Origin of the sequence: Nocardioides sp. (genome assembly GCF_964229035.1) — a bacterium.
Taxonomy (GTDB): Bacteria; Actinomycetota; Actinomycetes; order Propionibacteriales; family Nocardioidaceae; genus Nocardioides.
In genome coordinates this window covers 1-55925 of the sequence record NZ_CAXRAZ010000002.1, presented here as the reverse complement: position 1 = coordinate 55925, position 55925 = coordinate 1, and the positions used below count along the sequence as shown (strand labels likewise).

The 55925-nt window shown below is 73.3% G+C and carries 54 protein-coding genes, 1 tRNA gene and 2 pseudogenes (1 of these 57 running past the window's edge); 38 read left to right on the top strand and 19 right to left on the bottom strand.

The features are described from left to right. The 5 genes from ACERUN_RS01170 to ACERUN_RS01150 form a co-directional block, all read left to right on the top strand. On the top strand, positions 1-15 hold the 3' end of the coding sequence (locus ACERUN_RS01170; RefSeq protein WP_370287712.1) for a hypothetical protein. Its footprint begins 366 nt before the window's first position; only the last 15 of its 381 coding nucleotides appear in the window; its start codon lies beyond the left edge, outside the window; it ends in the stop codon at positions 13-15. Between the two features lie 108 nt (positions 16-123). Continuing rightward, positions 124-1161 carry a PDZ domain-containing protein gene (locus tag ACERUN_RS01165; RefSeq protein ID WP_370287711.1) on the top strand — a complete coding sequence of 346 codons (1038 nt, stop codon included), beginning with the start codon at positions 124-126 and terminating at the stop codon, positions 1159-1161. Positions 1162-1258: 97 nt separating this feature from the next. Next, entirely contained in the window at positions 1259-1849 is a 591-nt protein-coding gene (locus tag ACERUN_RS01160) for a PPA1309 family protein (protein WP_370287709.1), read from the top strand. Between the two features lie 65 nt (positions 1850-1914). Further along, positions 1915-4881 (top strand): UPF0182 family protein, encoded by a 2967-nt coding sequence (locus ACERUN_RS01155; RefSeq protein ID WP_370287708.1) that lies wholly within the window; start codon positions 1915-1917, stop codon positions 4879-4881. 71 nt (positions 4882-4952) lie between these two features. Next, complete coding sequence (locus tag ACERUN_RS01150) at positions 4953-5576, top strand: trimeric intracellular cation channel family protein (RefSeq protein WP_370287707.1); 624 nt, start codon at positions 4953-4955, stop codon at positions 5574-5576. Positions 5577-5580: 4 nt separating this feature from the next. Here the strand turns inward: ACERUN_RS01150 and ACERUN_RS01145 are convergent, their stop codons facing one another. Continuing rightward, positions 5581-7995: a putative Ig domain-containing protein gene (locus ACERUN_RS01145; RefSeq protein WP_370287706.1), complete on the bottom strand. Its 2415-nt coding sequence runs from the start codon at positions 7993-7995 to the stop codon at positions 5581-5583. A 144-nt stretch (positions 7996-8139) separates the two neighbouring features. Here ACERUN_RS01145 and ACERUN_RS01140 point away from each other — a divergent pair. The 6 genes from ACERUN_RS01140 to ACERUN_RS01115 all read left to right on the top strand — a co-directional run bounded on the left by ACERUN_RS01140 (position 8140) and on the right by ACERUN_RS01115 (position 11061). Further along, positions 8140-8213: transfer RNA gene (locus ACERUN_RS01140), tRNA-Met, on the top strand. A 175-nt stretch (positions 8214-8388) separates the two neighbouring features. Further along, positions 8389-8592, top strand: coding sequence for a helix-turn-helix transcriptional regulator (locus ACERUN_RS01135; protein WP_370287705.1), 204 nt, complete (start codon positions 8389-8391; stop codon positions 8590-8592). Positions 8593-8972: 380 nt separating this feature from the next. Then, positions 8973-9776, top strand: coding sequence for a tyrosine-type recombinase/integrase (locus tag ACERUN_RS01130; RefSeq protein ID WP_370287704.1), 804 nt, complete (start codon positions 8973-8975; stop codon positions 9774-9776). Between the two features lie 57 nt (positions 9777-9833). Next, complete coding sequence (locus ACERUN_RS01125) at positions 9834-9965, top strand: hypothetical protein (RefSeq protein WP_370287703.1); 132 nt, start codon at positions 9834-9836, stop codon at positions 9963-9965. 71 nt (positions 9966-10036) lie between these two features. Beyond that, on the top strand, positions 10037-10606 hold the full coding sequence (locus ACERUN_RS01120) for an ArsR family transcriptional regulator (RefSeq protein WP_370287702.1): 570 nt from the start codon (positions 10037-10039) through the stop codon (positions 10604-10606). Continuing rightward, positions 10606-11061, top strand: a complete 456-nt coding sequence (locus tag ACERUN_RS01115) for a HEPN domain-containing protein (RefSeq protein ID WP_370287701.1) — start codon at positions 10606-10608, stop codon at positions 11059-11061. Before ACERUN_RS01120 ends, ACERUN_RS01115 begins: the two co-directional genes overlap by 1 nt. On the opposite strand, the gene ACERUN_RS01110 is transcribed toward ACERUN_RS01115, so the two are convergent. Continuing rightward, positions 11062-11178, bottom strand: coding sequence for a hypothetical protein (locus tag ACERUN_RS01110; RefSeq protein WP_370287721.1), 117 nt, complete (start codon positions 11176-11178; stop codon positions 11062-11064). 394 nt (positions 11179-11572) lie between these two features. On the opposite strand from ACERUN_RS01110, the pseudogene ACERUN_RS01105 reads away from it, so the two are divergent. Continuing rightward, positions 11573-11983 (top strand): annotated as a pseudogene (locus ACERUN_RS01105) (relaxase domain-containing protein); the annotation flags it as partial. Further along, positions 11934-12317, top strand: coding sequence for a relaxase domain-containing protein (locus ACERUN_RS01100; RefSeq protein ID WP_370287700.1), 384 nt, complete (start codon positions 11934-11936; stop codon positions 12315-12317). The pseudogene ACERUN_RS01105 and the gene ACERUN_RS01100, both read left to right, overlap by 50 nt. A 40-nt stretch (positions 12318-12357) precedes the next feature. Here the strand turns inward: ACERUN_RS01100 and ACERUN_RS01095 are convergent, their stop codons facing one another. The 3 genes from ACERUN_RS01095 to ACERUN_RS01085 form a co-directional block, all read right to left on the bottom strand. After that, on the bottom strand, positions 12358-12747 hold the full coding sequence (locus ACERUN_RS01095) for a DUF2237 family protein (protein ID WP_370287699.1): 390 nt from the start codon (positions 12745-12747) through the stop codon (positions 12358-12360). A gap of 37 nt (positions 12748-12784) precedes the next feature. Next, complete coding sequence (locus tag ACERUN_RS01090) at positions 12785-13540, bottom strand: hypothetical protein (protein ID WP_370287698.1); 756 nt, start codon at positions 13538-13540, stop codon at positions 12785-12787. A 168-nt stretch (positions 13541-13708) separates the two neighbouring features. After that, positions 13709-14914 carry an ROK family protein gene (locus ACERUN_RS01085; protein WP_370287697.1) on the bottom strand — a complete coding sequence of 402 codons (1206 nt, stop codon included), beginning with the start codon at positions 14912-14914 and terminating at the stop codon, positions 13709-13711. Between the two features lie 114 nt (positions 14915-15028). Between ACERUN_RS01085 and ACERUN_RS01080 the strand changes: the two genes are divergently transcribed. The 11 genes from ACERUN_RS01080 (at position 15029) to murD (ending at position 24544) form a co-directional block, all read left to right on the top strand. Beyond that, positions 15029-16063 (top strand): substrate-binding domain-containing protein, encoded by a 1035-nt coding sequence (locus ACERUN_RS01080; protein ID WP_370287696.1) that lies wholly within the window; start codon positions 15029-15031, stop codon positions 16061-16063. 65 nt (positions 16064-16128) lie between these two features. Continuing rightward, entirely contained in the window at positions 16129-17172 is a 1044-nt protein-coding gene (locus tag ACERUN_RS01075; protein ID WP_370287695.1) for an ABC transporter permease, read from the top strand. Further along, a complete protein-coding gene (locus ACERUN_RS01070) occupies positions 17169-17942 on the top strand; it encodes an ATP-binding cassette domain-containing protein (RefSeq protein ID WP_370287694.1) in 774 nt (257 codons plus the stop codon). The genes ACERUN_RS01075 and ACERUN_RS01070 overlap by 4 nt, the downstream gene beginning before the upstream one ends. Positions 17943-17994: 52 nt before the next feature. Further along, positions 17995-18861, top strand: coding sequence for a sugar phosphate isomerase/epimerase family protein (locus tag ACERUN_RS01065; protein ID WP_370287693.1), 867 nt, complete (start codon positions 17995-17997; stop codon positions 18859-18861). After that, complete coding sequence (locus tag ACERUN_RS01060; RefSeq protein ID WP_370287692.1) at positions 18858-19517, top strand: nucleoside/nucleotide kinase family protein; 660 nt, start codon at positions 18858-18860, stop codon at positions 19515-19517. The genes ACERUN_RS01065 and ACERUN_RS01060 overlap by 4 nt, the downstream gene beginning before the upstream one ends. Positions 19518-19709: 192 nt before the next feature. Beyond that, a complete protein-coding gene (locus tag ACERUN_RS01055; RefSeq protein ID WP_370287691.1) occupies positions 19710-19883 on the top strand; it encodes a CsbD family protein in 174 nt (57 codons plus the stop codon). Between the two features lie 308 nt (positions 19884-20191). Beyond that, positions 20192-20326 carry a hypothetical protein gene (locus tag ACERUN_RS01050; RefSeq protein WP_370287690.1) on the top strand — a complete coding sequence of 45 codons (135 nt, stop codon included), beginning with the start codon at positions 20192-20194 and terminating at the stop codon, positions 20324-20326. Between the two features lie 38 nt (positions 20327-20364). Then, entirely contained in the window at positions 20365-21108 is a 744-nt protein-coding gene (gene aqpZ, locus ACERUN_RS01045; RefSeq protein WP_370287689.1) for an aquaporin Z, read from the top strand. Between the two features lie 140 nt (positions 21109-21248). Next, positions 21249-21824 (top strand): hypothetical protein, encoded by a 576-nt coding sequence (locus ACERUN_RS01040; RefSeq protein WP_370287688.1) that lies wholly within the window; start codon positions 21249-21251, stop codon positions 21822-21824. Between the two features lie 10 nt (positions 21825-21834). Further along, on the top strand, positions 21835-23214 hold the full coding sequence (locus ACERUN_RS01035; RefSeq protein ID WP_370287687.1) for a hypothetical protein: 1380 nt from the start codon (positions 21835-21837) through the stop codon (positions 23212-23214). Beyond that, a complete protein-coding gene (murD, locus tag ACERUN_RS01030; RefSeq protein ID WP_370287686.1) occupies positions 23204-24544 on the top strand; it encodes a UDP-N-acetylmuramoyl-L-alanine--D-glutamate ligase in 1341 nt (446 codons plus the stop codon). The genes ACERUN_RS01035 and murD overlap by 11 nt, the downstream gene beginning before the upstream one ends. Here murD and ACERUN_RS01025 read toward each other — a convergent pair. Further along, the gene (locus ACERUN_RS01025; RefSeq protein WP_370287685.1) at positions 24496-25035 is read right to left on the bottom strand and encodes a DUF4188 domain-containing protein; all 540 of its coding nucleotides are present in this window, start codon (positions 25033-25035) and stop codon (positions 24496-24498) included. The genes murD and ACERUN_RS01025 overlap by 49 nt on opposite strands. An 89-nt stretch (positions 25036-25124) precedes the next feature. Here ACERUN_RS01025 and ACERUN_RS01020 point away from each other — a divergent pair, with 89 nt between their 5' ends. The 3 genes from ACERUN_RS01020 (at position 25125) to ACERUN_RS01010 (ending at position 30794) form a co-directional block, all read left to right on the top strand. After that, positions 25125-25730 (top strand): MerR family transcriptional regulator, encoded by a 606-nt coding sequence (locus ACERUN_RS01020; protein ID WP_370287684.1) that lies wholly within the window; start codon positions 25125-25127, stop codon positions 25728-25730. Positions 25731-25914: 184 nt separating this feature from the next. Continuing rightward, positions 25915-26982, top strand: a complete 1068-nt coding sequence (locus ACERUN_RS01015) for a hypothetical protein (protein ID WP_370287683.1) — start codon at positions 25915-25917, stop codon at positions 26980-26982. Then, positions 26979-30794 carry an adenylate/guanylate cyclase domain-containing protein gene (locus ACERUN_RS01010; RefSeq protein ID WP_370287682.1) on the top strand — a complete coding sequence of 1272 codons (3816 nt, stop codon included), beginning with the start codon at positions 26979-26981 and terminating at the stop codon, positions 30792-30794. Before ACERUN_RS01015 ends, ACERUN_RS01010 begins: the two co-directional genes overlap by 4 nt. A 51-nt stretch (positions 30795-30845) precedes the next feature. On the opposite strand, the gene glsA is transcribed toward ACERUN_RS01010, so the two are convergent. Together glsA and ACERUN_RS01000 are read right to left on the bottom strand one after the other, a co-directional pair. Beyond that, positions 30846-32762 carry a glutaminase A gene (gene glsA / locus ACERUN_RS01005; RefSeq protein WP_372740689.1) on the bottom strand — a complete coding sequence of 639 codons (1917 nt, stop codon included), beginning with the start codon at positions 32760-32762 and terminating at the stop codon, positions 30846-30848. A gap of 113 nt (positions 32763-32875) precedes the next feature. Next, complete coding sequence (locus tag ACERUN_RS01000; protein ID WP_370287680.1) at positions 32876-33157, bottom strand: DUF427 domain-containing protein; 282 nt, start codon at positions 33155-33157, stop codon at positions 32876-32878. Between the two features lie 111 nt (positions 33158-33268). Here ACERUN_RS01000 and ACERUN_RS00995 point away from each other — a divergent pair, with 111 nt between their 5' ends. The 3 genes from ACERUN_RS00995 to ACERUN_RS00985 all read left to right on the top strand — a co-directional run bounded on the left by ACERUN_RS00995 (position 33269) and on the right by ACERUN_RS00985 (position 35790). After that, positions 33269-33754, top strand: a complete 486-nt coding sequence (locus tag ACERUN_RS00995) for a hypothetical protein (protein WP_370287679.1) — start codon at positions 33269-33271, stop codon at positions 33752-33754. A 72-nt stretch (positions 33755-33826) separates the two neighbouring features. Beyond that, positions 33827-34366 (top strand): CinA family protein, encoded by a 540-nt coding sequence (locus ACERUN_RS00990; protein ID WP_370287678.1) that lies wholly within the window; start codon positions 33827-33829, stop codon positions 34364-34366. Next, the gene (locus ACERUN_RS00985; protein ID WP_370287677.1) at positions 34363-35790 is read left to right on the top strand and encodes an FAD-dependent oxidoreductase; all 1428 of its coding nucleotides are present in this window, start codon (positions 34363-34365) and stop codon (positions 35788-35790) included. The genes ACERUN_RS00990 and ACERUN_RS00985 overlap by 4 nt, the downstream gene beginning before the upstream one ends. A gap of 33 nt (positions 35791-35823) precedes the next feature. On the opposite strand, the gene ACERUN_RS00980 is transcribed toward ACERUN_RS00985, so the two are convergent. After that, on the bottom strand, positions 35824-36723 hold the full coding sequence (locus tag ACERUN_RS00980) for a LysR substrate-binding domain-containing protein (RefSeq protein WP_370287676.1): 900 nt from the start codon (positions 36721-36723) through the stop codon (positions 35824-35826). Positions 36724-36816: 93 nt separating this feature from the next. Here ACERUN_RS00980 and ACERUN_RS00975 point away from each other — a divergent pair. Further along, positions 36817-37857: pseudogene (locus tag ACERUN_RS00975) on the top strand (hypothetical protein); the annotation flags it as partial. A gap of 44 nt (positions 37858-37901) precedes the next feature. Here ACERUN_RS00975 and ACERUN_RS00970 read toward each other — a convergent pair. Beyond that, positions 37902-38291: a tautomerase family protein gene (locus ACERUN_RS00970; RefSeq protein WP_370287675.1), complete on the bottom strand. Its 390-nt coding sequence runs from the start codon at positions 38289-38291 to the stop codon at positions 37902-37904. A gap of 147 nt (positions 38292-38438) precedes the next feature. Between ACERUN_RS00970 and idi the strand changes: the two genes are divergently transcribed. Then, on the top strand, positions 38439-38975 hold the full coding sequence (gene idi / locus ACERUN_RS00965; RefSeq protein ID WP_370287674.1) for an isopentenyl-diphosphate Delta-isomerase: 537 nt from the start codon (positions 38439-38441) through the stop codon (positions 38973-38975). Positions 38976-38981: 6 nt separating this feature from the next. Here idi and ACERUN_RS00960 read toward each other — a convergent pair whose 3' ends face one another. Both ACERUN_RS00960 and ACERUN_RS00955 read right to left on the bottom strand, forming a co-directional pair. Then, a complete protein-coding gene (locus tag ACERUN_RS00960) occupies positions 38982-39941 on the bottom strand; it encodes an alpha/beta fold hydrolase (protein WP_370287673.1) in 960 nt (319 codons plus the stop codon). A 75-nt stretch (positions 39942-40016) separates the two neighbouring features. Next, positions 40017-40604, bottom strand: a complete 588-nt coding sequence (locus ACERUN_RS00955; protein ID WP_370287672.1) for a TetR/AcrR family transcriptional regulator — start codon at positions 40602-40604, stop codon at positions 40017-40019. A gap of 229 nt (positions 40605-40833) precedes the next feature. Between ACERUN_RS00955 and ACERUN_RS00950 the strand changes: the two genes are divergently transcribed. Then, a complete protein-coding gene (locus ACERUN_RS00950; RefSeq protein ID WP_370287671.1) occupies positions 40834-43836 on the top strand; it encodes a crotonase/enoyl-CoA hydratase family protein in 3003 nt (1000 codons plus the stop codon). Next, on the top strand, positions 43833-45518 hold the full coding sequence (locus ACERUN_RS00945) for an AMP-binding protein (RefSeq protein WP_370287670.1): 1686 nt from the start codon (positions 43833-43835) through the stop codon (positions 45516-45518). Before ACERUN_RS00950 ends, ACERUN_RS00945 begins: the two co-directional genes overlap by 4 nt. Positions 45519-45861: 343 nt before the next feature. Here ACERUN_RS00945 and ACERUN_RS00940 read toward each other — a convergent pair whose 3' ends face one another. From ACERUN_RS00940 to egtB, 4 genes are all read right to left on the bottom strand, one after another. Further along, positions 45862-46296: a hypothetical protein gene (locus ACERUN_RS00940; RefSeq protein WP_370287669.1), complete on the bottom strand. Its 435-nt coding sequence runs from the start codon at positions 46294-46296 to the stop codon at positions 45862-45864. Further along, positions 46293-47051 carry a YqjF family protein gene (locus tag ACERUN_RS00935; RefSeq protein WP_370287668.1) on the bottom strand — a complete coding sequence of 253 codons (759 nt, stop codon included), beginning with the start codon at positions 47049-47051 and terminating at the stop codon, positions 46293-46295. Before ACERUN_RS00935 ends, ACERUN_RS00940 begins: the two co-directional genes overlap by 4 nt. A 91-nt stretch (positions 47052-47142) precedes the next feature. Beyond that, positions 47143-48135 carry an L-histidine N(alpha)-methyltransferase gene (gene egtD, locus ACERUN_RS00930; RefSeq protein ID WP_370287667.1) on the bottom strand — a complete coding sequence of 331 codons (993 nt, stop codon included), beginning with the start codon at positions 48133-48135 and terminating at the stop codon, positions 47143-47145. 13 nt (positions 48136-48148) lie between these two features. Beyond that, positions 48149-49528: an ergothioneine biosynthesis protein EgtB gene (gene egtB / locus ACERUN_RS00925; RefSeq protein ID WP_370287666.1), complete on the bottom strand. Its 1380-nt coding sequence runs from the start codon at positions 49526-49528 to the stop codon at positions 48149-48151. Positions 49529-49720: 192 nt separating this feature from the next. Here egtB and ACERUN_RS00920 point away from each other — a divergent pair, with 192 nt between their 5' ends. Together ACERUN_RS00920 and ACERUN_RS00915 are read left to right on the top strand one after the other, a co-directional pair. Then, the gene (locus ACERUN_RS00920; protein ID WP_370287665.1) at positions 49721-50929 is read left to right on the top strand and encodes an aminotransferase class V-fold PLP-dependent enzyme; all 1209 of its coding nucleotides are present in this window, start codon (positions 49721-49723) and stop codon (positions 50927-50929) included. Between the two features lie 70 nt (positions 50930-50999). Further along, positions 51000-51212 carry a DUF6458 family protein gene (locus tag ACERUN_RS00915; protein WP_370287664.1) on the top strand — a complete coding sequence of 71 codons (213 nt, stop codon included), beginning with the start codon at positions 51000-51002 and terminating at the stop codon, positions 51210-51212. A 48-nt stretch (positions 51213-51260) separates the two neighbouring features. Here the strand turns inward: ACERUN_RS00915 and ACERUN_RS00910 are convergent, their stop codons facing one another. The 3 genes from ACERUN_RS00910 to ACERUN_RS00900 all read right to left on the bottom strand — a co-directional run bounded on the left by ACERUN_RS00910 (position 51261) and on the right by ACERUN_RS00900 (position 53789). After that, a complete protein-coding gene (locus ACERUN_RS00910; protein WP_370287663.1) occupies positions 51261-51983 on the bottom strand; it encodes a lysoplasmalogenase in 723 nt (240 codons plus the stop codon). A gap of 32 nt (positions 51984-52015) precedes the next feature. Beyond that, complete coding sequence (locus ACERUN_RS00905; RefSeq protein ID WP_370287662.1) at positions 52016-52456, bottom strand: HNH endonuclease; 441 nt, start codon at positions 52454-52456, stop codon at positions 52016-52018. Positions 52457-52649: 193 nt separating this feature from the next. Next, positions 52650-53789, bottom strand: coding sequence for a PucR family transcriptional regulator (locus tag ACERUN_RS00900; RefSeq protein ID WP_370287661.1), 1140 nt, complete (start codon positions 53787-53789; stop codon positions 52650-52652). Between the two features lie 82 nt (positions 53790-53871). Between ACERUN_RS00900 and ACERUN_RS00895 the strand changes: the two genes are divergently transcribed. Beyond that, complete coding sequence (locus ACERUN_RS00895) at positions 53872-54795, top strand: proline dehydrogenase family protein (protein ID WP_370287660.1); 924 nt, start codon at positions 53872-53874, stop codon at positions 54793-54795. 41 nt (positions 54796-54836) lie between these two features. Continuing rightward, on the top strand, positions 54837-55925 hold a 1089-nt coding region (locus ACERUN_RS00890), incomplete at its 3' end, for an aldehyde dehydrogenase family protein (protein ID WP_370287659.1).

Below are 55925 nucleotides of genomic sequence, written 5' to 3'. Positions count from 1 at the left end.
CGGCGCGCTTCCTGAGGCATCGCTGAAGGCTTGCTGAAGACTTCGCTCAGCGGTTGGTCGGCGACCGCCGATCCACGCTGGGCCACGCTGCGCCGCGTTGGCCGGGTCTGAGAAGGTAAGGCCATGAGTCAGCGCATCGTCGCCGTGTGCATCGCCGCACCACTGGTGCTGATCCTCGGCGGACTTGCCCTGGCGGTGCCGCTCCCGTACGCCTCCTACAGCCCCGGGCCCACCTTCAACGTGCTGGGCAAGGACGCCGACCAGGCCGAGGTGATCCAGGTCGACGGCGCCAAGGCGTACTACGACGACGGCCAGATCCGCTTCACTACGGTGCTCGCCTCCGGCTACAACCAGAAGCTCTCGCTCGGCGCGGCGCTGAGCCGGTGGCTCGATCCCGACAAGGCGGTCGTCCCCTACGACGTCGTGCACCCCGCCGACTCCACCGCCACCCAGGAGAAGGCGGAGGGCGCGGTGGAGATGACCACCTCGCAGGACGTCGCGAAGGCCGTGGCGATGCAGGAGCTCGGCATCACGGTGCCCTCGGCCATCCAGATCGCCTACGTCGACCCGACCGGTCCCTCGTCGCGCAAGCTGCTGGTGCGCGACGTCGTGAAGAAGGTCGACGGCAAGCCGGTGGCCACCAGCAAGGACATCCAGAGTGCGGTCGAGACCCACGACGACGGGAGTCTCGTCGAGCTGCGCATCGAGCGCGACCGTCGCGAGCTCACCGTGCGGATCAAGCCGGCGATCGTCGACGGCAAGCCGCGCATCGGTGTGCAGCTGGGTCAGGGCTACGAGTTCCCGTTCACCGTCAACCTGCGCGTCGACCCCAACGTCGGCGGCCCCAGCGCGGGACTCATGTTCTCCCTCGCCATCTACGACACCCTCACGCCCGGCTCGCTCACGGGCGGTCGCACCATCGCCGGCACCGGCGAGCTGCTGCCCGACGGCACCGTGGGGCCGATCGGCGGCATCGCCCAGAAGATCGCCGGCGCCCAAGAGGCCGGGGCCACGCTGTTCTTCGTGCCGAAGGACAACTGCGCCGACGTCAAGGGGCTCGATCCCGACCTGCGGCTGGTCAAGGCCACGACCATGCACGAGGCCCGCGAGGCCCTGCAGACGTGGGTCAAGGACCCCGGGGCGACCCTCCCCACCTGCTGATGGCGCCGACGGCCCCTGTGGACGACGTCCGCGCGGCGTCCGCGTCGCTCCTGCCTCACCTGCGCACCACCTTCCACCGAGAGCCGAGGACCTCCGCATGAGCCTGGACCTGGACGTCGACCCGGCGCTGGCGGCCGCCGTCCTCGAGATCGAGAAGCACCACGCCCAGGGCGGCTGGGACCAGCCGGCCCGCCTCTACGCGCTGGTCGACACCGCCGATCTCGTGCAGCACGAGCCCGACCTCGCCGAGCAGCTGGGCCTCGACGCCGCCTCCGAGCAGGGCTCGCTGACCCCGGTCGAGCAGGAGGAGCTGCCGGCCGGTCAGCAGCTGGAGCAGGTGCTGCCGGGCATCCTGTGGCCGCCGGTGGTGGTCGGCTGCGCGGCCGTCGTCGAGCGTCTGGTGCTGCCGCCGGCCGCCGACGGCCAGGTCCCGGACGATCCCGAGGAGGCTCTCGCGTTCGCGCGCGAGCACCCCGAGGCCCAGGAGGTGCGCATCGTCGCCGGGGTGACCCGCCACGGCGCCGCGTACTGCGCGCTGCGCCTGCGCGCGGAGGACCACGACCAGGCGGTGATGGGCGGCTCGGACCTGGTGCCGGCGCTCGTCGAACTGCTGCAGGCCACACTGGCTGAGGAACCTGACGCGCCCGACGAACGTTCGACCCAGGAGGGCACCGATGGATCCCGCTAGCCCCGCGCCCTCGCGCACCCCAGCCCGACCCGACACCGACCCGAGAAGCCGATGGGTGGCAACGCATGAGTGACCTGTTCGACGAGGACCCCGAGCGCCCCGCTCCTGAGCGACCCGGACGGCGAGCCCGCGCCCTGGTGATCACCGGCGTGGTGCTGATCGTCGGCTTCTTCCTGCTCACCGCATTCGCCTCGATCTACACCGACCGGCTGTGGTTCAAGGAGGTCGGCTTCACCTCGGTCTTCAGCACCCTGCTGTGGACGAAGGTCGGCCTGTTCCTGGTGTTCGGCTCGATCATGGCCGGCGTCGTCGCGGTCAACATGTACCTCGCCTTCCGCTACCGCCCGCTGTTCCGCATGAGCGGTGGCGACGCGAGCGTGGAGCGCTACCGCGACGCGGTCACCCCGATCCGCACCTGGCTGCTCGTGGCGGTCTCCGCCGTCGTCGGACTCTTCGCCGGCACCTCGGCGCTGGGCCAGTGGCGCACCTACCTGCTGTGGAGCAACGCCGAGTCCTTCGACTCCACCGACCCCTACTTCAAGAAGGACATCGGGTTCTTCGTCTTCCGCCTGCCGTGGTGGAACTTCGTCGTCGACTACATGATGGCCGTGGCCATCGTGGCGCTGCTCGCCACCGCCGTCGTGCACTACCTCTTCGGCGGCATCCGCCTGCAGCAGAGCCACGACCGGCTCTCCGGGGCGGCGCAGGTGCAGTTCTCGGTGCTGCTCGGCATCTTCGTGCTGGCCAAGGCGGTCGACTACTACCTCGACCGCTTCGACCTGGTGACCGACAACCACCCGCGCTTCACGGGCATGAACTTCACCGGTGAGAACGCCCTGCTCCCGGCCCGCAACATCCTCGTCGGCGTGGCGATCATCTGCGCGCTGCTGTTCTTCCTCAACGTGTGGCGCCGTACGTGGCAGCTGCCCTCGGTGGGTCTCGCGCTACTTGCGCTCTCGGCGGTGCTGCTCGGCATGATCTGGCCCGCGATCGTGCAGAACTTCCAGGTCAAGCCCTCCGAGGCCGACAAGGAGCGCAGCTACATCGCGGCCAACATCGAGGCCACCCGCGACGCCTACGGCCTCAGCGACATCGAGACCGAGCCCTACCAGGGCGTGCCCACCGGCACGACCACGCAGGCCGACGGCGTCACGGTGCTCGGCCAGCTGACGAAGACCCCGGTGGTCGACCCGCAGCAGGTGCGCGAGACCTTCCAGCAGCGCCAGGCGCTGCGCGCCTACTACTCCCTGCCCACGGTCCTGGACGTCGACCGCTACACGATCGGCGGCCAGGAGGTGCCGCTGGTGCTGGGTGTGCGCGAGCTCGACCAGAGCGGCATCAACGCCTCCGACCAGAACTGGTCGAACCTGCACACCGTCTACACCCACGGCGAGGGCCTGATCGCCGGTTACGCGAACCGGATCTCGGCCAACGAGGTTAACGGTCGCATCGTGTGGGCCGAGGGCGTGCGCACCGACGACGGCGACGGCGGCGGCAACGCGCTCACGGCGGCGGAGAAGTTCGAGACCCGCGTCTACTACGGCGAGAAGAGCCCGAGCTACTCGGTCGTCGGCAAGGCGAACGCCGACGCCCCGAACAACGAGCTCGGCCTCAACCTCGACACCGCCGACAGTGCCGAGGCCGACCAGCGCACCACCTACGACGGCAAGGGCGGCGTCGACATCGGCAGCACGTTCAACCAGCTGATGTACGCCATCAAGTTCGGCGAGCCCAACTTCCTGCTGTCGGGGCGCGTCAACGGCAACTCCAAGGTGCTCTACGACCGTCGTCCGGTCGAGCGGGTGCAGAAGGTCGCGCCGTGGCTCACCCTCGACGGCGACCCCTACCCGGCCGTGGTCGACGGCAAGATCGTGTGGATCCTCGACGGCTACACCACGACCGACCGGTACCCGAACGCCCAGCGCGAGTCCTTCGACGCGATGACCACCGACTCGCTGCAGCAGAACACCGGCCTGCAGACGATCCCGACCGACGAGATCAACTACATGCGCTCGGCGGTCAAGGCCACGGTCGACGCCTACGACGGCACGGTGACGCTCTACCAGTGGGACCAGAGCGATCCGATCCTTCGCACGTGGATGAAGGCGTTCCCGGGCTCGGTGCAGCCGAAGGGCGCCATCCCCGAGGAGCTGATGAACCACCTGCGCTATCCCGAGGACCTCTTCAAGGTGCAGCGCTTCCAGCTCGCGAAGTACCACGTGACGGATCCGGGCGTCTTCTACTCGGGCAACGACCGCTGGGAGGTCCCGGAGGACCCCAACAGCGACGCCGGGCAGACCTTCCAGCCGCCGTATCGGCTCTTCTCCACCGGCGTGGACGGCACCGACGACTGGTCGTTGACGTCGGTCTTCCAGCCGCGTGGTCGCAGCACGCTGTCGGCGTACCTGCAGGTGAACTCCGACGCCACCAAGCTCGACCGGTTCGGCAAGCTGCGATTGCTCGAGGTCAGCGACCCCAACACGCCGGGTCCCGGCCAGGTCGCCAACCAGATGCAGCAGGAGGACGCCGTCTCGGCGGCGCTGCAGCAGTACCGCGTGAGCGGTGCGACGCCGCCGCGCTTCGGCAACCTGCTGACCCTGCCGGTCGACAAGGGCCTGATCTACATCCAGCCCGTGTACGCCGTGCGTGCCGCCGGTGCCGCCAGCTTCCCGATCCTGCAGTTCGTGATCGTGAAGTACGGCGACGCGGTGGGCATCGACCGCACCCTGCCCACCGCGCTGGGCACGGCGCTCGGCGTGGACCTGGGCAGCGGCACCTCCACGCCCACCACGCCGACGACCCCGACCACCCCGGGGACGCCGACGACGCCGACCACCCCGGACACCCCGTCCACGGGCGGCACGCTGGACCAGCAGATCAGCGCTGCGCTGCGTGAGGCCGACACGGCGTTCAAGGCGGCCGACACCGCGCAGGCCGCCAACGACACGGTGACCTGGGCCCAGCAGCTGGAGAAGGCGCAGGCCGCGATCCAGAAGGCCGTGCGTCTGGCCGACCAGCGCGACAACCGTTGATCCGGCCGGGAAGGGGCTGACACCCCGGCCCGAGGCGACAGGCATGGCGCCGATCCGCGAGGATCGGCGCCATGCTGCTGCTCACCCTCGATCTGCTGGGGATCTTCGTCTTCGGGGTCTCCGGGGGTCTGCTCGCGGTGCGCAACCAGCTCGACATCGTCGGCGTGCTGGTGCTCGCCACCGCCACCGGGCTCGGCGGCGGTCTGCTGCGTGACGTGCTCATCGGGGCCGTCCCGCCGCCCGCCCTGGCCGACTGGCGCTACCTCGCCGCCCCCGTGGCCGCCGGCGTGGTGACCTTCGTGTGGCACCCGGCGGTCGGCCGCTTCGAGCGCGTGATCAACGTCTTCGACGCCTTCGGGCTCGGGATGTTCGTCGTGGCGGGTGCGGTGAAGGCCCACGAGGCCGGACTGGGGCCGGTGCCCGCGGCCGTGCTGGGCTCCATCACCGGCGTCGGCGGGGGAGTCGTGCGCGACGTCCTCGTGGGGCGGATCCCGACGATCCTGCGCCACGGCGAGCTCTACGCGATCCCCGCGCTCGCGGGCGCGGGCGTCGTCGTCCTCGGGTTGGAGGTGGGGGTGGCGCAGGTCGTGATCGTCTTCGTCGGCGCCGCCGTGGCCAGCGGGTGGCGCCTGCTCGCCCTCACCCGCGGGTGGACGGCGCCCCTGCCGCGCGCCGCCGGCACGTCGGGCTCGTGAGCGCTCAGCGCACCCGGAGCGTGAACGTGCGCGTCGCGGTGACGCCGAGGCGATCGGTGACGGTGACGGTGAACCGGTAGGTGCCCGCACGGCGCGGGGTGCCGCGCAGCACCACCGCGGTCGCGGTGCTGCGGCTCGCGGGCAGTGCCAGGGTCACTCCCGACGGCAGGGTGCCCGTGCGTCGCCAGGTGAACCCGGCGACACCCCCGCTGATGCGCAGCGTCTGTGCGAAGGCCTGTCGCGTGCGGCGGGCCGGGAGGGTGGCGCTCGTGGTGTGGCTGAGGCGGGCGGCGACGACGAGGGTGACGGGCGCGGTGGCGGAGGCTTCGTCGTCCCCGGGGCCGCTGGCGGCGGTGACCTGGGCGGTGAACCGGCCGGCGGCGGTGGGCCGACCGGTCAGCGCGCCCTGGCTGCTGAGGGTCACGCCGGGCGGCAGGCCGGTCGCCGAGAACCGATAGGTGCCGTCGCCCCCGGTGGCGGTGAGGCGCTGGTCGAGGCCCACGCCGACCTCGGCGTCCGCGATGGTGCGGGAGGAGAAGGTGACCGGCGGCGTCGGCGCGGCCGCCACCACGAAGGGCACCTCGACCTCGGCGGTGGCGGCGTCCGCGTCGGTGACGGTGACGGTGAGGACGCCGCTCCCGGCCGCGGTGGGCGTGCCGGCGAGGACGCCGGTGTCGGCGTCGATGCCCAGCCCGGCGGGCAGGCCGGTGGCGTCGAAGGCGTAGGGCGCGGTGCCTCCAGCGACGTCGACGGTGGGAGCCGAGAAGGCCTCGCCGACGGTCGCGTCGGGCAGGTCGCGAGCGATCGCGGTGAGTGGATCGGCCGCGGGCACGACGGGGCCGCCGGGGCCGCTGGGGTCGACCGTGGCGGCGGTGGAGTAGGACACGGTGTAGGCACCCAGCGAGGCGTAGTCGGAGTAGCCGCCGGGCAGCAGCGGGTCGCCGCTGCCCACGCCGTCCACGCGCAGGTAGTAGGTGCCCGGGCTGTCGGTGGGCTCGGGCAGGTCCAGCGACAGCTCGGCGTCGAGCCCCTGCCCGCTCTCCTCGGTGGTGCGCATCGACGGCGGGTCGGCGACCGCCAGGGTGTTTCCGCTGGAGTCGAGGAGGGTGGCCTTCACGTCGAGGTCGGGCAGCAGTGCCGAGGGCGTCACGGTGATGCTGGAGGTGCCGGCGGCGGTGATCCGGAACAGGTCGGTGTCGGTGCGGGTGGCGATGACGCCGGCGGCCGGGACGTGGGGGACGAGGGTGGTGGCCGACGCGGTCGTGTCGCCGTGGTCGTCGGCGCGGTAGCCGAGGTCGTGGGCGATGACCGCCAGGTCGTCCTCGGTGTTGTTGGCGCCCGCGTATTCGCCGCGCGACCACTGGGTGACGGGCTGGTAGTAGCCCACGCCCATGATCGGAGCCCACGGGTCGGCACCCTCGTAGTAGTCGGTGCCGCCGCTGATGCCGTCGTGGCTGAGGCCGAAGGCGTGGCCGGCCTCGTGGGAGGCGGCCTCGGCGATCGAGCGACCGTCGGTGCCGACGCCGTCGGTGAACACCCAGGCGGGTGAGTAGTAGCCCAGGGCCTGAGGGCCCCAGGAGGCCCCGGGTTCGACGATGTCGACGTAGGCGATGCCACCGCAGCCGCAGTTCGCGCCGACCGGACCGGCGTCGGTGATCTTGACGGTGAGCCCGAAGCTCGGGTCGGTCGGGGTCGCCATCTGCATCGCGGCGGCAGGGGGCGCCTTCGTGGTGACGTTGATGTCGAAGGGTGCGAAGTCCTCAGCGACGACCTGCCACGTCCGCTGGATCTGGAGCCGGTCAGCGTCGCTGAAAGTGGCGCGGTCGGCGTCGGTGGAGAAGGCGGCGACGTCGAGAGCGCCGTACTCCGCGTTCCAGGCCGTGCCGGTGACCGCGCCGCCGGTGAAGTCAAGGTAGAGGGTACGCGGCGCGCCCGGCTTCGACTCGAGCAGGAAGGCCTGGTCGAGGGGGAGGGACGCGACCGCGGTACTGGCTGCGGAGCGGACGGGCGCGGTGGGTGAGGCGGGCTCGACGTAGAGCGGCGCACCGCAGGTGTCGAACCACAGCGTGCGGTCGGACGCCGCCTCCGCGCGCAGCTCGCCGGCCGGGATGCCCGATCGGCGCGAGGCCGCTGCGAAGAACGCCGAGCGGGTCGTCGTCCGGCCGGTCGAGGCGGGATCGGCCAGCACGTCGGCACCGCGGACGGCCGAGGTGGCGACCGGGGTGGTGCAGGCGCCACGACCGATGGCCTCGGGTGCGACGGCGCGCTCGATCGCTCGGTCGAGGGCAGCCGCCCTCGTCGGTGCGGCCGTCGGCGGTGCGTCCTGGGCCGAGGCGGCGGACGACGCCGCGGCGGCGAGCAGGGTCACCAGCGCTCCGAGCGTGGTGGCGCGGCGGGCGGTCGGCACCTTCGTGGGCAACGGTGGTCTCCTCGACTCGGCGGGCTGCACCTCCGGCGGTGGCGCTCCACTGTGCGGCTCTGATCGGCAGCACCGGCGTCCGACCGAGCGAACGGCCCCGATTTGGAGCGCTCCGGCCCCGTCACGTAACGTTGGGTTCACCGACGCGGGGTGGAGCAGCTCGGTAGCTCGCTGGGCTCATAACCCAGAGGTCGCAGGTTCAAATCCTGCCCCCGCTACGAGGAAAGTCCAGGTCAGCCCATGGTTGACCTGGACTTTCGCTTTGGGGGCGAGATGCGATCCCATCGTTGAACCATCGCATTGACAGATGCGCACCGTCGCCCAATCGGGCGTCGGCGCCGTTGGTTCCGGTCGCTTCGGGCTTCCTCGGCAACGGTCGCCCACCTACTCGGCATGAGTACGACGAAGCTGGGGCTCGAGCCCCTGATCGGGGCCGAGGAGCTCGCCGACTACCTCGGCGTCCCGATCCAGACCATCTACGACTGGCGGCAGTCCGGCCGGGCGCCGCGAGCCTTCAAACTCGGCAAGCACCTGCGGTTCGCGGTAAGCGACGGGCAGGAGTGGCTCGAGGAGCATCACGAGGCCGACCATGAGTAGGCCGCTGATCCCGATCGGCGGGTACGGCGAGATCGCGTTCATTGCCCGCGGCAAGGGCAAGGTCGTGGCGCGTACGCGCTTCCGGGACTGGGACGGCCAGACGCGGCTGGTGCAGGCGACCGCCTCGTCGAGGCCTGCGGCCGAGGTGGCGCTGAAGAAGAAGCTCACGCAGCGCAACGCCTTCCAGCCAGTCGACACCACACTCACGCCGGACAGCCCATTCCCGGCACTCGTTGACTACTGGCTCGCCGACCTCGACCTCGAAGGCCGGATCGCCTCTGCGACCCGGTTCAGCTACGAGCGCGACATGCGCAGGCTGGTCCTGCCGGCGTTCCAGGGGTTCACCCTGCGCGAGATTGGGGGTCGCCCGCTGCGATGCCTTGCTCAAGCAGCTCGGCAACAGCTCCTACTCGTCGGCCAAGCGCGCTCGGACCGTGCTGCGGCAGTCCTTCGCGCTCGCGGTCAGGCACGAGGTGCTGCCGCGCAATCCGATCGACAATGTCTCGCGGCTCCACAAGCCGAAGCGCACGCCGACCGCCCTGACCGCCGCCGAGGTCAACGCGATCCGTGCCGTCATCAAGGCGTGGGAGCTGTCGCGCGGAACGTCAGGCCCGAACCCGGACGGGCAGCTCGGCCAGATCATTGAGGTCATGCTCGGCACCTCCGCCCGCATCGGTGAGGTGCTGGCGATCCGCCGTCGCGACCTGGACCTGACGACGACTCCGGCGGCGCTGCGGATCTGCGGAACGGTGATCTCCGAGCGCGGCAAGGGGACGTATCGCCAGGAGCACCCGAAGACCGACCGGTCGAGCCGGGTCATCGCGCTGCCGAGCTTCACTGCCGTAGCGCTCCGCCGGCGGATGGCGACCATGCGCGACCACTCACTCGACGCCTTGGTGTTCTGCAGCCGCGAGTGCACGCCGCTCACCACCGCCAACGTCCGCCGGCAGCTCCGCAAGGTCCTCGGCGACGCCGGCATCGAGGGCGTCACGCCGCACATGTTCCGACGCACTGTCGCCACCGTGGTGAACGAGCAGGCGAGCCTCAATCTCGCCTCCGAGCTGCTCGGCCACACCGGCCCCAAGGTGACCGTCGAGCACTACATCCGTCGCAACGAGCAGGTGAACCCGCTGACCGCCAAGCTCCTCGACGCGGCGTTCGGCCCGGACGGCGCTCATGAGTAATCGGGTGGGCTCGTGTCGGTGGTCGTGCGTACGGTCGCGTACGAAGGAGGGATGATCATGAGCGGCCAACTGCGCACCATGGATGATCTTTGGCGCCTTGCTGCGGCCGGCGTCATCGATGAGGAGATCTGCGTGCTCTGCCGCGTCGAGGCGTGGGAGAGGGGCGAGAGCTCGAGCGGATCAGTCTGATGCAGACAGGCTTGTCACTCCCTATAAACGGGATATATCTTCCAGTTATGCGTAGCGATGGTCCAGCTCTGATGCCGGTGTTCCGATCGCAGCACCAGGCGGAGCTGCTGATGTGGCTGCTGCTGCATCCCGAGCAGGAGTACGGCGTGACCGAGATGGCCGCGCGCCTCGGAGTCCCGCTGTCCACGCTGCACCGCGAGGTGATCCGCCTCGACGAGGCCGGTGTGGTGGCCAGCCGCACCCAGGGCCGCAACCGGCTGATCCGAGCCAACGTCGACCACCCGGCCGCGAAGGCGCTGACCCAGCTCCTGGAGATCACCTTCGGGCCGCGAGCGGTCATCGCCGAGGAGTTCGCGATCGAAGGCGCCGAACAGGTCGTGATCTTCGGCTCATGGGCTGCTCGCTACGAGGGCCAGTCCGGCCCGCCGCCCCACGACATCGACGTGCTCGTCGTGGGCAAGGTCGACCGGGCCGACCTCTACGAGGCGGCCGACCGAGCGAACGAGCGTCTGGGGATCGAGGTCAACCCGGTCGTGCGCACGGCGAAGCAATGGGCTGACCCGCAGGACGCCCTCGTCGCCCAGGTCAAGGAGTCCGCGCACGTCACGGTCCTCGACTCGCGTGAGCAGGGGCTTTCCTGATGGCCCGCTGGACGCGCGGCGAGTCCGACGTCGAAGCGCTGCTCGCGGCGGGCGAACTGCAGAAGCTGACCGGTTCCGCTGCCAACGGCGAGCGGCTCCTTGAGAAGGCGACCGTCACCTTGTCGACCGCCCGTTCCGCCGTTGGAACCGACCCTGACTCGGCGTTCGTCCTGGCCTACGACGCCGCACGTCAGGCACTGACCGCCTTGCTCGCTCATCAAGGGCTGCGACCGACGACGAAGGGTGGGCACTACGCCGTCGAGCGCGCCGTCCGTGCGCAGTTCGGTCCTGGCTTCCGGCAGTTCGGCGCGCTCCGTCGTCGGCGCAACGAGCTCGAGTATCCCGAGCGCCCGGGTGACTACGCCACGCAGGATGAGGCTGCGGAAGCCGTCGACAACGCGGAGGCGATCATCGCAGCGGCGCAAGGCATTCTCGATCAGCTCGGATTGTTCTGATCAGACCAGGCGATAGCGAGCCCGCACCCGCTCGCCCAGTTGCCGTTCGTCGATCTCGCCGCGCACGAATGCGTCCTGGTCGGCGCGGGTGGCGTCGCTGCTGCGGGAGCCCTCCAGTTCGGATGACCGCCGAAACCTGTGCCGTTGCCCGCGACCAGGAGTGCAGTGTCCGTCAGCACAAACCTTGCGCGACCACTCGTTCCCGTTTCGCGAGCGGCATCGTTCGCATTCTGGAGCAGCTCAAACGGGTAGCGCCCGGAGTACTGCTGGCGCACGAGCTCCTGCTCACCGCCACGCTCATCGAGCGACCGCAGGGCGTACTCACGCCCGCCAGAGCCTATGAGCAACTTCAGATTGGCGACCTCTTCAGCATGTTGCCGGGCTGCTGGGTCGATCGGCTCGTCGGACATCACCAGGAAGCATGCCTCACGGATCCGACACCTTGGGGCCTTTCGTCGATGCCAGGCCCGGCACGACGTGAGCACCTACCTCCTGCAAGGAGGTGTGCACGATGGTGGTGTCGCTGCGCAGGATGTCGGCCGGCCACGGCTACAAGTACCTGCTCAAGACGGTCGTCGTGGGCGATGGGGAGCGCGACCTATCGACCCCGCTCACGCGCTACTACGCAGAGACCGGCACCCCGCCCGGGCGATGGATGGGTTCCGGAGTCGCTGACCTCGGACTCAAGGAAGGCAGCGAGGTCACGCAGGCGCAGCTGGAACTGCTCATCGGTCACGGCCGACACCCGCTCACCGGGGAACAGCTCGGCCGCGCCTACCCGGTCTACGGGAGCATCAAGTAGAAGGCGGTGGCCGGCTTCGACCTCTCCTTCTCGATCCCGAAGTCGGCGAGCGTCCTGTGGGGCGTCGCCGATGCTGGCACCCAGGCGATCATCGCCAACGCCCACCACGACGCGATCAGGGACGTCTTCGCCTTCGTGGAGCGAGAGCTCGCCACCACCCGCATGGGATGGCACGCCGGACGGCGCGGTCGCGCAGGTCGAGACAACGGGCCTCATCGCGACTGCCTACGACCACTGGGACTCCCGCACCGGCGACCCGCACATGCACACGCACGTCGTCATCAGCAACAAGACGCTCACGGCGCTCGACCGGAAGTGGCGCTCGCTGGACAGTCGCGCCATGTACGCGTGGGCAGTGGCAGTGTCCGAACTGCACCAGGCGGTCTTCGCCGATCACCTCACGCGTGCGCTCGGCGTGGACTGGGAGCCGTCGTCTTTCTACGCTGTTTCCTGAGGTATCCGCTTGTCGCCCGCTGCGGACGGTTGCCCGGCGCTCAGTCGAGCCCGCTGAGGTCCTCGGGGACGTCGACCGCGTACTCGCGGAGGACCTCGAGCGGCACCATGCCCAGCACGGCCTCGTTGGTGGCCGCCAGCCGCACGGGGGCCGCCGCGCCGTCGTGGTGGGCGCGCAGCCAGTTGTGGGCGGTCACGCACCACGGGTCGCCCGGCTTGAGCCCGGGGAAGCCGTACTCGGGGCGCGGGGTCGACAGGTCGTTGCCGATCGCCTTCTGGTGGGCCAGGAACGTCTCGCTGACGACCGCGCAGACGGTGTGGACGACGCGATCGTCGCCGCCGGTGTTGCAGCAGCCGTCGCGGAAGAAGCCGGTCAGGGGCTCGGTGCCGCACGGCTCCAGCTCGCCGCCGAGGACGTTGCGCTCGCTCACGCCCCCAGTCTCGGGCACGCGCCCAACCTCGGCCCGGCTAGGAGCCGAACCGGGCAAGCCGGTCGATGATCGTCTGCAGCACCTCCGCACCGCGGGGGCCGCGGAAGATGGCCTGCGCGTGCGCCTTGCCGGGCAGGACGATCGCCCTGTTCTGCGAGCCGGGCGCTGTCCTCGCCAGCTCGGGGGACACCCCGCCCACCCGCTCGTCGCGGCTCGCGATGAAGAGCTTCGGCTCGCTGCCCAGCCCGTCGACGGGCACAGTGGGGGAGAGCAGGATGAGCTGGTCGGGAAGATCCGGCTGGGCGCGGGCCAGCGCGAGGGTGGCGTCGGCTCCGGCGCTGGCGCCGACGAGCGCGACGCGGGGGTGGCCGTCGTCCTGCAGAAAGCGCACGGCGGCGGCGATGGCGTCGGGGCTGATGTCCTCGACAGCGACCACGGTGTTGCCGGCGGCGGCGATGGCGCGCGCCTGGCGGCGCCAGCTGATCGCGTCGTAGCTGGCCCCGTGGGCGAGCACCACGCCGTACGCGCCGTCGCCCCAGCGCAGAGCGGGGGAGCCGTCGATGGTGATGCGCTGCATCGTGGTCGCGGAGCCCGCCGAGCCCGAGGACGACGCGCTCGCGGCGACTGAGCCGGGCGTTGCGCCGGTGGCACCGGCGCTCGGAGCCGATGACGACGGTGCGGGCGAGCCGGTGGGGTCGGAGCCGGCGGCTTCGTCGGTGCCGTCGGTGCCGCAGGCGGCCGCGGTCGAGGCCACGAGCACGAGGGCGACCAGTCGGAGGACGAGGGTGCGCATGCTCTCGACACTAGGTCGCCCCGTCGAACCGAGGCGCGCCGCGGCGATGTCCGGCTGCCTGAGCGGCAGGCGGGCGTCGTCCACGAGGGCGCCCTCTCGGGGACCGCAACGCGCCCTCTCGGCGCCCGGAACGCGCCCTCTCGGCGACCGGAACGCGCCCTGTCGGCGTCAGGGGGAGGGGAGGAGGCGGGCGTCGATGCGGTGGGGGGCGAAGATGTGGTCGGCGAGCAGGAGGGCCAGGCCGACCGAGCCGGCGCGGACGTCGAGGCGGCTGCGCTGCAGCTCGAGGCGGCGCGTGGCGAGCGGGAGCGAGCGGGAGTAGACCATCTCGCGCAGGCCGGCGAAGATCTGCTCCTCGGCCTCGGCGAGCTGTCCGCCGATGACCACGACGCGGGGGTTGAGCAGGTTCACGGCCTCCGAGAGCGCGATGCCCAGGGTGCGGCCCGCGGCGCGCGCGAGCGCGACGGCCTCGGGGTCGGCCACGCGGATGCGCTCGACGAGGTCGTCGACGGTCTCGACCTCGCGCCCGGCGGCCTTGAGGTCGCGCAGCATCGCCCACCCGCCGGCGCTCGCCTCGACGCAGCCGCGGTTGCCGCAGCGGCACAGGGGAGCGTCGTCGTTGTCGACACCCAGCTGCGTGTGGCCGATGTCGCCGGCCGCGCCGTCGGCACCGCGGTGGATGCGACCGCCCGCGATGATGCCTGAGCCGACACCGGTACCGAGCTTGACCATCACCATCGTGTCGGCCTCGGGGTGGTGGGTGCGGTACTCGCCCCACGCCATGGCCGTGGCGTCCTTCTCGAGCAGCAGCGGGCAGGCGTAGGTGCGCGCGAACCAGCCGCGCACGTCGAAGCGGTCCCAGCCGGTCATGATCGGCGGGCTGACGACGGTGGCCTGCTCGTGGTCGACCGGGCCGGGCACCGACAGTGCGATGCCGGCGACGTCGTCGGGGGAGTGCTCCGAGCGCTGGAGCAGCTCGGCGAAAAGCCCCTCGACCCGGGTGAGCACCGCCTCCGGACCGTCGGTGACGGCGCTGGCCAGCGGGATGTCGAGCCGCACCGCGCCGGTGAGGTCGCACAGCGCGGCGCGCATCGCGGTGGCGCCGATGTCGCACACCAGCAGCACGCCGCCCTCACCGTGGAAGGCGAAGGATCCCGCGGGCCGCCCCCGCCCGCGGCCGGGCTGCACGTCGGGGTCGCGGCCCACGATGAGGCCCGCCTCGAGGAGCAGGTCGATGCGCTGGTTGACCGTCGAGCGCGACAGGCCCGTGCGATCCATGACCTCCGCCCGGGTGAGGGCCCCGCCGGCCCGGAAGAGTCCGAGCACCTCGCCGGGGCCCGCCCCGAGGAGGCCGGTGGTGGAGGTGAGGGTCATGGGCGGCATCGTAATAAATGTTGACGGAGAACGGAATAGCGGTGATTAATGCTTGACAGATGTCGTTAATGGCCGTGGAATGAGACCGATCCCACACCACCCGCTGGAGGAACCATGCGCACCAACCCCCGCCCCCGCGTCATCGCCACCGCCGTCCTCGCGGTCGCCGGCCTCACCCTGTCGGCCTGCGGCGGCAACGACAGCGCCAGCTCGGGAGCCGACGGCAACGGCGACTCCTCGATCGCCGCCGTCATCAAGGGCCTCGACAACCCGTTCTTCCAGCAGATGGAGAAGGGCATCGACGCCGGTGCCGAGGCCGGCGGCGCGAAGGTCAGCGTGCAGGCCGCCAGCGACATCGCCGACACCACCGGCCAGCTCGACAAGCTCACCAACGCCGTCACCAAGGACCCCGGTTGCGTCATCGTGAACCCGATCGACGGCACCAACCTCATCCAGGGCATGGCGCAGCTCGCCGCCAAGGACATCCCGATCGTCAACATCGACTCGCCCGTCGACGCCGACGCCGCCAAGCAGGCCGACGCCACGCCGTCCACCTACATCGGCACCGACAACGGCGAGGCCGGCAAGACCGCCGGCGAGCACATGCTCACCCTGCTGCCGAAGGGCAGCGAGGTGGCGCTCATCGGCGGCGTCGCCGGCGACGTCACCAGCAAGGCCCGCCTCGACGGCTTCACCGACGGAGTGGCCGGCGGCCTCGACATCATCCAGACCGTCGCCGCCAACTGGCAGCGCGACGAGGCCCTCACCCAGGCCACCACGCTGCTGCGCGCCAACCCCGACCTCGCCGGCTTCTTCGTGGCCAACGACGACATGGCCCTCGGCGTGGCGCGCGCGGTGTCCGACACCGGTCGCACCGGCAAGGTCAAGATCATCAGTGTGGACGGCGTGGAGGACGGCCTCAAGGGCGTGCAGAGCGGCGAGCTCGCCGCCGTCGTCGCCCAGTACCCCTACGCCATCGGCGAGATGGGCGTGAACGCCTGCCGCGCCGCCATCGCCGGCAAGAAGCTGCCCGCCGACGTCACCGCCCCCATCGCGCTCGTCACCAAGGACAACGTCGACAAGGCCCTGCAGGCCGCGCCGGCGCCGTTCGAGAGCTACGACGACCCGTTCGCCGAGCTCGCCAAGTGAGCACCACCGCCCAGCCCCGCCGCATCGGCGGCGACGACCGGCCTGACCCCCTCGGGAGGAGCCCCATGAGTGCCGACGCCTCGGCGCGATCCACCACCGGTGAGGACGCCGCGCCCGCCACCGGCACGGCGAAGGACGCCGGTACGGCGAAGGACGCCGGCGCGGCGCGCGGGCGTCGTCCCCTGTTCGACGTGGCGCTGTGGGCCGACTGGGCCGCGCTGATCGGCCTCGTCGTGCTGGTGGTGGTCTTCACCGCGCTGGACCCCGGCTTCCTCAGCGGCGGCAACGTCGAGGGGATGCTCGCCGCCTCCGCCGCGCTGCTCGTGCTCGCGGTGGCGCAGACCTTCGTGGTCGCCACCGCCGGCATCGACCTGTCGATCGCGTCGGTGATGACCCTCGGCATCGTCGTGCTCGGGCAGCTGCACCAGGCGGGCCAACCGCTGGCGGTGGCGATGGGCGGCGCCGTCGTGGCCGGTCTGCTGGCCGGCGTGGTCAACGGCCTGCTCGTGGCCAAGGCCAAGATCACCGACTTCGTCGTGACCCTCGGCATGCTCTCGGCCGCCTCCGGCCTCGCGCTCATCCTCTCCGACGGTCAGCCGGTGACGATCACGGAGAAGTTCTTCTTCACCGTCTCCCTCGACGGTCCCGTGCCCCTGGTGAGCTGGATCGTGGTGGTCGCGATCGTGATCGCGGCGATCGCCCACGTCGTCCTCTTTCACACCCGGTTCGGCACCCACGTGCTCGCCACCGGCGGCAACCCCGAGGCGGCCAGCGCCACCGGCATCAGCACCGCTCGCGTGAAGATCGCGGTCTATGCGATCGCCGGCCTGCTCGCCGGTGTCGCGGCGATCATCGTGGTCACCCGACTCGGGTCGACGCCGCCGGCCGCCAACACGACCTACCTGCTCAACTCGGTGGCGGCCGTCGTCCTCGGCGGGGTGAGCCTGTTCGGGGGCAGGGCGAGCATCCTCGGGCCGATCTTCGGTGCCCTGCTGCTCACCGTCCTGCTCAACGGACTCACCACGCTCGGCGTCTCGCAGTACTACCAGCCCCTGTCCGTCGGTGTGGTCGTCGTGGCCGCCGCGTTCTTGATGAGGTTCCAGAAATGACCGGCCTGCACGCGGCTCCCGCATCCTCGGCCCCCGCCACGACCCCGCTGCTCGAGGCCCGCGACGTGTCCCTGTCGTTCGGCAGCGTCCGCGCGCTGCGCGACGTCCACGTCACGGTCGCCCCCGGTGAGATCACCGCCCTGGTGGGCGACAACGGTGCCGGCAAGTCCACCCTCGTGCGGTGCTTCTCGGGGGTGCACACCCCCGACAGCGGCGAGATCCTGCTCGGCGGCCAGCCGGTGCGCTTCTCCACCCCGGAGGCCGCGCGCGACGCCGGCATCGAGACCGTGCACCAGAACCTCGCGCTCGTCGAGGACCTCACCGTGTGGCAGAACCTGTTCCTCAACCGCGAGCACACCCGCTTCGGGATGCTCGACCGGCGCCGGATGCGCCGCGAGGCCGCCGACATGGTCTCGCAGCTCGCGGTCAACGTGCCCGAGGTGACCTCGCGCGTGCGCCGGCTCTCGGGCGGTCAGCGGCAGGCAGTGGCGATCTGCCGCGCCGCCGGCTTCAGCTCGCAGCTGGTGATCATGGACGAGCCCACCGCCGCCCTCGGCGTGCAGGAGACCGCCCGGGTGGAGGAGCTCATCCTGCGCCTGCGCGACGAGGGCCATGCCGTGCTCCTCATCAGCCACAACTTCGACCAGGTGATGCGGCTGAGCCAACAGGTGTGGGTGATGCGCGCCGGTCGCTGCGTGGCCGGACGACGCACCGCCGCCACCACCGGCCAGGAGATCGTCGGCCTCATCACCGGCGCGATCGCGGCCTGAGCGCCCTGCCCCCTCTCCCGGGCCCCCCCACCACTTCTCGAAAGGCATCTCGATGACCAACCCCCTCGGCGTGCACGCCCTCGTCTGGGTCGGCGGCACCACGCCCGCCGACGTCGCCACCGCGGTGGCCCAGACCAAGGCCGCCGGCTACGACCTGCTCGAGCTCTCGCTGCACGACGCCACCAACCTCGACACCGCCGCGGCCCGCCGCGAGCTCGAGGACGCCGGCCTGGCGATCGCCTGCTCGCGCGGACTCGCCTTCGACGCCGACGTCTCCAGCGACGACGCCGCCGTGGTCGAGCGTGGCGCCCGGCTGCTGCACGACTCGCTGCGCATCACCCATGAGCTCGGCGGGCGCCACTTCACCGGCGCCCTCTACAGCGCGCTCGGCAAGTACGGCGCGCCGCTCTCGAGCGGCGGGCGGGCGAACGTCGTCCAGGTGCTGAAGGAGCTGGCGGCCGAGGCCGCGGACCTGGGGATGACCCTCGGGCTCGAGATCTGCAACCGCTACGAGACCAACGTGATCAACACCGCCGCCGACGCGCTGCGCCTGGCCGACGACATCGGCGCCGACAACGTCACGATCCACCTCGACACCTACCACATGAACATCGAGGAGGACTCCCTCGACGGACCGGTGCGGCTGGTGGGGGAGCGGCTCGGCTACGTGCACATCGGCGAGAACCACCGCGGCTACCTCGGCAGCGGCCACCTCGACTTCGACAGCTTCTTCGCCGCCCTGGCCGAGATCCGCTACGCCGGCCCGATCACGTTCGAGTCCTTCTCCTCGGCCGTCGTCTCACCCACGTTGTCGAACGACCTCGCCGTCTGGCGCAACCTCTGGGACGACGGCATGGACCTCGCCACGCGCGCCCGCACGTTCATGAGCGAGCAGCTGCAGCGGCACGCGGGCGCATGACGGTCGCCGTCGCCCTGCTCGACGACCTGGTCGCCCGGGCGCACCGGTTGATCGCCTCGGCGGCCGGCGCACGGGTGGTGCTGGGTGTCGCCGGGCTCCCCGGTGCCGGCAAGTCGACCGTGGCCGAGGCCCTCGTCGCCGCCCTCGCCGCATCGCCTCCGGCCGGTCGCGACGAGCGGTGGGTCGCGCATCTCCCGATGGACGGCTACCACCTCGCCGACGCGCAGCTCGACGTGCTCGGGCTGCGCGATCGCAAGGGCGCCCCTGAGACCTTCGACGTCGACGGCTACGTGGCCGCCCTGCACCGCGTGCGGGACGCGACGCGGGCGGTCTACGTGCCGGGCTTCGAGCGTGACCTCGAGCAGCCCATCGCTGCTGCGCTGGTGACGCCCGCCGAGGCGCGCATCGTCGTCACGGAGGGCAACTACCTGCTGCTCGACTCCGGCGGGTGGCAGGAGGTGCGTGGTGCGCTCGACGAGGTGTGGTTCGTCGACGTCGACCAGGAGCAGCGGGTCGAGCGGTTGATCGCCCGCCACGTGCGCTTCGGCAAGTCGTCGGAGGCGGCCCGGGAGTGGGTGCTGCGCAGCGACGAGGCCAACGCCCGTCTCGTCGCAGCCACGCGCGACGCCGCGGATCTCGTCGTCCACCTGGACTGACGACCTCTGCCCCTTCGGCAGCCGGAACGCGCCCCTTCGGCAGCCGGAACGCGCCCTGTCGGCGGGGATGTGGCGCAGGACACGCGGACGTCGCGTGACGAATCGGGGGCGGAGTGCGACCAACAGACGTCAAGAGCCGGACAGCGGATCATCCGCCCGACCGGCACCACCACCGCTGAGAGGAGCATGATCATGGGTCTCGCAGACAAGGCCAAGAACGCCGCCGAGGACCTCATCGGCAAGGCCAAGGAGGTCGTGGGGGACGCCACCAACGACGACAAGCTGAAGGCCGAGGGCAAGAAGGACCAGGCCTCGTCGTCCGTCAAGGACGCCGGCGAGAACATCAAGGACGCCTTCAAGAAGTGACGTCCTGAACCACCGACGACCCGGTGGCGGCTTCGGCCGTCACCGGGTCGTCGGCTTTTTCCGGGGGCCGCCTCGGCGAGGCATGACCGGTGTCACAGAAGTCGTGCGTGACGAATCGCCGGCAGGCAGCGACTTACTGACATCACCGCGACGGGAGATCGCGGACGCCGCCGGCCCGTGCGGCTCGGAAAGCCCGGGCCCGGAGGCGTCACCCGATCGGCTGCTCCCCGCCGCGCTGCATCCTGCCCATCGTGCGGGAGGCCCTCGCGGCCTCTCGCGACCCTGCTCGAACGAAGGAAGTGATCCGCATGGCTCACCCCAAGCGCAACCTGTTCGCCGTCCTCGGCTGGATCGTCTGGAAGCTGCTGGCCCTGGTCGGTCTGCCCATGGCCAAGAAGAAGGTCCAGGAGAACCGCAGCGGTCGCCGTCACAGCCGCCGCTGAACCACCATCCACCCGTCAGAGCGAAGGAGGAATCACCGATGTCCCGCAAGAGCAACGGCGCCCACGCCACGGCCGCTGACGCCGCCCCCCGCACCTACACCACCGCCCAGCGTCTGGGTGCCGAGTTCCTCGGCACGCTCTGGCTGGTGCTCGGCGGCTGCGGCACGGCCGTGCTCGCCGGCAACGAGGTCGGCTTCGGCGGCGTCGCGGCGGCGTTCGGCCTCACCGTGCTCACCGGCGCCTACGCCTTCGGCCCCATCTCGGGTGGCCACTTCAACCCGGCCGTGTCCATCGGCCTGGCGAGCGCCCGCCGCTTCGACTGGAAGGACGTGCCCGCGTATGCCGCTGCTCAGGTGGTCGGTGCGACCGTCGGCGCCCTGCTGCTGCTCGGCATCGCCAACGGCACGGCCGGCTTCGACCCGGTCGAGACCGGCTTCGCGAGCAACGGCTTCGGCGACCGCTCGCCCGGCGGCTACGGGCTCGGCGCGGTGATCATCACCGAGGTCGTGCTCACGGCCTTCTTCCTGCTGGTCATCCTCGGCGCCACCGCCAAGCGCGCGACCGCAGCGGTCACCGGCCTGACCATCGGCCTCGCCCTGACCCTGATCCACTTGATCTCGATCCCCGTCAGCAACACCTCGGTCAACCCCGCCCGCTCGCTCGCCACGGCCTTCTTCGCCGGCGGTGACGCGCTCGGCCAGGTCTGGGTGTTCATCCTCGCCCCGATCGTCGGCGCGGTGCTCGGCGCGGTGATCCACCGCCAGCTGCTCGGCGACGACTGACCGCACCACCCAGCACCACCCAGCACCACCCCGCACGGCGCCCGCATCCGCCGTCCACCGCTCGGCCCTCGGGTCGGGGTGGGCGGCGGATGTCGTGCGTCCGGCCCGCGCGAGCCGGCGCCGGTGGGAGGATGACGGGCGTGAAGCGACTCCTTGCGCCCCTGGCCGCGATCGCCGCGCTCGCCGTGGTCGCGCGGGTCGTCATCGGCGTGGACGCCGCGAGGGCGCTCGGCCTGTTCGCCCCGCTGCCGCCGCTGCTCACCTTCGCGATCCTCGCGGCCGTGCCGCTGGTGGCGATGCTCGTCGCGATCCCGCTGCTGGGGCGGCGCCCGGGCGCGCAGCGCGGCCCCGCAGCGCTCGGGGTGGTGCTCCGATCGGTGTTCCTCCTCCTCGTCGGCCTCGTCGCGGTGCTGGGCGCCTGTCTCGTCCCGGGGCGTTACGACGGGGAGCAGTCGCGGGCCGCGGTGGCGGCGACGCTCGTCGACGCCGGGCTCGACGCGCGCTGGGGGCCCGTGCTCCTCAACCTGCTGGCGGCGGCACCGGCGGTGCCTCTCGTCGTCCTGCTCGTGTTCGTGGCACTGGCGGCGCGTCGTCCGCCCGAGCGGCCGAGGAGGAGCCTGCACGCGCGCACGGTGCTGCTGGTCAGCGCGCTGGTCTGGGTCGTGACCGCCGCAGCCGTCTGGCTCGCCCATCCGACGCCGACGAGCCTCGCCTAGACTCGCCGCCGTGACGGCGACGGAGCAGCGACAAGCGATCGGCGAGCTCGCGTGCCTGGCGCCCCGAGTGGACGGCGGTCGCATCGAGCTCGACTACGTCGGCACCGACACGCAGGGTCGCGAGACCCGCTTCACCGAGGTCGTCGAGCTGCCCGGATCGCTCGACGGCGTGGACGCCGCCACCCGCGACGCCCTGCTGCGGCTGCTCTCGCTGGCGGCCTCGCTCAGCTACTTCAAGGCCTTCGCGCCCGGCCGCATCGTGGTGCCGGACGGCGTCACGGACGTGGAGCGACGCTTCGCCGTCGAGCTCGCCCGCCACGGGCTGGGGGAGTTCGCCTACGTCAACGACCTGCCGGAGGTCTTCGCCACCGAGGTCGTCGGCCCCTCCGGCGACGGTGAGGCCGCCACCTCAGGCGCGCCGGCCTCACCCGGCGGCCCGTCCGACCTCCTGCCCGCTGCCCAGTGCTCGCGCCGCGTGCTGGTCGCGGTGGGCGGCGGCAAGGACTCCATCGTGTCGATCGAGGCGCTGCTGGCCGCCGAGCACGAGGTCGGCCTGTTCTCGGTCAACAGCTACCGCCCCATCGAGGCCACCGCCGAGGTCGCCGAGCGTCCGCTGCTCACCGCGCGCCGCCGGCTCGACCCCGAGCTCTTCCGGCTCAACGCCGAGGGCGCGCCCAACGGCCACGTGCCCGTCACCGCGGTGAACTCGCTCGTGGCCGTGCTCACCGCGCTGGCCCTCGGCTACGACACCGTCGCCTTCAGCAACGAGGCGAGCTCGTCCTACGGCAACGTGGAGTGGCACGGGCAGACCATCAATCACCAGTGGTCGAAGGGCATCGGGTTCGAGCGCCTGCTGCGCGAGGCCCTGCCCGCCGGGGCGCCCACTTACGTGTCGCTGCTGCGCCCGCTCACCGAGCTGCGCATCGCCCGTCGCTTCGCCAGCCACACGAGCTACCACGGCGTCTTCACGAGCTGCAACCGCGCCTTCAAGCTGCAGGAGAGCGAGCGCACGTCGTGGTGCGCCGACTGCCCGAAGTGCCGCTTCGTCTTCCTCTGCCTCGCCCCGTTCCTCGAGCGCGAGGAGCTGCTCGCGATCTTCAGCGGCCGCGACATGTTCGCCGACCCGGCCCAGCACGAGGGCTTCCTCGAGCTGCTCGGCGCCGACGGCCTGCTCAAGCCCTTCGAGTGCGTGGGCGAGCCCGACGAGTGCCGCGTGGCGCTCGGTCTGCTCCTGGAGCACGAGGGCTGGCGCGACCACCCCTTCCTCTCCGCACCGGACGTCGTCGGGCTGGCCGCCACCTCGGCCGCCGACCGCGAGGCGGTGTTCGCCTTCCGCGAGCACGAGCACCTGCTCACTCCCGACCTGGAGGCGGTCGCGCGTGCGGTATGACGACCTCCCCGGTCGGGCGGTCGTCGTGTGGGGCGCAGGGCGCGAGGGGCGTGCGGCTCACACCGAGCTGCGGCGTCGCGGGGTGGACGCCCCGATCCTGCTCACGGGCGCCGCGTCGGTGCCCGACGACCTCGCCGACGTGGCGCTCGCCGGGGAGCCGGCGCTCGAGGCGCTGCTGGCCGCCGACATCGTGGTGAAGTCGCCGGGCGTGCCGCACACCTCGCCCGAGTTCGTCCGCGCCCGCGAGCACGGCGTGGCCGTCACCTCGCTCACCGACCTCTGGCTCGCCGACAACGCCGCCCGAGCCCTGGGCGTCACCGGCACGAAGGGCAAGAGCACGGCGTCGTCGGTGGCCCACCACCTCCTGTGCGAGGTCGGCGTGGCCGCGTCGCTGGTGGGCAACGGCGGCACACCCGTCACCGCCGACGACGCCTCCTCCGCCAGCGTGGCCGTCGCCGAGGTCTCGAGCTACCAGGCGGCCGACCTCGCCTCCTCCCCGCGGGTCGGCATCCTGACCTCGCTCTACCCCGAGCACCTGCCCTGGCACGGCAGCTACGAGCAGTACGTGCACGACAAGCTCAACCTCTTCGCCCACGGCAGCGAGCTGGTCGTCGTCCCCGAGGTGGACGGCGAGCTCGGCGACCTCGTGCGCGCGCGCATCGGCGGCGGGCGGGTGATCGACCCCGCCGCGGTCGGCATCACCGTCGACGAGCGCGGCATCTCCTGGGGCGGGGCCGGAGCCCTCGCGGCGGTGCAGATCCCGCTGGCCGGACGCCACAACCACGTCAACGTCGCGCTGGCGCTCGCCGCGGTGGCGGCGGGCTTCGCCGACGGGGTGGACCGCTCTCGCCTGCTGCGGGCGGTGTCGACGTTCGCGCCGCTCGCGCACCGTCTCGAGCGGGTGCCCGCCCGTGAGGACGACCCCCGCCGCTGGGTCGACGACAGCCTGGCCACCGCCCCCGAGGCCGTCATCGCGGCCCTCGAGACCTTCGCCGAGGTGCCGGTCACGCTGTTGCTCGGCGGTGCCGACCGCGGTCTGTCGTTCGCGCCGCTGCGTGCCTACCTGCCGCGGCGCGCTGCCCACGCGCGCGTCGACGTCGTGGCCCTCGGGCCGGCCGGGCGGCGGTGGCTCGACGAGGGCGGTGCGCCCGGCGTCGTCAGCCGCGAGCTCGGCGACTTCGCCTCCACCCTCGCCGCCCTCCACCGCCGCGACGACGCGTCGTCCACCTCGGCGGTGGTGCTGCTCTCGCCGGGAGCGCCCAGCTTCGACGAGTTCACCAGCTACGAGGAGCGATCGGCGGCCTTCCGGGCCGGCGCGCTGGGCGCCTGAGCCCGCGCCGCGCCCGCGCGCAGCCGCTGGGCGGCGCTGCGCATGCCGGGGCTGGCCGGCACGCTGCCGACGGCGGCGGCGAGACCGCTCGCGGGCATGTCGATGGCGAGGGTCTCGGCCGCCGACACCTCGAAGGTCTCGTGCCACACCCCGACGGCTCCCGGCACCCGCTTGGCGCGCTGGTTGAACGCCGTCCACGCGGGGCGGTGCCGCGCGTCGCGGTCGACGGCGTAGCGGTAGACGTCGTCGCTCGAGCGCCAGTACTGCACGAGCAGGGGCCCCTGCGGGCTGATCGCGTAGCGCGCGCCGAGGAAGCCGGAGTCGGGATCGGCCGAGAGCTCGGCGATCATCGGCCCCATCGCGGCGAAGGTCGGCAGCCAGGCGTCGGGCCGCCACCAGCGGTTGACCCGCATGCCGATGAGGAAGACGCAGAGGCCCTCGCTGTGGCGGGTGTGGTCGTGGGTGTGTCGGCCGCGCCGGATCCGTGTCATGGTGTCCCCTTGGATAGTGTCGGTATCCAATATTGGAGAGTGGCACTATCTGGCTGTCAAGAGGTCGTCGACGAAGTCCGGGAGGTGGCGTGCGGATCTCGCAGCTCGCCGAGCGCAGCGGCGTGCCGGTGGCGACGCTGAAGTACTACCTCCGCGAGGGCCTCGTGCCGCCGGGGGAGGCGACCTCGGCGACGCAGGCGGTCTACGGCCAGGAGCACCTCGACCGCGTCGCCCTGGTGCGCGCGCTGCTCGGGCCGGGTGGGCTCTCCGTGGCGCGGGCGCGCGTCGTCCTCGAGGTCGTGGACGACGACCGCCTGACCGTCATCGACGCCCTCGCCACCGCCAGCGCGCAGCTGCCCGGGCCCGCCGGCGACGAGCAGCCCGACACCGCGGCGGTGCGCGAGCACCTCGAGCGATGGGGCTGGGTGGTCGACCCCGCCTCGCCCGCGCTGCGTGACCTCGCCGTGGCGCTGGCTGCCTTCGAGGCGGCCGGTTTCGAGATGCGCACCGACTACCTCGACCGCTACGCCGAGGCCGCGCGAGCGCTCGGGGCCATCGACGTGGCCGAAGTGCCCGGCGACTCGCGGGCGGGCGCCGTGCGGCACGCGGTGATCGGCACGCTGCTCGTCGAGCCGGTGCTGATCGCGCTGCGGCGCCTGGCTCAGCAGGACGCCGCGGTGCGCCGGTTCTGCTGAGCCCTGCTGTCGGCACGGCCGGGTTGCGCTCGCGTTGCGCATTCCGGTGACGCCGGCTCCAGGGGCCCGGCAGAATGAGCCCGCGGGCATGCCTCGGGGGTCCGCCGCGCGGCCGGCCTGCGCTCGGGAACGGTGGCGACCGTGAGTTCTGCTCCCACTGCTCCGCCCCTCAGGAGACCCCCCTGTGAACGATCGCTCCCGTCCGTCCCTGCCCGCTCCGCGCCGCCGCCTGCTGGGCGTGGCTGCGGCACTCGCCACCGTCGCGGCCTCGGCGCTCGTCGCGCTCGGTCCGGTCGCGCCCGCATCGGCCGCCCCCGGCCTGCTCGGTGGCTACGCCGTGAGCGCCACGCCGACGAGCGCTCCGGTGAACTCCCCGGCCCTCGTCAGCGTCACCGTGACCAACAGCGCCACCAGCATCTCGCCGCTGCGCACCGTGACCCTCACCCTGCCGACCACCCTCACCGACGTCGCCGTGCCGACCACCGTGCGCGCCAGCAACGGGGCCCGGTGGAACGTCGTCCGGGTCGGGCGCCAGGTGCGCGCCACCGGCGGCTCGCTCGCCGCCCGACAGTCGCTCACGCTGCCCGTGCTGGCGACGCCGAGGACCCAGGGGCCCGTCGTCCTCGACACCGCGGCCGGCACCGGCCTCGTGCTGCTCGACCTGCTCGGCGCGGTCGGCCAGAGCAACAGCGACCCGGTCCTGACCGTGACGCCGCCCGTGCCGGCGGGCACCGCGGTCGTCGGCTGCGCCCCGGGTGCGGGCTATCCGACCGGCTGCTCCACCGCGGGCACCGGAGTCGACCTCACCGGCACCGCCCCGGGCGCGAGCACCTACGTGGCCTCTCTCGATCCCGGCCCGCAGCCCGACGTCCTCGTGGCGCGCATCGAGAACACGCCCGCGGGCGACCCGCGGCGCCTGCTGTGCCAGACCGCGGACGACGCGCTGGTCTTCGACTCCTTCAACCGCAGCAAGCACATCGTCGAGACCCGCTACGGGTTCGGCAGCACCGCGGTCTGCTTCGGCACCCCGACCCCCTTCCTGGCCGACGACGGCGAGGGCGGGGTGCGCACCGCGACGTTCAACCCGGCCTCGGGGCTCTACGAGGACCGACTGCCGGACTGCTCGGCGCTGAACCCGACCCAGCGCCCGTCCCTGCCGTGCGTCGAGAGCGTGGCGTTCGACCCCAACGAGGGGCCGGTCACGATCACGATCTACGCGCCGCCGGGTGATCCGAGGGCCACCAACGGGTGACCCCACCGTCGGCTGCGTCGTCGCAGCTCCTGCCCTACGTCCCCCGGCTGGTCGTCGACTGGCTCGCGACCACGCCGGGGGTCGAGGCTCGCACGCTCGACGGCACGCTGATGTTCGCCGACATCTCGGGTTTCACCGCGCTCACCGAGCGCCTGTCGCGGCGCGGCAAGGCCGGCGCCGAGGAGATGGGCGAGGCCCTCAACGCGACCTTCGACCACCTGCTCGCCGATGCCTACGAGCACGGAGCGGGCCTGCTCAAGTGGGGCGGCGACGCCGTCCTGCTGGCCTTCGAGGGTCGGGGGCACGCGGCCCGCGCCTGCCGATCGGCACGCCTGATGCAGCGCACGATCGCGGACGTGGGTCGCCTGCGCACCTCGGCCGGTCCGGTGCGCCTGGGCATGTCGATCGGCGTGCACACGGGCTCCGTGGACCTCCTCCTGCCGCACACGCCCACCCGCGAGCTCCTGGTCGTCGGCCCGGCCGCCACCGCGGTGACGACGATGGAGAAGCACGCCGAGCGCGGCCAGGTGGTGGTGTCGGCCTCCACCGCCCAGGCACTGCAGCGCGAGACGGGGGTCGCGTGCCGACGCCCGGTCGGCCCGGGGTTCCTGCTCGAGGACGACGTCGAGATCCTCGACCGCCTCGCCACCGTGCGGCCGGTGGAGCCCGGCAGCGTCGACCTCGGCCGCGCGATGGAACCCTCGCTCGCCGCCCACGTGATCGACGGTCCGGTGGCGCCCGAGCACCGACGGATCGCTGTCGGCTTCGTGCGTTTCTCCGGCGTCGACGACCTCTTCGCGCGCTCGGGTCGCGACGGCGTCCTCGAGGCGCTGCGCACGCTGCTGGCGCGCACGCAGACCGCGGTGGCCGCCCACGAGGTGACCCTGCTCTCGACCGACGTCGACGCCGACGGCGGCAAGCTCATCGTCGTCTCCGGTGCGCCGCGCTCCACCGGCGACGACGAGGCGCGGGTGCTCGCGGCGGTGCACGAGATCATGGACGACGACGGCCCGCTGACCCTGCGTGCGGGCGTCAACCACGGACGGGTCTTCGCGGGCGACTACGGACCGGCCTACCGCCGCGTCTACTCGGTGGCCGGCGACTGCGTGAACCTCGCGGCGCGGCTCATGGCTGCTGCCGATCCGGGACAGATCCGAACCCTGCGCTCCGTGCTCGATCGCAGCCGCACCGAGTACGACGCCGTCGAACTGCCCGCCTTCGAGGCCAAGGGCAAGAGCGAGCCGGTGAGGTCGTGGGCCGTGGGCGAGCCCCGCTCGGCTCCCGCGGTGCTGCGCGCCCCGATGATCGGGCGCGAGGACGAGCTCAGCGTGCTCCTCACCGAGGCGCAGGCGACCCGGTCGGTCGGACGTGTGCTGAGGCTCAGTGCCGAGCGGGGCATGGGCAAGAGCCGACTGGTCGAGGAGCTGCTGCTGCGCTCGCCCTTCAAGGTGCTGCGGATGACGGGGGAGCCCTACGCCGCCACCACGCCCTACGCCCCCTGGCGCCGGGTGATGCGCCACGCGCTCGACCTGCCGGCGGACGCGCCCGCCGACGCCGTCGCAGCGGAGCTGATGCGCCATGGGGAACGACGCGCCGACCTGGCCGGCTGGCTGCCGCTGATCGGCTCCGTCGCCGGTGTCGACCTGCCGGTGACCGAGGCGATCTCCGCGCTCGATCCGCGCTTCCGTCAGCGGGTCCTCGAGGAGCAGGCGACGATCTGGCTCAGCCGCAACCTGCCGGGGCCCGTCGTCCTCGTGTTCGAGGACCTCCACCTCATGGACCAGGCCTCGCTGTCGCTGCTGCAGCGCTTCATCGACACCGCGGACGAGCGCACCTGGCTGGTGGTGGTGGTGCATCCGCGCGAGCTCGAGGTGCCGGTGGCCTTCCCGGCCGAGCACGTCGTCCTGGAGCTCCCTCCTCTCAGCGACGACGCGGCGCTGGCGCTGCTGCACCAGTCCCGTGCCGACCGGGTGGTCCCGCCCCATCGGCTCGACGAGGTCGTCCGCCGCGCCCGCGGCAATCCGCTCTTCCTCACCGAGCTGCTCGCTGCGGTCCTGGCGGGCACCGACGTGGCCGACCTGCCGGCCGGTGTGGAGCAGCTCGCTGCGGCCCGCATCGACCGACTCCCGCCGCGGGCGCGACGGGTCGTGCGTGCGGTCGCGGTGCTCGGTGCCGGTGTCGAGCGCGACCTCCTGGAGGAGGTGCTCGGGATGCCCGTGGACCTCGAGGGCATCGAGGACTTCGTGGTGGCCGCGGGGGACGGCCGGCTCGACTTCACCCATCCCGTGCTGCGCGAGGCCGCCTACGAGGGGTTGCCCTACGGCCGCCGGCGCGACCTGCACGCCGCCGCCGCGGCGGCCATCCGACGTCGACAGGGGGACATGGTCGAGGAGGTGGACGCGGTGCTCAGCGAGCACCACCTGGCCGCGCACGACTGGGGCTCCGCGTGGGAGTGCTCGGTGCGCGCAGGAGAGGCGGCTCGGCGCAGCAACGCCCCGCAGGAGGCGCTGCTGCTGTTCGAGCGGGCACTGCGTGCCGCGCGTGGAGGTGCGGAGGTGACGGCCGAGCAGCGTCGCGAGGTGGAGGTGGCCGTCGGCGACCTGGCCTACTCCCTCGGCGACTTCGACACCGCCCACGCGGCCTTCGGACGCGCGCGGCGCTCGCTGAGAGCCCTCGTCGCGCGCGGTGCCTCGGGTGCCGGAGCGCCGGACGCGCTGGTGGAGCTCGCCGACCTCGGGCTGCGCACCGCGAGGGTGATGGAGCGCCACGGCCGTCTCTCGCAGGCACTGGCCTGGCTGACCCGCGCCGAGGGCGAGCTGGGCGCGCGCGAGGACCGGTCCGCCACGGCGGCGCGGTCGCGCATCCTGGCACGCGCCGGGTGGATCCGCTACCTGCAGGGGCACCCGTCGACGGCGCTGCGTCTGATCCGGCGCGCCGAGCAGGCGGCGGAGGAGGCGGGCGAGGCGGCCGCCCTCGCGTTCGCGCTGCGGGTGCACGACCTCGTCGAGATCGATCTGGGCCGGCTCTCGGAGTCGCCGCACGGGGTGCGGGCGCTGGCCCTGCTCGGCCCCTTCGCCGACCAGGCCGAGCGCGGACACACCCACAGCTGTCTGGGCGTGCGCGCCTACCACCAGGGCGACTGGGCTGAGGCGGCCTCGCACTACCGCAAGGCGCAGGAGTGCTACCGCCGCGCCGGCGACCGGTGGCAGTCGGCGGTGATGGAGGTCAACCTCGCCGAGCTGCTCATTGATCGCGGGCGCACGGGCGAGGGCGCGGAACTGGTGAGCAGGACCCTGCCGGTCTGGGAGTCGGCCGGTCAGCCGGCCGAGGTCGCCTTCGGTCGGATGCTGCTCGGCCGCGCCGCACTCGCCGAAGGGCGCTTCGACGACGCGCGCGAGGAGCTGCGGACGGCGTCCACGCTGTTCGAGGACGCGGGCGAGCGCGGCTCGCTACGGCAGGTCGCCACCTGCCTGGCCGAGATCGACGTGCGCAGTGGACGACCGGCGGTCGCCATCGACGCGATCTCCGGTCTCATCACCTCCTCGCCGCCGGGGGACCAGGGGATCGTCACGCTGGAGCGACTGCGGGGCGAGGCGCTCGTGCTGCTGGGCCACCTCGCCCAGGGCACCGAGGCGATCGAGCACTCGATCCGCCTGGCCCGGTCCCGCGGAGCGGTGCACGAGGTGGCGCTGGGCCTCGACGCCCTCGACCGCCACGGTGTCGTGCTCGGGACGGCGGCGCGCGCCGAGCGCGACGCCATCTGCGCCCGGCTCGGCATCGTGCTGCAGGCCGCGCCCGCGGCCGCCGGGTGAGCGGGCGCGGCGGCCGGTGATCGCCACGCCGCGCGGTGCTGCGGCGCTGCGTCAGGACTGCAGTGCGGCGATCGCCCGGTTCGCGTTGCGCAGCCGCGCGGCGAGGCTGCGCGCCATGCCCTGGTAGAGGTGCGCCACCAGCGACGGGTGGGTCTCGCGCAGCCCAGCGAGATCGTCGACCGTGAGGGTGAGGGTCACGAGTCCCTCCTCGGCGATCACGCGGGTCGACCGCGTGCCGCCGTCGATGGCGGCCACCTCGCCGAAGGAGGTGCCGGGCACGACCGTGATGAGGCGGCTCCAGCGCTCGCCGGACTCTCCGGTGCGCAGCGCCACGGTCGCCTGCCCGGCCATCACGAAGTGCAGCCGGTCCGCCGGGTCGCCCTCGTCGAACACGATCGCCCCGGCGTCGTAGCGGTGTTCCTGCATGAGCGGGGCGAGGACGGCGACGTCCTCGGGGGTCATGTCGTGGAGCAGCTCCTGGTCGGCGAGCTCTCGCGCACCGCTGTCGGCCTCGACGCCGAGCGCCTCGGTCAGCAGCGACGTCTCCGCCCACTCGAGGGCGGCGTCCTGGCTCTCGAAGAGGGTCGCGCCTGCGTCGGCCAGCGCGCCGGCGAGGGGCAGCACCGCCGGCGCGACGACGGCGGTCGCCAGACCGTCGTGGGCACGCCCGGCGACCAGCGCCTCGAAGAGCCGCGCCGCAGCGGTGTCGACGGTGGCGGCGCGGCGCATGTCGAGCACCGCCCAGCGGCAGTCGTCGTCGGCGAGCGCCGTGCGCAGCACGGCCTCGGCGGTGAGGAAGGTCTGGTCGCTGAGCAGCTCGTAGAGCCGGATCGCGCCTCCCTGCTGCTCGAGCACGGCCTGGTGCTCGGGCGTGCGGCTGAGGTTGGAGCGCACCTCCGCGCCCGAGCGAGCGCGCATGGTGGGCGGTCCGGGGCTCGCGTCCGAGCCGAGCACGTGCAGGCCGAGGCGCTGCGAGAGCTGCTCGCAGGCCGCGATGCCCCGCACGCTGTTGCCGCGGCGGTCCAGGCGCGGGCTCCACAGCCCGATGCCGAGGCGGTCGCTCAGCGCGACGGCGATGCCGCCGGAGACGCCGGACTTGGCGGGCAGGCCCACGCGGTACATCCACTCGCCCGCGTAGTCGTACATGCCGCAGGTGCTCATCACGGCCAGGACGCGGCTGACGTACTCCGGCGCCAGCACCTCCTCGCCCGTCACCGGGTTGCGGCCGCCGTTGGAGAGCGTCGCCGACATGACCGCGAGGTCGCGGGCGGTGACCAGCAGCGAGCACTGTCGGAAGTAGACGTCGAGCGCGGTGTCGACGTCGCCGGACAGCGCACCCACCGTGCGCATGAAGTAGGCGATCGCGCGGTTGCGGTCGCCCGTCTCGGTCTCGCTGCGGTACACCGCGTCGTCCACGTGCAGCTCACGGCCGGCGAAGGCGGAGAGGTGGGCGCGGATGCGCTCGAACTGCTCGTTGCCGTCGCGACCCTCCACGAGGCTCGCCGCGACGATTGCACCGGCGTTGACCATCGGGTTGTACGGGCGCCCGGTCTCCTGGTCGACCGTGATGGAGTTGAACGGGTCGCCGGTGGGCTCCACGCCGATCGCCTCGAGCACCGCCGAGAGCCCGCGGTCGGCGAGCGTCAGCGAGTAGACGAAGGGCTTGGAGACCGACTGGATCGTGAACTCCTCGCGGGCGTCGCCCGCCTCGTACACGTGGCCGTCCAGCGTCGCCAGCGCGATCCCGAAGGCGTCGGCGGGCGCCTTCGACAGCTCGGGGATGTAGTCGGCCACCTCGCCGCCGCGCACCTCGACGAGCGAGCGGTGCAGGTCGCCCAGCATCACGTCGACAGGTCCGACGCCGCGCGGGCGCACCGAAGCCGAGGCCGGTACCGAGGACGACGCGGGGTCGGCACCGCCCATCGCATCGTGGTCTGCGGTGGCAGGGCGTGGCGGCGCGGTCGTCACGGGTCGATTCCTCCTGGGGGTTGGACGAATCCCGAGATGCCACCAGTGAATCCGAGGCGTGTTTCAGCCGCGTTACCGAGTCGCTAAGGGCGGTGCCCGCCGCCCCGGCGAGGTCAGTCGGTGATCTCGACGCCGCGCCAGAACGCCACCCGGTCGGCCACCTGCTCGGCGCCCTTCAGCGGCTGCGGGTAGTACCAGACGGCGTCCGGGTTCTTCTGCCCGTCGACGACCAGCGAGTAGTAGGAGGCGTCGCCCTTCCACGGGCAGTGCGTGTGGGTGTCGGAGGACTCGATCAGGCTGTCGTCGAGCGAGGTGCGGGGGAAGTAGTGGTTGTTCTCGACCACGACCGTGTCGTCGCTCTCGGCCACCACGGTGCCGTTCCAGATCGCCTTCATGTGTCGCCTCCTGGTTGTGGGCCGGGCCGGAGCGCGGCGGTTTCGGTGCAGCGCCGGGACGGGTCGCTCGGCGGCCCCGTCCACGGTAGCGACTGCCCTACGATCCACTCCGTGACCGCCGCCGTTCCGCCCGTGCCCTCCACCGCTCCCACCGGACCTACGGGCCGGGCCACCCTGCTGCTGATGATCCCGCTCAACCTGACGCTCGTGGCGTGGCTCTGGATCGGCCGCCTGGTCTTCGGCGTCTTCGGGTGGTTCGCGCTCGTGCTGATCCCGGTCGTGCTCATCGCGCTCGTGGCGCTGCTCATCACCACCGTGCTCGCCCTCACGCAGAAGCGGCGACCACTGGGGCTGAGCCGTGCGGAGCGGCGCTGGCAGTGGACGGTGTGGACCGCCCTGTTCGTCGGTGGTGCGGTGCTGCCCGACTTCGGCGACACCGCCGACAGCCAGCGCTCGCTGCTCACGCAGGTCTTCGGCTTCTCCGACGCGCTGTTCCAGGTGAGCTTCACCATCGCGGGCGTGGCCGCGGTGGTGGCCGTCGCCGCCTGGGTCGGGCTGTTCGTCAGCCTGCTGCACGGTCACCGCGCGCGGACCTGACCCAGGAGCCCGCCGCCGCATGAGCGCGCGGGCCGAGGGGTACGGGGCGGCTCCCGACGAGAGGAGCCCCCCGTGGCAGCGCGTGACCACCTGGTCGACCGGCTCGAGGACCGTGTCGTCGAGATCGCCGACCTGGCCGAGGAACACGGCCGCAGCATCGCGGCCGCCGAATCGCTCACCAGCGGTCGTCTCGCAGCGGTGCTCGGTGCGGGTCCCGAGGCGAGCCTCTGGTGGCGCGGGGGCGTGGTGGCCTACTCGCCCGAGGTGAAGTTCGACGTCCTCGGAGTGCGCCCCGGCCCGGTCAACTGCGCCGAGTGCGCCGAGCAGATGGCCCGCGGCGTGCGGACCCTCATCGGCGCCGACCTCGCGATCGCCACCACCGGCGTGGGCGGCCCGGGCGAGGACGAGGGAGTGCCCGAGGGCACCGTCTTCGTCGCCGTGGACGACGGCCGCTCGACGTCGGTGCAGGAGCTGCACCTTGAGGGCGACCCCGAGCAGGTGCTCGAGGCGGCGGTCGAGGCGGCGCTCGAGCGGTTGCGCGACGCGCTGCAGCATGCGGCGCAGGACGTGCTCGGCGCCGGGTCGGACGCCGGCGAGGGGGCGGGCGCATGAGCTCGCTGTGGTGGGACCGCGGTGCGCGCAGGATCGACGTGCAGGACGCCCCGCTGCCCGAGGAGGTCGACGACCTCGTGGTGGGGGCGGGACTCACGGGGCTCGTCGCCGCGCTGCTGCTGGCGCGTGCCGGTCGGCGCGTCGCCGTCGTCGAGGCCCGGCACGTCGGAGCGGTGACGAGCGGGCGCACGACGGCCAAGATCTCGCTGCTGCAGGCGACCAAGCTGAGCCGCATCCGCTCCCGTCACCCGGCATCGGTCGTGCACGACTACGTGGCCGCCAACCGGCACGCGATGACCTGGCTCCTCGAGCTCGCCGGCGACCTCGGCGTGCCGGTGCAGCGCGCGGACGCGGTGACCTTCGCCGGCACCTCCCAGCAGGTCGGTGCGGTGCAGCGCGAGGCCCGGCTGGCGGCGTCCTCGGGGCTGGCGGTGCGATGGCAGGGGCACTGGGACGGACCGGTCGAGAACCATGGCGCCGCCGTACTCACCGACCAGGCGCAGTGCGACCCCGTCGAGCTCCTGGCAGCGCTCGTACGAGAGGCTCAGGACGCCGGCGCCACGGTGCACGAGGGGTGTCGGCTGACGCACCTCTCGCTCGCCGGGCGCCCCGAGGCGCGCCTGGGCGACGGCTCGACGGTGCGTGCTCAGGAGGTCGTTCTCGCCACCGGCACGCCCGTGCTGGACCGCGGTCTGCACTTCGCGCGGCTGAAGGCCGAGCGCAGCTACCTGCTCGCCTTCACGGGCATCGAGGGTGTCGAGGCGATGGCGATCTCGGCCGGTGAGCCGACGCGCTCGTTGCGGGCCGTGCCGGCCACGGAGTCGCGACCGGCGCACGTGCTGGTGGGCGGCGCGGGGCACCCGACCGGGCGGGCACGATCGGAGCGCGGAGGCCTGGACGCTTTGCGCGGTTGGGTCGCCGAGACCTTCCCGGGCTCCGTCGAGACGCATGCGTGGTCGGCGCAGGACTACCGCTCCTTCAGCGCGTTGCCGCTCGTGGGAGCGGTGCCCCTCGGCGGGGGCCGCGTCCACGTGGCCACCGGCTACGACAAGTGGGGCATGACGAACGCGGTGGCCTCCGCGCACCACTTGGTCGACGGGATCCTCGGCCGGCCGAGCGGTACGTGGCCCCGCGTCGGCCTGCCCTCGCTGCGATCGCTGGCGGCCGTGATGGGCCTCAACGCCGAGGTGGCCGAGCAACTGGTCACCGGATGGCTGCGCCCGCCGCGCGAGGAGGCCGCCGCCTGCGGCGTGGTCGGCGTGTGCACCCACCTCGGCGGTCGAGTGCGACGCAACGACGCCGAGGGCTCGTGGGACTGCCCGCTGCACGGCTCGCGCTTCGCTGCTGAGGGCGAGGTGCTCGAGGGACCGGCCACCCGGGCGCTCCCGCGCACGGATCAGCCGCGCGCTGGCGGCGGGGTGTGATCGCCGCCGGCGTCCGAGGAGGGGCGTGCGTCGTCAGCGGTCGCGCGCCGCGATCGCCAGCAGGTCGCGCAGCGGCCCGGCCGGTGGACGACGCCCGCCCACCCACACGGCCGTGAAGTCGCGCTGCAGGTCGAGGTCGGCGGTCGCCACCTCCACCAGTCGCCCGCCGTCGATCTCGCTGCGCACGGCCCGCTCGCTGAGGAAGGCGGGCGGTCCGCCGGCGCGCACGGCGGCGAGCACGGCGGCGGTGGTGGTGAGCTCGACCTCGGGTGCGACGGGGAGCGCGCCCGCTGCGGCGAAGGCGTCCTCCACGGTGCGCCGGGTGCCCGAGCCGGGCTCGCGACTGGTGAGGGCGCGCGCGGCGATCGCCGCCGGCCGCAGCGGGGCTCGCCGCCGCACCCAGGCGTCGTCCGGTTCGGCGACCAGGACGAGTCGGTCGTGGCCGACCACCTGGGTGGCCAGGCCGGCCAGGTCGCCGCGGCCCTCGATGAAGCCGAGGTCGGCCTGCCCCTCGCGCACCGCCTCGAGCACGGCCTCGGAGTTCGTCGCCACCAGGTTGGCCACGGTGTCGCGCTCGCGTCGCAGACGGACGAGCCAGCGGGGGAGCAGGTACTCGGCGGTCGTCATCGAGGCGTGCACCCGCAGCTCGCGCCGGTGCTCGGTGCGCAGGGTGAGCAGTGCCGCCTCCACCTCGTCGGCGCGCTCGAGCAGGGGGCGGCTCCACTCCACGAGAAGGCGCCCGGCCGGCGTGAGGCTCGAGCCGGTGGTGGCGCGCTGCACCAGCACGAGCCCGGCGCGCACCTCCATCGCGCGCAGTCGCTCGGAGGCCGACTGCTGTGACATGCCCGCCGCGCGCCCGGCCGCGCCGATGCTGCCCAGCCGTGCCACGGCCTCCAGCAGGCGCAGGGAGGGGAGGTCGGGGAGCAGGTCCACGACGCCACCCTAGCCGCACTCACAGGCTCGCCCTGTGGCGCCACCGGGAGCCGGGGGCTACCCGGGCGCCCTCGGGGCGACGAGGCTCGACGCATGCTGCACGCCCCCGAACCCCGACCCGCGATCCCCGGCCTCTCCGCGGGGCCGGCGTGGTTCCCGGCCGTCATGGGCACGGGGCTGCTCGCCGTCGTCCTCACGACGGTGCGCTCGCCGCTGGGCGCGCTGGCCCCGGCGATCGGCGTGCTCGCCGTCCTGCTGCTCGGCGCCGCGGCCGGGGCTGCGGCTCGGGCGCTGCTGCTCGAGCCGCGCCTCACCCTCGCGCGGTGGACGACGCCCGCGGCACTGCCGCTCCTCGGGGCTCCGCCCATGGCGCTCATGAGCGTGGCCGCGGTGCTCGCGCTCGCGGGAGGTGCGAGCGGTTCCGGGCTCCGGGTGGCCGCCGTGCTGCTGTGGGCGACGGGGACGGTTGCCGGGGTGCTCGCGGCCGCGCTGCTGCCCGCGCGGCTGCGTCGGTCGGGCAGTCTGCGCCGCCCCTCCTGGCTGCTGCCGGTCGTGCCGCCGCTCGTCAGCGCGGCCACGGGGCCGGCCGTGCTGGGGCTCGACGACCCGAGCCCGCCTCTGGACACGACGGTCCACACCCTGCTGTGGAGCGGCCTGGTCGCCCTCGCCGCCCTTGCCGCGGTGCGGGCCGTGCCGGTGCTCCACGGCGTCGTCCGCGATGCCGTGGCGGGTGACGCTGCGGCGCGTGGCGCCGCCGGACCCGCGCTGTGGATCGTGCTCGGGCCCCTCGGTCAGTCGGTGACCACCCTGCACCACCTGGTGCTCACGGGGCCGTGGGCGGGCCGCGCCGAGGGGGCGGGCGTCGTCCTCGTGGTGGGGGTGCCGGTGTGGGGTGCTGCGCTGGTGTGGCTGGTGATCGCCGCCGCGGCGGCGCGACGCGCTGCGAGCCGCAACGGCGGCGATCACGGGCTCGGGTGGTGGGCGCTCACGTTCCCGCTGGGCACGGTGGTGACGGCGACCGCCTGTCTCGCCGACGCTGCCGCAACCATCGGAGCGACCGGTTCTGGGCGGGTGCTGGAGGCCGCGGCCGGCGCGCTCGCGACGGTGCTCGCGACGACCTGGGCGGTCGTCGCGGGCGTCACCCTCGGGTGGCTGTCACGCGCGCTGGTGCGTCGTCCTCAGAGGTCGCCGGTGACGAACTGCGCCACACCGCCGCCGAAGGACCAGTCGTCCGGACCGTTCTCGACGATGGAGACCATGAGGTCCGCCGGGCTGACACCGCACCGCTCCTGCAGGCGCGTCGCCAGCAGCCGGTAGAAGGCCTGCTTGGCCTCGCTGGTGCGCTGGCGGCTCGTCACCCGGATCACCACGACCCGCTCGCTGCGCTCGAAGCCGAGGTCCGTGTCGAGGAGCACGAGCTCGCCGGGCTCGTGCTGGGTGAGCACCTGGTAGCGATCGGTGTCGGGCACCTCGAACGCCTCGACCATCGCCTCGTGCACCGTGTCGAGCAGGAGGCGGAGCTCGTCGGGCGTGCGATGGCGCAGGACGTCGATGGCGATGAGCGGCATGGGGGCTCCTCGTGGGTGGCCGGACCGGATGGGGGACGATGGTGACAACGGGGGAGTACCCGCCGGGTCCGGCGTGAGTCGCCCGGGTCCGGCATGTCACAGGGCGCATCGCAGGGGCCGCGCAGGGCACATCACAGGGGAGGGACGTTGGCCGAGCAGGATCTCGTCGAGCTCGTCGACGACGACGGCCGCGCCACCGGATCGATCACCGTCGGCGAGGCGCACCAGGCGCCGGGGCGACGTCACCGCGCCTTCTCCGTGGTCGTGCTCGACCGCGTGGGCGGGCGGGTGCTCCTGCAGCGCCGTGCCGAGGTGAAGCTGCGCTTCGCCGGCGCGTGGGCCAACGCCTGCTGCGGCCACGTGCCGCCCGGCGGCGATCCTGCCACGAGTGCCCGTCGGCGTCTGGTCGAGGAGCTCGGCCTCGTCGCCGACGAGCGCTTCCGCGAGGCCGGCATCCACGTCTACGACGCCCCCGACGCCGTCTCGGGCATGGTGGAGTGCGAGTACGACCACGTGCTGGTGCTCGAGGTGGAGGCTACGAGCGTCGTCCTCGAGCCCGACCCGGCCGAGGTGTCCGAGGTGCGCTGGATGCCCGTCGAGGTCGTCCGGAGGTTGGCCGGGACCCCGCAGGCGGCGCCGTGGCTGGCGGGCGTGCTCGCGGTGGCCGTCCCTGCCGCTGACTGAGCCGGTTCAGCCGATCCGGTCGCGCACGTGGGCGAGCGCCGCAAGCAGCGCGTCGCCGTACTGGTGGGGGCGGGTCAGGGCGAGGTTGTGGTCCGCGGGCACCGCGACGACGCTCGCTCCGATCGCCTCGGCGGCCGCGCGCTGCAGGTCCGGGCGGCACACGCGGTCGCGCTCCAGCACCACGAAGGCCGACGGCGTGCCGCGCAGGGCGGCTGCCTCGCCGCGCAGATCGGTGGCGAACACCGCGTCGATCACCTCGAGCATCTCCCGGGTGCTGGTCGTGGCGAGCTCGGCGCTCAGCCAGCCCCAGTAGGGCAGGAGGTCGGGGTGGCGGCGGATCGTGTCGTGCCAGTAGCGCTGCGAGAGCCGCGCGCAGACGGGGTGCTCGGCCAGGCCCTCGACCGCCCGCAGGCTGCGGTGCACGGCCCGATCCCGCGGCAGCGACGCGTAGGTGAGGGCGCACGCCTGCGGCACGATGCCCGCGACGCGGTCGGGATGGCGCAGCGCCGTCGCCATCGCCGTGACGCCCCCGAGGGAGAAGCCGGCGAGGATCGCCCGGTCGAGGCCGAGCGTGTCGAGCAGCGCGACCAGGTCGTCGGCGGCGTCGTCGTAGGTGAAGCGGGTGCCGCGGATCCCGCGGCCGTGGCTGCGCGTATCCATCGCGACGAGCGGGTGCTCGCGGGCCAGCAGGTCGTAGACGCGGTGGTAGTTCAGGTCAGCGGTCATGGTCCAGCCGTGCAGCAGCACCACCGGCGTGCGCCCGGTGGGGCCCGAGAGTTCGCGGACGAAGGTCGTGCCGCGCCCGGGCAGCGGCAGGTGTCGTCCCGGTGGCAGTGGCGGTAGATCCGTGCCGCCGGCGGAGACCGGTCGCAGGGCGGCGGCGACGAAGCGCGCGTCGCGGCGCAGGCCCCACCACCGCGGTGCGCGGGGACGGGAGGCGGTCGAATCGGCGACGGCGGGCGGCACGTCGAAACCGTATGGTCGGACTGTTTGGCTCGTCAACGGGAGCGCCATCGCCTCGGGCCCTCGTGCCCTCCCGGCTCAGCCGTCGGCGAGCGTGCGGAGGACCTTCTTCCACTCCTCGACCACGACCGTCGTGCCGGAGCGCGGCGAGAGCACCCCGGCGAGGTGCGAGCCGCTGAGGAGGTCGATGGTGAACTGCACGAGCAGCGGCGTGCGCGGGTGGTCCTCGCCCACGAGGGCCGTGACGCTCGAGTGCACGGTGAGGAAGATCCGCTCCTGTAGGGGGAGCAGCGCGGCGCGCAGGTCGTCGTCGGTGCGAGCGGCCACCCACAGTTCGAGGGCCACCGCGTAGGCCGGACCCTGCAGCTCGCGCCACACGGCGTCCACGAGGTCGTCCCAGTCGCCCGCGCGGCGCGGTGAGGTGAGCACCTCAAGGCGGCGCTCGACGATGTCCTCCACCACGCCGGCCATCAGGGAGCTGCGGGTCGGGAAGTGGTGCAGCAGCGTGCCGCGCGCCACGCCGGCCCGCGCCTGCACCGCCCCCACTGTGGTGGCGCCGTGCCCGCTCGCGAGCAGGCACTCGAAGGCGGCATCGAGCAGCAGTGCCCGGGTGGCCGCAGAGCGTTCCTGCTGCGTACGCCGAGGTGCGGAAGGGGGTGCCGACATGCGGGCCACCCTAATCGGCCACCGCGCCCTGGACGGTTCCTCCCCGCGGTGGTCGCCGTGGTCTGCGGTCTACCAACGATTTCTGTCCGGATTCGACCCTGGAACCGACGAAATTCGGTGGTGCGTGGGCGACCAGCCCCCCGCCGGCCGGTCCGAGTGGACGACGGGGGGCCGGTGCCGCATGATGGACGAATCAGTCCGATCAGACGGAAAGTGAGAGGATCCCCACGTGCCGTCGACACCGAAGTCCCCGAGCCCGATCGTCCGCCTCCAGCGCCTGGGCCGCCAGGCCCGCACGCTCGCCCCGATCCTGGCCGACACCGCGCGACTCACCGCGGGCGAGACCCTTCGTCGCGTCGTGCCCGGCGCGTCGGGCACGGGCGGCCCGGAGGTCGCGGCGGGGGAGAGCGTCGACCTGGCCGCCCCCGACGGCGTGGCCGACTACGCCCGCCAGGTGAGCGCCCAGCGGCTGGTCGCCGCGGCGCCGGCCGACGTCCTCGACCTCGTGCTCGACCTCGGGCGCAGCCACGAGTGGCTGACCCTCCACCTGGCCTGGCGCGGCGAGCGCCCCGACCGCATCGAGCCCGGCGCGAGCTTCACCCAGCAGATCAGCCTCATGGACATCCCGGCCCAGGCCCGCTGGGAGGTCGAGCGCGCGGACGACGCCGGCTTCGCCCTGCGCGGCACCGGCCCGATGGGCATCACCGTCGGTCTGTGGTGCACGCTGCAGGCCGCGTCCGGTGGCACCGCGGTGCGACTCGACGGCGCCCTCGACGGCTCGCCGGTGAAGGGGCCGGTCGGTCTCACCGCCGTGCGCAGCGTGCAGACCGCGCTCACCGACTCCCTGGCCGAGCTCGCCTCCCTCCTCGAGGACGACGGCGCACCCGCCCGCCTGCGCGTGCCGGACGAGCCGGTGCTGCACGAGCGCACCGGCGCGCTGCTCGAGCCGACCACCCCGGTGGTGGTCGGCGTCGGCCAGGTCGTCGTCCGCGAGCCGGGGGCGGCGCCCGAGGAACCGGTGGCCCTGGCGGCGCGTGCCCTGCGCGCCGCCGCTGCCGACAGCGGCGCCCGGCTCGACCTCCTGGCGGTGGCCGACCTGGTGGCCGCCGTGCCGAGCGCCTCGTGGACCTACCCCGACCAGGCCGGTCTGGTGGCCTCGCTCGTGGGAGCGGAGAACGCCGCCACCGTGCAGACCTCGCCCTACGGCGGCGACGGCGCGCAGCTGGCGCTCAACGACGCCGCGCAGCAGGTGGTCGACGGGCGCGCGCAGGTAGTGCTCGTGAGCGGGGCCGAGGCCGGCGCCTCGGTGGCCGCGCTGCAGCGCGACGGGCGCGAGCCCGCCTGGACCCGCCAGCCCGACGACGTCGCCCCCGACCGGCAGATCGGTGTCGATCGCCCGGCCAACAACGAGGCCGAGGCGGCGGTCGGGCTGAGCGCCCCGATCTATGTCTATGCGCTGCTCGAGTCGGCCCTGCGAGGAGCCGCCGGCACCGACGAGGCCACGCACCGCGCCGCCATCGCCGAGCTGTGGTCGCGCGCGAGCGCGGTGGCCGCCGACAACCCGTTCGCGTGGGACCCCACTGCCCGCAGCGCCGAGGAGATCGCCGAGCCGAGTGCCGACAACCGGTGGGTGAGCGAGCCCTACACGAAGCTGATGTGCGCCAACCTCCAGGTCGACCTCGCCGCGGGCGTGATCGTCACCAGCGTCGCCGCCGCGCAGGCCGCGGGCGTGCCGCAGGAGCGCTGGGTCTTCCTGCACGCCGGCGCCTCGGCCACCGACGAGTGGTTCGTCTCCGAGCGGGCCGACCTCGCCGACTCGCCCGCGATCGCCGCCATCGGCGCCGCCGCGCTCGACCACGCCGGCATCGCACCCGACGACCTCGGGCCCGTCGACCTCTACTCCTGCTTCCCGGCGGCCGTGCAGCTCGGGGCCCGCGCGATCGGCCTGCACTGGGACGACGCGGCCCGCCCGCTGAGCGTCACCGGCGGCCTGACCTCCGCCGGCGGCCCCGGCAACAACTACGGCCTGCACGCCGTGGCCTCGATCGTGCCGCAGCTGCGCGAGCGCCCCGACGAGTACGGCCTGTCGAGCTCGCTCGGCTGGTACGCCACCAAGCACGCTCTCGGCGTCTACTCGGCTCGCCCGCCGCAGCAGCGCTACACCCACCTCAAGCCGGCCTTCGACCGACCGGCGTCGCGCCCGGTGCGCACCGAGCTGGCCGACGGCGCCGAGGCCGTGGTCGAGGCGCTCACCGTGCCGCATGCGCGCGAGGGTGGGGCCGAGGCCGTGGTGCTCTCGGTGCTCACCGAGGACGGCGCCCGCGTGCTGCTGCGTCGCGAGGATCCCGCCGAGATCGCCGAGCTCACCGCCGGCGACCTGCTGCGCCGTCGCGTGCGCGCCGCGGGTGGTCGTCTCGTGGTCGTCGACGGTGAGCCCGCCGCCGAGCTGCCCGCGCCGCCCGCGGCCTCGCTGCACACCCGGCGCGCGGGCGAGGCCGGCGAGGTCGTCGTCCTCACGCTCGACCGGCCGGAGGTGCGCAACGCCATCGACCGGCGCACCGCCCTGGCCCTCGAGCGGGCCGTGGACGACGCGGAGGCCGACCCCACCGTGCGGGCGCTCGTGCTCACCGGCGCCGGTGGCACCTTCTGCGCCGGCATGGACCTCGCCGGTGCCCATCGCGGGGAGGTGCCGGTGACCGATCGGCGCGGCCCGCTCGGCCTCACCGCCGAACCGCCCACCAAGCCGATGGTCGCCGCGGTCGAAGGTCCGGCCCTGGCCGGCGGCTTCGAGCTCGCGCTCTGCGCCGACCTCGTCGTGGCGGCCGAGGACGCCACCTTCGGGCTGCCCGAGGCCAAGCGCGGCCTGCTCGCCGCCGCCGGCGGCCTGTGGCGCACCGCCACGCGCCTGCCCCGACCGGTGGCGCTCGAGCTCGCGCTCGTCGCCGACGCCCTGCCCGCCGCGCGCCTGCACCAGCTCGGCCTGGTCAACCACCTCGTCGAGCCCGGCCACGCCCTCGAGCGCGCCCTCGATCTCGCGCAGCGCATCGCCGCCAATGCGCCGCTCTCGGTGAGCGTCGGCAAGCAGATCGTGGACGCCGCGCCCACCTGGTCGCCGGAGGAGGGCTTCGAGCGGCAGAGCGAGCTGGCGAGCCCGGTGGTGCTCTCCGACGACGCCCGCGAGGGCGTCGCGGCCTTCGCCGAGAAGCGTGCGCCGAAGTGGACGGGCCGATGAGCGGCGTGGGCGTGCTCGGGCGGCTCGTCAGCGTCGGCCCGCGGGCGGCGGCGGGCGTCGTCCACGAGGTGGCGACGCCGGTGCGCGACCTCGCCGGCGGCCTGAGGGTGCTGCAGCGCGAGGGGCTCGTGGAGCCCGCGCGCCTCGACCGCACGCTGCGCGCGGCCCGCGACACCCGGCGCCTCGGCCCCATCACCGCGGCGATCCGCCTCGCGCGGCGCCGCGCACCCGGTGCGGTGGCACTGCTCGACGCCCACGGCGAGCTCACCTTCGCCCAGTTGGACGACGCCGCGGCCGCCCTGGCCCACCGGCTGCTCGGTCTCGGCGCCGCTGCGGGCGCGCGGCCGCCGGTGGTGGGTCTGCTCGGCCGCGACCCCCGCGGCGCCGTCCAGGTGCTCGCCGCCTGCGGCTACGCCGGAGCTCGGGCGGTGCTGCTCAACACCGGCTCCGCGGCGCCGCAGCTGGGGGCGGTGCTGGCGCGGGAGGGGGTGGGCATCGTCGTCCACGACGCGGAGTTCGACGACCTGGTGCGAGCCGCCCTCGCCGACGCCGGCCTCGACCTTCCGCTGCTGCGCGCCGACGACCTCGGCGGCCCGCCCGCGGTGCCGGTGGCGCCGCCGCCGACGCCTGCTCGCTCGGGAGGGCTGGTGGTGCTCACCAGCGGCACCACCGGTGTGCCGAAGGGTGCGCCGCGGCCGAAGGTCAGCCCGCTGCAGACCGCCCAGGTGATGGACCGGCTGCCCTTCCCGCGCGGAGCCACCGTGGTGATGGCCGCGCCCGTCTTCCACGGCACCGGCCTGTCGCAGACCTGCATCGCGCTGTCGTCGTGCTGTCGCGTGGTGCTGCCCGGACGCTTCGACGCGCGCCGCGTGGCCGACCTCGTTCGGCGCACCGAGGCCGAGGTGCTCGTGCTCGTGCCGACGATGCTGCACCGCCTGCTCGCGCTGGACGACGCGGCGACCGCGCTCGCGAGCGTGCGCCGCATCTACGTGGGCGGCTCGGCGCTGACCCCCGAGCTGTGCCGGCGCGCGCAGGCCACGCTGGGCGACGTCGTCCACAACCTCTACGGCTCGACCGAGGTCGGCATCGCCGCGGTGGCCACGCCCGCCGACCTCGCGCTCGCGCCCGGGTGCGTCGGACGGCCGCCGGTCGCCGCCCACGTGCGGGTGCTGGGCCTCGCGCCGCAGCGGCGCGAGGTGGCGCCGGGGGAGAGCGGCGTGATCTTCGTGCGCAGCGCCCTGGCCTTCACCGGCTACTCCGACGGCAGCGGCAAGGAGGTCGTCGGCGGCTACGTGAGCACCGGCGACATCGGTCGCATCGACGCCCACGGCCTGCTCCACGTGATCGGGCGCGACGACGACATGATCGTCTCGGGCGGCGAGAACGTCGTCCCCGCGCGCGTCGAGCAGCTGCTCGACGCCCACCCGTCGGTGGACGAGGCGGTCGTGGTCGGCGTCCCTGACGAGGAGTTCGGCCAGCGGCTGCGGGCCGTGGTCGTCCCGGCGCCCGGCGCGACCGTCGACCCCGAGGAGCTGCGCGACTTGGCCCGCACCCAGCTGGCCCGCCACGAGGTCCCGCGGGAGGTGTGGACTGTCGAGGCCCTGCCCCGTAACGCCACCGGCAAGGTGCTGCGTCGCGTGCTCGCCGCCGCGTCGTCCCCCGACGAGGTCGGCGGCACCTGAGCTCGGCGGGTCGGCCGCGGCGGTTGTAACACGCCGTCCACCGGTCTACCTGTCGGTTGTCAGTCGTTCGGGGGCCGAATTCGGCGCTGTGGCGACTGAGAAGCGGCGAGGAGTCGGGTGGACGGCGTGTTACATCCCGCGCGGCGCCGGCCGACCCGGATGCCCGGTGGCTGTAACACGCCGTCCACCGGTCTGCCTGTCGGTTGTCAGTCGTTCGGGGGCTGGATTCGGCGCTGTGGCGACTGAGAAGCGGCGAGGAGTCGGGTGGACGGCGTGTTACATCCCGCGCGACGCCGCAGCGCATGCTGCGCGACGGTGGCCAGCAGGGGGGCGGGGGGGCGGCTCAGACCAGCAGGACGACGGCTCCGGCGAGACCGATCAGCGACCCGAGGGTGCGTACCCGGTCGGCGAGCAGCAGGCGGGCGATGAGCGCATCGGTGCGGCCGGCACCGAGGCGGCCGTGGGTGGGGGCGGCGGCGAACGCGGTCGCCGCGAACGCCAGCGCGGTGCCGCCGAGCCCGAGTGCCACGCCCAGCAGTCCGGTGCCGCCGGTGCCGACCGGACCGTCGAGCAGCAGCCACGCGCACCCGGCGAGGAGCGCGGGGTACAGCACGGCCACGAGATAGCTGATGCGACGCGAGTGAGCGTCGTGGGCTCGCGACCAGTCGTGGTCGGGCACGTCGCGCAGCGCCGGGTAGACCACCACCGACACGGTCAGCTGGAACGCCGCGTGGGCCCCCGCCAGCACGGCGAAGGCCTCCGCCGACGTCAGGCTCACCCGCGTGACCTCACCAGCCGCGGCAGGCCGAAGGAGGTGTGCACGGGGTCGGCCACCATCACCGAGGCCGGCGCCTCGCGCCCGACGATGCCGGGCAGCCCGGCGGCGGCGACCAGGTCGTCGTCCAGCTCGAGCAGCTCACCGCGGTTGAGGTCCCACGGCACGTGGGTGTTGGGCACCCACCAGGTGCGCCCGAGGTGCTGGGTGTGGAGGCCGAAGCGCGCGGTCAGGAAGACCTCGAGGTCGCTCGGCTCGGCGATCGGCTCCCCTCGGCGGACGACGAGCCGCCCGCCCGCGCCGCGGGGCGTGGGCCAGCGCCGGCTGGTGCGGTAGGAGAACATGTCGCCGTCCTGCTCGAGCGACATCTTCGCCCAGGTGTAGGGCGTGGCGAAGGCGAGCCGGGCGCCGAGCGCGACGATGAGGCGGTCGGTCTCGAGGGAGCGGAAGACCACGCCGTGGCGACCCTGGTCGTCGACGGAATACAGGCGCACGTTGGTCTCGATGAAGTCGCCGAGCCACGGGACGGCCGGGCCCCGCCCGAACCCCGCACGCCGCATGGCGAACGGGATCAGCCCCACGTACGTCGCACCCCCGAGGACGTCGGGTCGCACTCCCTTCGGCAGCAGCGGCGCGACCCGCTCGGGGTCGACCGCCCAGTGCACGAAGGTCAACTGGTCCCACACCTGCTGCATGATCTTGGGGCCGCGCAGGTCGGGCGCCCAGGGGCTCAGGGTGCGCTTCGGAGTCGTGGTCACCCCTCCAGTGTGGCGCGGTGACCTAGGCCACCGAGCCCGCCCGAGGCCCCTCGTCACCGCGGGTGGGAGGCGCCCGCGGAGCCGCGCGACCTCAGACCTTCGTGGCCAACGTGAGGGCGAAGTCCTCGGCGTCGTCGGTGAACGTGCGCGTGACCTCGAAGCCGGCCTCGCCGAGCTCCTCCGCGATGCCGTGGCGGCGGAACTTGGTGGAGATCTCGACGCGGATCTCCTCGCCCGCGGCCAGGTCGATCTCGAGGTCGGCGCCCGGCACGCGCACGTGCTGGGGCACCTCGGCGCGCAGGCGGAGGTCCATGCGCTCCATGGTGGCGTCCCAGAACGGCACGTAGGAGAAGTCGCCGAGGTCGAAGTCGGCACCGAGCTCGCGGTTGACCACGGTGAGGCTGTTGCGCACGAACGCCGCGGTGACGCCCTCGCTGTCGTTGTAGGCGGCGATCAGGCGGTCGGCGTCCTTGACCAGGTCGGTGCCGAGCAGCAGCGAGTCGCCCGGCTCCAGGGTGTCGGCCAGGGCGCCGAGGAAGGCGCGACGCTCCTCGACGTAGAGGTTGCCGATGGTGCCGCCGAGGAAGGCGACCATGCGTCGTCCGCCGCGGGGGAGGTGGGCCAGGTGCAGGGTGAAGTCGCCGACGATCGCCTCGACCTCGACCCCCGGGTGGCGTCCGGCCACCGCGGCGGCGGCGTCGCGCAGCGTCTGCTCGGAGACGTCGACCGGGCAGAAGCGCTGCAGCTGCCCGGTGGCGTCGAAGGCGTCGAGCAGCATGCGGGTCTTCTCGCTGGTGCCGCTGCCGAGCTCGACGAGCGTGGTGGCGCCGCTGAGCTCGGCGATGTCGGCTGCGTGGCGCGTGAGGATCTCGTGCTCGCGGGCGAAGGGGTAGTACTCGGGCAGCTTGGTGATGCGGTCGAACAGCTGCGAGCCGTGGTCGTCGTAGAGCCACTTGGGCGGCAGGGAGCGCGGCACCGTGCCGAGCCCGCGGCGCACGTCGGCGACGAGGCTGCCGGCGGCCCAGTCGGACTCGAGCAGCACCTCGACGGTGGGCTTGCGGGTGGAGTTGTCAGCAGCGGTCATCGAACGGCTCCGTTCATCGTGTGGTGAGCGGGGCACCGCCGTCGGCGAGTCGCACCCCCGAGAGGGCCCAGCGGGCGCTGGGCGGGAAGAAGTTGCGGTAGGTGGCCCGGGCGTGCCCGGGAGGGGTGAGCGCGCAGCCGCCGCGCAGCACCATCTGGCCCGACATGAACTTGCCGTTGTACTCGCCGATCGCGCCCTCGGCCTGGTGGAAGCCCGGGTAGCCGAGGTAGGCCGACGACGTCCACTCCCAGCAGTCCGTGCCCACTTGGCGCAGTCGAGGGCCGCGGCTCGGCTCGTCGCGCACCCCCGCCGCCCGCGGGTGGACGACGACCTCGGCCGCCCCGCTCGGCTGGGCCGGGTCGGTGGCGTAGCGGGCGTCGGACCCGGCGTGCAGCGCCACCCCGTGCTCCCACTCGGCCTCGGTGGGCAGCCGCTTGCCGGCCCAGGTGGCGTAGGCGTCGGCCTCGTAGTGGCTGATGTGGCACGCCGGCAGGTCGGGCTCGACCGGGAACGTGCCGTAGAGGGTGTGCTCGAACCACACGCCGTCGATCAGCTGCCAGTAGAACGGCGCCTGCCAGCCCTCGTCCTTGACCCGGCCCCACCCGTCGGAGAGCCACAGCTCGTGGCGGCGGTAGCCGCCGTCCTCGATGAAGGCCAGCCACTCGCCGTTGGTGACGAGCCGGTCGGCCAGGCGGTACGGCTCGAGCCAGGCCCGGTGGCGGGGCAGCTCGTTGTCGAAGCAGAAGCCCCCGCTGCCTTCGACGCCCTCGTGGCCGATCTCGACGAGCCCGCCCTCGACGTCGACCCACTCCAGCGGCCCGGCGACGCGCGAGCCGTGGTCGGCCGGTCGGGCGGCGTAGGCCGGCTGCAGCGGGTTGCGCGAGAGCACGTGCTTGATGTCCATGAGCAGCAGCTCCTGGTGCTGCTGCTCGTGGTGGAACCCGAGCTCGATGACGGGCGCCAGCTTGTCGAGGGTGCCGTCGTCGACGCGCTCGACCAGGGTGCGCACCCGCTCGTCGACGTTGGCGCGGTACTCGCCCACCTCGTGGGCGCCCGGACGGGAGATGAAGCCGCGGTCGCTGCGCGTGTAGCGCGGTCCGACGGCCTCGTAGTAGCTGTTGAACAGGAACCAGTAGCGGTCCTGGAAGGGAGCGAAGCCGGGCTCGTTGTCGGCCAGCAGGAAGGTCTCGAAGAACCAGGTGACGTGGGCGCGGTGCCACTTCGTCGGCGAGACGTCGGCCATCGACTGGACCGTCTGGTCCTCCGGCGAGAGCGGAGCGGCGAGCGCCTCCGTGTGGCCGCGGACCTCGGCGTAGCGGGCCGAGAGCTCCTCGGCGGTGGTGGTGCGGGGTGGTGCCGGTTGCTGGGCAGATCGGTCGAGCTGGTCGGGCATCGCGGCCCTCCTACGGTGTCGCCGGGCCCGGCGCCGAACGAGAGGCGCCGGGTGCTGCTGGTGGACGAGCCTAGACAGGTGGTCCGACATCGACTACCCGCTGGCCGCGACGTCACCCGTTCGTCACATCCACTTCTTTTCTCTTTCGTCGCCGGGTGCGGCGCGGATGGCGGCGTGCGCGATGCTGGCCCGATGAGCGCCATCGACGTCGCCGCCGAGCGCGACCTGACCCCCGGCGTGCGCGGCCACGTCTTCCTCGACAGCGCCGGATCGTCGCTGCCACCCACGCCCGTCGTGGAGGCGATGGTGGGGCACCTGCGCCGCGAGGCCGAGGTCGGCGGATACCGCGCCGCCCTCGAGCGCCTCGACGACCTCGAGCGCCTGCCCGTCGCCATCGGCCGGCTGCTGGGGGTGGACGCCGCGACCGTGGCGCTCACCGACAGCGCCACGCGATCGTGGACGCAGTTCGTCGCCGGCCTGCACCTCGGCCCGGGCGACCGCGTGCTGCTGGCCGGCAACGAGTACGCCAGCAACGCGATCGCGCTGCTGCAGCAGGCGCGGCTGCGCGGCGTCGAGGTGGACGTCGTGCCGTCCGACCCCGACGGCTCCGGCCCGATCGACCTCGCGGCCCTCGCCCGCGCCCTCGAACGCCCCACCCGGCTGGTCTCGCTCGTGCACGTGCCCACCAACACCGGCACCGTGGCGCCGGTGGCCGAGGCGGCGCGGCTCGCGCGCGCCTCGGGGGCGCTCGTCGTCCTCGATGCCTGCCAGGCGATGGGCCAGCTCGACGTGCGCCTCGACGGGGACCCCGACGGCCTGGCGGTGGACGCCGTGTCGGCCACCGGCCGCAAGTGGTTGCGCGGGCCGCGCGGCACCGGCTTCCTGCACGTGCGGGCCGGGCTGCTCGAGCAGCTCGAGCCCTTCGGTGCCGACCTCCGCGCCGGTGAGTGGACGACGCCCGACACCTACCGCCTCCGCGCCGACGCCCGCCGCTTCGAGCAGTGGGAGCACGACGTCGCGGCGCGCCTCGGCCTGCTCGTCGCCGTCGAGCACCTGCTCGACCTCGGCCCGGCCGCGGTGGAGGCGGCGGTGCGCTCGCGCGCCGCCTCGCTGCGCACGCTGCTCGGCGACCTGCCGGGCGTCACGCTCCACGACCGCGGCACGGACCTGGCCGGCATCGTCACCTTCACCGTCGATGGCCGCGAGCCCGAGGAGGTGCGCGACGCGCTGCGCGAGCGTGGCGTCACGGTGTCGGTGTCGGGCCGCGGGTCGACCCTGCTCGACATGACCGAGCGGGGGCTGCGGGCCGTCGTCCGCGCCTCACCGCACTACTTCGTGGACGACGCAGACCTCGACCGCGCTGCCGGCGAGGTGGCGGCGCTCACACGCGCGGGGGTGTGAGGCGGCGGATCGGGGTTACCGATGTTGCACCGCGGGAGCCCGAGCCCGCCCAACACCCTAGGAGAGCACCATGGCCATCGGCCTCGGAGTCATTCTCATCATCGCCGGCCTCGTCCTGGCATTCGACGTCGTCACCCTCGACATCGCCAACGTCAACGACAACACCCTCGGCTGGATCCTGCTGGCCGGTGGCGTGATCGCCATCGCTGTCTCGCTCGCCGCGACCCGCCGTCACACCATCGTCGAGGAGCGCCCGGTCGACGTGGAGCGTCGCATCCGCTGAGCCGAACCCCTCCGCACTGAGCCGTCTGCCCCTCGGGAAGCAGGCGGCTCAGTCGTTTCTCGACGGAGGAGCACTAGCCGCGGCGGCGCCGCGGGCGAGCAGCAGCTGGGCGGCGGTGTAGGTGGCCATGACGGCCGACTCCATCCGCGGGTGCGGGGTGGTGCCCAGCAGCTCGGGCAGCACGAAGGTGCGGGCGCCGAGCACCGCGTCGGAGGTGAGGAACAGCGAGGCGCCGGCGGCGGTGAGCAGCCGGGCACGTCGCGGCAGTGACGGATCGAGATGCTGGGCGCTCGCCGCGAGCGTCGACAGCAGGCCGGAGTACCCCAGCACCACCGCGCCGAGACGCCGGTCGCGCCGAGCCGCAGCGGCCGCCACCACCGGCGCCGAGAGCGCCCACGTGCCGGCGATCGCGCGCGTCGTCGGGCGCGAGGGCAGCGTGGTGGAGCGGTCGCGCTGTGCTCGCAGCCCGCGCAGGTAGGCCAGGTGCCCCACCCCGAAGGACGACGCGCCCGCCGCGAACGAGCGCGGGTCCTCCCTCAGCAGCCAGACGTCGCCCGCCCACCCGCACGCCTGCGCCGCCAGCGTCGTGGCGCGCAGGGGCGAGCCGGTCGCCCGCTCGTCGGTGGCCAGCGATGCTGCCAGCACCGGCATCAGCAGCGGCTTGGTCACGCGGCGTGCCCGATGCGCGCCCGCGCGCCGCGAACCGGCCAGTGCCGTGTCGACCGCGGCGAGCGCCGCGTAGGCGAGGGTGAGTCGGGTCGTCGTCCGCACGCGGCGAGCGTAGTGATGCGCGACCCCGCGCGTCAGCGCCCGCGCATCTCCAGCAGCTGCGCGCGCGTGGGCTCGTAGGGCGTGACGCGCAACCGCATCCCCGCCTCGGACGGCGTCCGGTCGGCTTTGCGCCCGTTGCAGCCGCGGCAGGCGGCCACCGTGTTCAGCCATGTCCAGCGCCCGCCACGGCTCTGGGGGAGCAGGTGGTCGACCGTGGTGGCGTGGGCGCCGCAGTAGGCGCAGGTGTGCCCATCGCGGATGAGCACCGAGGCGCGGGAGTAGGCGGCGGTGCGATACATCCACCGGGCGGCCACGTAGCGCACGAGCCGGATGACCAGCGGCCACGGGTGCGGACCGACGCGGCGCTCGTCGTGGGCCTGCTCGACGATCGCGACCTCGCGCACCAGCATCCGCACCGCGTGCTGGAAGGTCACGGTTCCCAGCGGCTCGTAGGAAGCGTTCAGGAGCACCACCACCGCCACGGTCTCTCACCCCCTCGACACCCGAGTGGCTCCCGGGTGTACGTCACCAGTGTGCGCCCGCCGCGGGTGCGGCGCAGCCCTGCACGATTGTGGTCGCGTCGAATCCAAGCCGCGACTCGTTTCCGCGCGGCCACGATCACGTGACACCCAGGCGACGTTTCGCGGTCGGAGGGCCGCGGTGGGCTCAGTCCAGGAAGGGCGCGAGCTCGAGCGCCAGGTGCAGCCGCAGCCGGTCGGCCCCCCGGCTCAGGTCGAGGCCGCCGAGCCGGGCGGCGTGGTCGAGGCGGTGGTAGACGGTCTGGCGGTGCACGCTCAGCCGCTCGGCGGTGCGCGACGCGCTGCCCGCCTCCTCCAGCCAGATCCTCACGGTCGCCAGGACGTCGTCCGGCGCCGCGGCGAGCAGGTGGGACAACCCCGTGTCGAGCACGGCCTCGCGCAGGTCGTCGTCGCGGCCGAGGCCCAGCAGCGTGAGCGGGCCGAGGTCGCTCCAGCGCACCACCTCGCCGGAACCACGGGCGCGGGCGACCCGCAGTGCCACCTGCGCCCCGCGGTGCGAGGTCGCGAGCTCGTCGATGCCCTCGACCGTCGGGCCGACGGCGACGCGGGTGGCGGCGTCGAGCCCGGCCACGCGGCGTCCGACCCCGAGGGCGGTGAGCACGGCGTCCAGGTCATCACAGCCTTCCAGCAACCCCGCGCGGACGACGCCCTCCGCCACGTCGGGGGAGCGGAACCACGCCACGCCCGCCCGCGCCGGCCGGCTCGCCACCTGGTCGAGCAGGTCGGGGCGCTCCACCAGGACGCACGTCACCGCCTCGTCGAGCCGCACGCCGACCGCCCGGGCGAGCTCGTCGGCGGAGGCGCGTGCGGCGCGTCGTCCACCCTCGACGAGTTCGCGGAACAGGGCGTCGCGATGCGACTGCCGACGTTCCGCCACGCCGAGCAGGCGGGCGGCTGCCTCGGCGATGCGTGTGGCCTCGGGCCAGGTCTCGGTGGGGATGCGGTCGTCGGGATCGAGCAGCCAGAACCAACCGTGCACCCGGTCGAGATGGCGAGCCGGCACGCAGAGGCGGCCGACGATGCCCAGCCGTGCGTCGCCCTCGACGCGCAGCGGGCCGGGGGAGGACTCGATGCCGTGCTCGCGGAACCAGGCCCGCACCTGCTCGTCGGAGCGACGCTGCAGGATCGAGCGCTGACGGATCGGGTCGACCACGTCGTCGGCGCGATGGTCGCTGAAGGCGATCAGCCGGAAGTCGGGGTCCTCCAGGGTGCAGGGGGCATCGGTGAGCCGGGCCATGTCCTCGACGAGGTCCTCAAGCGTCGCCATGCGCCAAATGTCGCATATTCGACACCTTGAACCGTGACAGATGTCGATTCACCATGGCTCAGGTCACTCGTAGCGTGGAGCCATGCTCAGCCAGACCCTCACCCGGGCCTCCCGCAGTCCCCGCGCTCGGCGCGCGGTCGAGTCGCTGCCGCTGACCCGCCGCGTCGTCGACCGCTTCGTGCCCGGCGAGAGCACCGGGGACGCCGTGGACGCCGTCGCCGCGCTGACCGCCCGCGGTCGGCTGGTCACGGTCGATGTGCTCGGCGAGGACGTCACCGACCCGGCCGGCGCCCGCGCCACCCGCGACGCCTACCTCGCGCTGCTCGCCGCGCTCGCCGAGGGCGGTCTCGCCGAGGGTGCCGAGGTGTCGCTCAAGCTCTCCGCCCTCGGCCAGGCGCTGCCCGACGGTGCCGCTCCTTCGCTCGAGCACGCCCACGCGATCTGCTCGGCGGCGGCCGGGGCCGGCGCCACGGTCACCCTCGACATGGAGGACCACACCACCACCGACGACACCCTCGAGGCCGGTCGCGCCCTGCGCGCCGACTTCGCCTGGGTCGGCAACGTGCTGCAGACCAACCTGCGCCGCACCCCCGGCGATGTCGCCGACCTCGCGGCCGCCGGCGCCCGGGTGCGCCTGGTCAAGGGTGCCTACCGCGAGCCGGCCTCGGTGGCCCACCAGCGCAAGGCCGAGGTCGACCGGGCCTACCTCGACGCCACCACCGCACTCATGCGCGGCCGCGGCTACCCCATGATCGCCACCCACGACGAGCGCATGCTCGACCACGCCGCCCGGGCCGCCCGCGAGGCGGGCCGCGGCGCCGAGCAGTGGGAGACCCAGATGCTCTACGGCGTGCGCACGGACCTGCAGGAGCGCACGGTCGAGGCCGGCGGCCGCATGCGGATCTACCTGCCCTACGGCACCGATTGGTACGGCTACTTCATGCGTCGCCTGGCCGAGCGGCCGGCCAACGTCGCCTTCTTCCTGCGCGCCCTCGCGCACCGCTGAGACTCCGCCCCCTCATCCCGACGCACGCCGAGGAGATCCCCATGGACGCCGTCACCACCCCGCCGAGCCCCCTCAACGAGCCGGTGCTCACCTACGCGCCCGGCACCGGTGAGCGCGAGGCCCTGCAGGCCGAGCTGAAGGCCCAGAGCGCCACCGTGCGCGACCTGCCCGCCTGGATCGGCGGGCGTGCCGTGATCGGCGACGGCGAGCAGATCGAGGTGCGTGCCCCGCACGACCACGCCCACGTGCTCGGCACCATGCGCAACAGCACCCGGGACGACGCGCTGGCCGCGGTCAAGGCCGCTCAGGACGCCGCCCCCGCCTGGCGCGCGCTGCCCTACGACGAGCGTGCCGCCATCCTGCTGCGCGCCGCCGACCTCCTCGCCGGCCCGTGGCGCCAGCGCCTCAACGCCGCCACCATGCTGGGCCAGGCCAAGACCGCGCAGCAGGCCGAGATCGACTCCGCCTGCGAGCTCATCGACTTCTGGCGTTTCAACGTGCACTTCGGCGCGCAGCTGCTGCGCGAGCAGCCACCCGCCAACGCCCCCGGCGTGTGGAACCGCACCGACCACCGCCCCCTCGAGGGCTTCGTCTACGCGATCACACCCTTCAACTTCACCGCGATCGCGGGCAACCTGCCCACCGCCCCCGCCCTGATGGGCAACACGGTGATCTGGAAGCCCTCGCCCACCCAGCAGCTCGCGGCCACGCTGACGATGGAGCTGCTCACCGAGGCCGGTCTGCCGCCGGGCGTGATCAACATGCTGCCCGGCGACGGCCAAGCGGTCTCCGACGTCGTCCTCGCGCACCCCGACCTCGCGGGCATCCACTTCACCGGCTCCACGGCCACCTTCCAGCACCTGTGGCGCACCGTCGGCGAGAACATCGCCGGCTACCGCACCTACCCGCGCCTCGTCGGTGAGACCGGCGGCAAGGACTTCGTCATCGCCCACCCGAGCGCGGACCCCGACGTCCTGCGCACCGCTCTCGTGCGCGGCGCCTTCGAGTACTCCGGCCAGAAGTGCTCGGCCGCCTCCCGCGCCTACGTGCCGGCCTCGCTGTGGGCGCGCATGGGCGACGACCTCATCGCCGCCACCGAAGGCCTCATCGTCGGCGACGTCGCCGACCTC

What these genes read in the sequence shown, in the direction of transcription:
- ACERUN_RS00945 (WP_370287670.1), top strand. Translation starts at nt 43,833, where the DNA reads ATGAGCGGCGTGGGCGTGCTCGGGCGGCTCGTCAGCGTCGGCCCGCGG.
- ACERUN_RS01165 (WP_370287711.1), top strand. Translation starts at nt 124, where the DNA reads ATGAGTCAGCGCATCGTCGCCGTGTGCATCGCCGCACCACTGGTGCTG.
- ACERUN_RS00895 (WP_370287660.1), top strand. Translation starts at nt 53,872, where the DNA reads ATGCTCAGCCAGACCCTCACCCGGGCCTCCCGCAGTCCCCGCGCTCGG.
- ACERUN_RS00900 (WP_370287661.1), bottom strand. Translation starts at nt 53,789, where the DNA reads ATGGCGACGCTTGAGGACCTCGTCGAGGACATGGCCCGGCTCACCGAT.
- ACERUN_RS01070 (WP_370287694.1), top strand. Translation starts at nt 17,169, where the DNA reads ATGACCGGCCTGCACGCGGCTCCCGCATCCTCGGCCCCCGCCACGACC.
- ACERUN_RS01160 (WP_370287709.1), top strand. Translation starts at nt 1,259, where the DNA reads ATGAGCCTGGACCTGGACGTCGACCCGGCGCTGGCGGCCGCCGTCCTC.
- ACERUN_RS01085 (WP_370287697.1), bottom strand. Translation starts at nt 14,914, where the DNA reads ATGACCCTCACCTCCACCACCGGCCTCCTCGGGGCGGGCCCCGGCGAG.
- ACERUN_RS01125 (WP_370287703.1), top strand. Translation starts at nt 9,834, where the DNA reads ATGAGCGGCCAACTGCGCACCATGGATGATCTTTGGCGCCTTGCTGCG.
- ACERUN_RS00915 (WP_370287664.1), top strand. Translation starts at nt 51,000, where the DNA reads ATGGCCATCGGCCTCGGAGTCATTCTCATCATCGCCGGCCTCGTCCTG.
- egtB (WP_370287666.1), bottom strand. Translation starts at nt 49,528, where the DNA reads ATGCCCGACCAGCTCGACCGATCTGCCCAGCAACCGGCACCACCCCGC.
- ACERUN_RS00985 (WP_370287677.1), top strand. Translation starts at nt 34,363, where the DNA reads ATGAGCTCGCTGTGGTGGGACCGCGGTGCGCGCAGGATCGACGTGCAG.
- ACERUN_RS01120 (WP_370287702.1), top strand. Translation starts at nt 10,037, where the DNA reads ATGCCGGTGTTCCGATCGCAGCACCAGGCGGAGCTGCTGATGTGGCTG.
- ACERUN_RS01135 (WP_370287705.1), top strand. Translation starts at nt 8,389, where the DNA reads ATGAGTACGACGAAGCTGGGGCTCGAGCCCCTGATCGGGGCCGAGGAG.
- ACERUN_RS00920 (WP_370287665.1), top strand. Translation starts at nt 49,721, where the DNA reads ATGAGCGCCATCGACGTCGCCGCCGAGCGCGACCTGACCCCCGGCGTG.
- aqpZ (WP_370287689.1), top strand. Translation starts at nt 20,365, where the DNA reads ATGTCCCGCAAGAGCAACGGCGCCCACGCCACGGCCGCTGACGCCGCC.
- ACERUN_RS01155 (WP_370287708.1), top strand. Translation starts at nt 1,915, where the DNA reads ATGAGTGACCTGTTCGACGAGGACCCCGAGCGCCCCGCTCCTGAGCGA.
- ACERUN_RS01055 (WP_370287691.1), top strand. Translation starts at nt 19,710, where the DNA reads ATGGGTCTCGCAGACAAGGCCAAGAACGCCGCCGAGGACCTCATCGGC.
- ACERUN_RS01065 (WP_370287693.1), top strand. Translation starts at nt 17,995, where the DNA reads ATGACCAACCCCCTCGGCGTGCACGCCCTCGTCTGGGTCGGCGGCACC.
- ACERUN_RS01115 (WP_370287701.1), top strand. Translation starts at nt 10,606, where the DNA reads ATGGCCCGCTGGACGCGCGGCGAGTCCGACGTCGAAGCGCTGCTCGCG.
- ACERUN_RS00955 (WP_370287672.1), bottom strand. Translation starts at nt 40,604, where the DNA reads ATGTCGGCACCCCCTTCCGCACCTCGGCGTACGCAGCAGGAACGCTCT.
- ACERUN_RS01050 (WP_370287690.1), top strand. Translation starts at nt 20,192, where the DNA reads ATGGCTCACCCCAAGCGCAACCTGTTCGCCGTCCTCGGCTGGATCGTC.
- ACERUN_RS01100 (WP_370287700.1), top strand. Translation starts at nt 11,934, where the DNA reads ATGCTGGCACCCAGGCGATCATCGCCAACGCCCACCACGACGCGATCA.
- ACERUN_RS01090 (WP_370287698.1), bottom strand. Translation starts at nt 13,540, where the DNA reads ATGCGCACCCTCGTCCTCCGACTGGTCGCCCTCGTGCTCGTGGCCTCG.
- ACERUN_RS00970 (WP_370287675.1), bottom strand. Translation starts at nt 38,291, where the DNA reads ATGCCGCTCATCGCCATCGACGTCCTGCGCCATCGCACGCCCGACGAG.
- ACERUN_RS01075 (WP_370287695.1), top strand. Translation starts at nt 16,129, where the DNA reads ATGAGTGCCGACGCCTCGGCGCGATCCACCACCGGTGAGGACGCCGCG.
- ACERUN_RS01060 (WP_370287692.1), top strand. Translation starts at nt 18,858, where the DNA reads ATGACGGTCGCCGTCGCCCTGCTCGACGACCTGGTCGCCCGGGCGCAC.
- ACERUN_RS01025 (WP_370287685.1), bottom strand. Translation starts at nt 25,035, where the DNA reads ATGACACGGATCCGGCGCGGCCGACACACCCACGACCACACCCGCCAC.
- egtD (WP_370287667.1), bottom strand. Translation starts at nt 48,135, where the DNA reads ATGACCGCTGCTGACAACTCCACCCGCAAGCCCACCGTCGAGGTGCTG.
- ACERUN_RS01080 (WP_370287696.1), top strand. Translation starts at nt 15,029, where the DNA reads ATGCGCACCAACCCCCGCCCCCGCGTCATCGCCACCGCCGTCCTCGCG.
- ACERUN_RS01000 (WP_370287680.1), bottom strand. Translation starts at nt 33,157, where the DNA reads ATGAAGGCGATCTGGAACGGCACCGTGGTGGCCGAGAGCGACGACACG.
- ACERUN_RS01150 (WP_370287707.1), top strand. Translation starts at nt 4,953, where the DNA reads ATGCTGCTGCTCACCCTCGATCTGCTGGGGATCTTCGTCTTCGGGGTC.